Source organism: Natrinema sp. CRL1 (genome assembly GCF_059162405.1).
The window spans coordinates 1-55,471 of record NZ_JBLVOY010000003.1 but is presented as its reverse complement, the minus strand read 5'-3'; the positions used below and the strand labels follow the sequence as shown (position 1 = coordinate 55,471).

The 55,471-nt window shown below is 62.7% G+C and carries 55 protein-coding genes, 1 rRNA gene and 2 pseudogenes (1 of these 58 cut by a window edge); 22 read left to right on the top strand and 36 right to left on the bottom strand.

The genetic code is table 11. From position 1 onward, the window contains the following. Nucleotides 1-1,601, bottom strand: the 5' portion of a protein-coding gene (locus ACJYUO_RS11130) for a phage tail protein (RefSeq protein WP_494345444.1). It extends 1,288 nt beyond the left edge of the window; only the first 1,601 of its 2,889 coding nucleotides appear in the window; it begins with the start codon at nt 1,599-1,601; its stop codon lies beyond the left edge, outside the window. 845 nt (nt 1,602-2,446) lie between these two features. Between ACJYUO_RS11130 and ACJYUO_RS11125 the strand changes: the two genes are divergently transcribed. Next, nucleotides 2,447-3,100, top strand: a complete 654-nt coding sequence (locus ACJYUO_RS11125; protein WP_494345443.1) for an MntP/YtaF family protein — start codon at nt 2,447-2,449, stop codon at nt 3,098-3,100. Between the two features lie 380 nt (nt 3,101-3,480). On the opposite strand, the gene ACJYUO_RS11120 is transcribed toward ACJYUO_RS11125, so the two are convergent. The 8 genes and pseudogenes from ACJYUO_RS11120 to ACJYUO_RS11085 all read right to left on the bottom strand — a co-directional run bounded on the left by ACJYUO_RS11120 (nt 3,481) and on the right by ACJYUO_RS11085 (nt 11,733). Continuing rightward, the gene (locus ACJYUO_RS11120; RefSeq protein ID WP_494345442.1) at nt 3,481-4,920 is read right to left on the bottom strand and encodes a hypothetical protein; all 1,440 of its coding nucleotides are present in this window, start codon (nt 4,918-4,920) and stop codon (nt 3,481-3,483) included. 85 nt (nt 4,921-5,005) lie between these two features. Beyond that, on the bottom strand, nt 5,006-5,167 hold the full coding sequence (locus ACJYUO_RS11115; RefSeq protein ID WP_494345441.1) for a hypothetical protein: 162 nt from the start codon (nt 5,165-5,167) through the stop codon (nt 5,006-5,008). A 1,805-nt stretch (nt 5,168-6,972) separates the two neighbouring features. After that, complete coding sequence (locus ACJYUO_RS11110; protein WP_494345440.1) at nt 6,973-7,917, bottom strand: tyrosine-type recombinase/integrase; 945 nt, start codon at nt 7,915-7,917, stop codon at nt 6,973-6,975. Nucleotides 7,918-7,921: 4 nt separating this feature from the next. Then, complete coding sequence (locus ACJYUO_RS11105; protein ID WP_494345439.1) at nt 7,922-8,461, bottom strand: hypothetical protein; 540 nt, start codon at nt 8,459-8,461, stop codon at nt 7,922-7,924. A gap of 129 nt (nt 8,462-8,590) precedes the next feature. After that, nucleotides 8,591-8,767, bottom strand: coding sequence for a hypothetical protein (locus ACJYUO_RS11100; RefSeq protein WP_494345438.1), 177 nt, complete (start codon nt 8,765-8,767; stop codon nt 8,591-8,593). A 422-nt stretch (nt 8,768-9,189) separates the two neighbouring features. Further along, nucleotides 9,190-10,437 carry an alkaline phosphatase D family protein gene (locus ACJYUO_RS11095; RefSeq protein ID WP_494345437.1) on the bottom strand — a complete coding sequence of 416 codons (1,248 nt, stop codon included), beginning with the start codon at nt 10,435-10,437 and terminating at the stop codon, nt 9,190-9,192. Between the two features lie 95 nt (nt 10,438-10,532). After that, nucleotides 10,533-10,934, bottom strand: a pseudogene (locus tag ACJYUO_RS11090) (PhoD-like phosphatase N-terminal domain-containing protein); the annotation flags it as partial. Between the two features lie 109 nt (nt 10,935-11,043). Continuing rightward, a complete protein-coding gene (locus ACJYUO_RS11085; protein WP_494345436.1) occupies nt 11,044-11,733 on the bottom strand; it encodes a type 1 glutamine amidotransferase domain-containing protein in 690 nt (229 codons plus the stop codon). A 152-nt stretch (nt 11,734-11,885) separates the two neighbouring features. On the opposite strand from ACJYUO_RS11085, the gene ACJYUO_RS11080 reads away from it, so the two are divergent. Then, on the top strand, nt 11,886-12,350 hold the full coding sequence (locus tag ACJYUO_RS11080) for an Hsp20/alpha crystallin family protein (protein ID WP_494345435.1): 465 nt from the start codon (nt 11,886-11,888) through the stop codon (nt 12,348-12,350). Nucleotides 12,351-12,381: 31 nt separating this feature from the next. Here the strand turns inward: ACJYUO_RS11080 and ACJYUO_RS11075 are convergent, their stop codons facing one another. After that, nucleotides 12,382-13,380: a DHH family phosphoesterase gene (locus ACJYUO_RS11075; RefSeq protein WP_494345434.1), complete on the bottom strand. Its 999-nt coding sequence runs from the start codon at nt 13,378-13,380 to the stop codon at nt 12,382-12,384. 185 nt (nt 13,381-13,565) lie between these two features. On the opposite strand from ACJYUO_RS11075, the gene ACJYUO_RS11070 reads away from it, so the two are divergent. The 3 genes from ACJYUO_RS11070 (at nt 13,566) to ACJYUO_RS11060 (ending at nt 17,572) form a co-directional block, all read left to right on the top strand. Continuing rightward, complete coding sequence (locus tag ACJYUO_RS11070; RefSeq protein ID WP_494345433.1) at nt 13,566-14,744, top strand: thiolase domain-containing protein; 1,179 nt, start codon at nt 13,566-13,568, stop codon at nt 14,742-14,744. Continuing rightward, the gene (locus ACJYUO_RS11065) at nt 14,744-16,192 is read left to right on the top strand and encodes a zinc ribbon domain-containing protein (protein ID WP_494345432.1); all 1,449 of its coding nucleotides are present in this window, start codon (nt 14,744-14,746) and stop codon (nt 16,190-16,192) included. The genes ACJYUO_RS11070 and ACJYUO_RS11065 overlap by 1 nt, the downstream gene beginning before the upstream one ends. Nucleotides 16,193-16,315: 123 nt before the next feature. Beyond that, nucleotides 16,316-17,572, top strand: a complete 1,257-nt coding sequence (locus tag ACJYUO_RS11060; protein ID WP_494345431.1) for an inorganic phosphate transporter — start codon at nt 16,316-16,318, stop codon at nt 17,570-17,572. Nucleotides 17,573-17,626: 54 nt separating this feature from the next. Here ACJYUO_RS11060 and ACJYUO_RS11055 read toward each other — a convergent pair whose 3' ends face one another. From ACJYUO_RS11055 to ACJYUO_RS11045, 3 genes are all read right to left on the bottom strand, one after another. Next, nucleotides 17,627-18,625, bottom strand: a complete 999-nt coding sequence (locus ACJYUO_RS11055) for an ornithine cyclodeaminase family protein (protein WP_494345430.1) — start codon at nt 18,623-18,625, stop codon at nt 17,627-17,629. A 71-nt stretch (nt 18,626-18,696) separates the two neighbouring features. Then, nucleotides 18,697-18,912, bottom strand: coding sequence for a DUF8015 family protein (locus ACJYUO_RS11050; RefSeq protein WP_494345429.1), 216 nt, complete (start codon nt 18,910-18,912; stop codon nt 18,697-18,699). Nucleotides 18,913-19,208: 296 nt separating this feature from the next. After that, nucleotides 19,209-19,634 carry a DUF3054 domain-containing protein gene (locus ACJYUO_RS11045; protein WP_494345428.1) on the bottom strand — a complete coding sequence of 142 codons (426 nt, stop codon included), beginning with the start codon at nt 19,632-19,634 and terminating at the stop codon, nt 19,209-19,211. A 462-nt stretch (nt 19,635-20,096) separates the two neighbouring features. Between ACJYUO_RS11045 and ACJYUO_RS11040 the strand changes: the two genes are divergently transcribed. Next, nucleotides 20,097-20,831: a J domain-containing protein gene (locus ACJYUO_RS11040; protein WP_494345427.1), complete on the top strand. Its 735-nt coding sequence runs from the start codon at nt 20,097-20,099 to the stop codon at nt 20,829-20,831. On the opposite strand, the gene ACJYUO_RS11035 is transcribed toward ACJYUO_RS11040, so the two are convergent. The 9 genes from ACJYUO_RS11035 to ligA form a co-directional block, all read right to left on the bottom strand. Further along, nucleotides 20,804-21,442 (bottom strand): toll/interleukin-1 receptor domain-containing protein, encoded by a 639-nt coding sequence (locus ACJYUO_RS11035; RefSeq protein WP_494345426.1) that lies wholly within the window; start codon nt 21,440-21,442, stop codon nt 20,804-20,806. The two genes, ACJYUO_RS11040 and ACJYUO_RS11035, sit on opposite strands and share 28 nt — an antisense overlap. 68 nt (nt 21,443-21,510) lie before the next feature. After that, nucleotides 21,511-21,942 carry a DUF8159 domain-containing protein gene (locus tag ACJYUO_RS11030; RefSeq protein WP_494345425.1) on the bottom strand — a complete coding sequence of 144 codons (432 nt, stop codon included), beginning with the start codon at nt 21,940-21,942 and terminating at the stop codon, nt 21,511-21,513. A 90-nt stretch (nt 21,943-22,032) separates the two neighbouring features. Further along, nucleotides 22,033-22,677, bottom strand: coding sequence for a triose-phosphate isomerase (gene tpiA / locus ACJYUO_RS11025; RefSeq protein ID WP_494345424.1), 645 nt, complete (start codon nt 22,675-22,677; stop codon nt 22,033-22,035). A 70-nt stretch (nt 22,678-22,747) separates the two neighbouring features. Next, entirely contained in the window at nt 22,748-23,293 is a 546-nt protein-coding gene (locus ACJYUO_RS11020; RefSeq protein WP_083902832.1) for a multiprotein bridging factor aMBF1, read from the bottom strand. Nucleotides 23,294-23,380: 87 nt separating this feature from the next. Continuing rightward, complete coding sequence (locus ACJYUO_RS11015; protein WP_494345423.1) at nt 23,381-23,995, bottom strand: CDP-alcohol phosphatidyltransferase family protein; 615 nt, start codon at nt 23,993-23,995, stop codon at nt 23,381-23,383. After that, nucleotides 23,992-24,546, bottom strand: coding sequence for an adenylate kinase family protein (locus tag ACJYUO_RS11010; protein WP_494345422.1), 555 nt, complete (start codon nt 24,544-24,546; stop codon nt 23,992-23,994). The genes ACJYUO_RS11015 and ACJYUO_RS11010 overlap by 4 nt, the downstream gene beginning before the upstream one ends. After that, entirely contained in the window at nt 24,543-25,697 is a 1,155-nt protein-coding gene (gene hisC / locus ACJYUO_RS11005; protein WP_494345421.1) for a histidinol-phosphate transaminase, read from the bottom strand. Before hisC ends, ACJYUO_RS11010 begins: the two co-directional genes overlap by 4 nt. Nucleotides 25,698-25,862: 165 nt before the next feature. Next, nucleotides 25,863-26,642, bottom strand: coding sequence for an SDR family NAD(P)-dependent oxidoreductase (locus ACJYUO_RS11000; protein WP_494345420.1), 780 nt, complete (start codon nt 26,640-26,642; stop codon nt 25,863-25,865). Nucleotides 26,643-26,766: 124 nt separating this feature from the next. Then, nucleotides 26,767-28,548: an ATP-dependent DNA ligase LigA gene (gene ligA, locus ACJYUO_RS10995; RefSeq protein WP_494345419.1), complete on the bottom strand. Its 1,782-nt coding sequence runs from the start codon at nt 28,546-28,548 to the stop codon at nt 26,767-26,769. Nucleotides 28,549-28,694: 146 nt separating this feature from the next. Here ligA and ACJYUO_RS10990 point away from each other — a divergent pair, with 146 nt between their 5' ends. The 3 genes from ACJYUO_RS10990 (at nt 28,695) to ACJYUO_RS10980 (ending at nt 31,180) form a co-directional block, all read left to right on the top strand. After that, nucleotides 28,695-29,165, top strand: coding sequence for an Lrp/AsnC family transcriptional regulator (locus ACJYUO_RS10990; RefSeq protein ID WP_494345418.1), 471 nt, complete (start codon nt 28,695-28,697; stop codon nt 29,163-29,165). Nucleotides 29,166-29,277: 112 nt separating this feature from the next. Continuing rightward, complete coding sequence (ddfA, locus tag ACJYUO_RS10985; protein WP_494345417.1) at nt 29,278-29,511, top strand: DdfA family disk-determining factor; 234 nt, start codon at nt 29,278-29,280, stop codon at nt 29,509-29,511. Between the two features lie 115 nt (nt 29,512-29,626). After that, nucleotides 29,627-31,180, top strand: a complete 1,554-nt coding sequence (locus tag ACJYUO_RS10980) for a glutamate-cysteine ligase family protein (RefSeq protein ID WP_494345416.1) — start codon at nt 29,627-29,629, stop codon at nt 31,178-31,180. 30 nt (nt 31,181-31,210) lie between these two features. Here the strand turns inward: ACJYUO_RS10980 and ACJYUO_RS10975 are convergent, their stop codons facing one another. After that, nucleotides 31,211-32,608, bottom strand: coding sequence for an FAD-binding oxidoreductase (locus tag ACJYUO_RS10975; protein ID WP_494345984.1), 1,398 nt, complete (start codon nt 32,606-32,608; stop codon nt 31,211-31,213). Nucleotides 32,609-32,869: 261 nt separating this feature from the next. Between ACJYUO_RS10975 and ACJYUO_RS10970 the strand changes: the two genes are divergently transcribed. The 3 genes from ACJYUO_RS10970 to ACJYUO_RS10960 all read left to right on the top strand — a co-directional run bounded on the left by ACJYUO_RS10970 (nt 32,870) and on the right by ACJYUO_RS10960 (nt 36,167). Next, nucleotides 32,870-34,303: an FAD-binding oxidoreductase gene (locus ACJYUO_RS10970; protein WP_494345415.1), complete on the top strand. Its 1,434-nt coding sequence runs from the start codon at nt 32,870-32,872 to the stop codon at nt 34,301-34,303. Between the two features lie 108 nt (nt 34,304-34,411). Then, nucleotides 34,412-35,404, top strand: a complete 993-nt coding sequence (gene cofD / locus ACJYUO_RS10965) for a 2-phospho-L-lactate transferase (RefSeq protein ID WP_494345414.1) — start codon at nt 34,412-34,414, stop codon at nt 35,402-35,404. 1 nt (nt 35,405) lies between these two features. Further along, nucleotides 35,406-36,167: a tRNA-dihydrouridine synthase gene (locus ACJYUO_RS10960; RefSeq protein WP_494345413.1), complete on the top strand. Its 762-nt coding sequence runs from the start codon at nt 35,406-35,408 to the stop codon at nt 36,165-36,167. 88 nt (nt 36,168-36,255) lie between these two features. Here the strand turns inward: ACJYUO_RS10960 and ACJYUO_RS10955 are convergent, their stop codons facing one another. After that, nucleotides 36,256-36,600: a cupin domain-containing protein gene (locus ACJYUO_RS10955; RefSeq protein ID WP_494345412.1), complete on the bottom strand. Its 345-nt coding sequence runs from the start codon at nt 36,598-36,600 to the stop codon at nt 36,256-36,258. A 136-nt stretch (nt 36,601-36,736) separates the two neighbouring features. On the opposite strand from ACJYUO_RS10955, the gene ACJYUO_RS10950 reads away from it, so the two are divergent. Next, entirely contained in the window at nt 36,737-37,588 is an 852-nt protein-coding gene (locus tag ACJYUO_RS10950) for a triphosphoribosyl-dephospho-CoA synthase (protein WP_494345411.1), read from the top strand. Next, nucleotides 37,585-38,226 carry a DUF447 domain-containing protein gene (locus ACJYUO_RS10945; RefSeq protein ID WP_494345410.1) on the top strand — a complete coding sequence of 214 codons (642 nt, stop codon included), beginning with the start codon at nt 37,585-37,587 and terminating at the stop codon, nt 38,224-38,226. Before ACJYUO_RS10950 ends, ACJYUO_RS10945 begins: the two co-directional genes overlap by 4 nt. A 4-nt stretch (nt 38,227-38,230) precedes the next feature. On the opposite strand, the pseudogene ACJYUO_RS10940 reads toward ACJYUO_RS10945, so the two are convergent. Beyond that, nucleotides 38,231-39,243: pseudogene (locus ACJYUO_RS10940) on the bottom strand (hypothetical protein). Nucleotides 39,244-39,468: 225 nt separating this feature from the next. Between ACJYUO_RS10940 and ACJYUO_RS10935 the strand changes: the two are divergent. After that, complete coding sequence (locus tag ACJYUO_RS10935) at nt 39,469-39,660, top strand: 30S ribosomal protein S17e (protein WP_076145524.1); 192 nt, start codon at nt 39,469-39,471, stop codon at nt 39,658-39,660. Nucleotides 39,661-39,872: 212 nt separating this feature from the next. Here the strand turns inward: ACJYUO_RS10935 and ACJYUO_RS10930 are convergent, their stop codons facing one another. Further along, complete coding sequence (locus ACJYUO_RS10930) at nt 39,873-40,139, bottom strand: hypothetical protein (protein ID WP_494345409.1); 267 nt, start codon at nt 40,137-40,139, stop codon at nt 39,873-39,875. Between the two features lie 216 nt (nt 40,140-40,355). On the opposite strand from ACJYUO_RS10930, the gene asd reads away from it, so the two are divergent. The 3 genes from asd (at nt 40,356) to ACJYUO_RS10915 (ending at nt 42,592) form a co-directional block, all read left to right on the top strand. Beyond that, nucleotides 40,356-41,390 carry an aspartate-semialdehyde dehydrogenase gene (gene asd, locus ACJYUO_RS10925; RefSeq protein WP_494345408.1) on the top strand — a complete coding sequence of 345 codons (1,035 nt, stop codon included), beginning with the start codon at nt 40,356-40,358 and terminating at the stop codon, nt 41,388-41,390. A 195-nt stretch (nt 41,391-41,585) separates the two neighbouring features. Continuing rightward, the gene (locus ACJYUO_RS10920) at nt 41,586-42,233 is read left to right on the top strand and encodes a helix-turn-helix domain-containing protein (RefSeq protein ID WP_494345407.1); all 648 of its coding nucleotides are present in this window, start codon (nt 41,586-41,588) and stop codon (nt 42,231-42,233) included. A gap of 50 nt (nt 42,234-42,283) precedes the next feature. Next, on the top strand, nt 42,284-42,592 hold the full coding sequence (locus tag ACJYUO_RS10915; RefSeq protein ID WP_494345406.1) for a HalOD1 output domain-containing protein: 309 nt from the start codon (nt 42,284-42,286) through the stop codon (nt 42,590-42,592). 26 nt (nt 42,593-42,618) lie between these two features. Here the strand turns inward: ACJYUO_RS10915 and ACJYUO_RS10910 are convergent, their stop codons facing one another. Then, a complete protein-coding gene (locus tag ACJYUO_RS10910; RefSeq protein ID WP_494345405.1) occupies nt 42,619-43,050 on the bottom strand; it encodes a universal stress protein in 432 nt (143 codons plus the stop codon). A gap of 170 nt (nt 43,051-43,220) precedes the next feature. Further along, a complete protein-coding gene (locus ACJYUO_RS10905) occupies nt 43,221-44,195 on the bottom strand; it encodes a D-2-hydroxyacid dehydrogenase (RefSeq protein WP_494345404.1) in 975 nt (324 codons plus the stop codon). Nucleotides 44,196-44,399: 204 nt separating this feature from the next. Here ACJYUO_RS10905 and ACJYUO_RS10900 point away from each other — a divergent pair, with 204 nt between their 5' ends. Further along, entirely contained in the window at nt 44,400-45,791 is a 1,392-nt protein-coding gene (locus tag ACJYUO_RS10900; RefSeq protein ID WP_494345403.1) for an NAD(P)/FAD-dependent oxidoreductase, read from the top strand. Between the two features lie 161 nt (nt 45,792-45,952). Next, a complete protein-coding gene (locus ACJYUO_RS10895; protein WP_494345402.1) occupies nt 45,953-46,867 on the top strand; it encodes a cytochrome c oxidase subunit 3 in 915 nt (304 codons plus the stop codon). 43 nt (nt 46,868-46,910) lie between these two features. Here the strand turns inward: ACJYUO_RS10895 and ACJYUO_RS10890 are convergent, their stop codons facing one another. Both ACJYUO_RS10890 and ACJYUO_RS10885 read right to left on the bottom strand, forming a co-directional pair. After that, a complete protein-coding gene (locus ACJYUO_RS10890) occupies nt 46,911-47,099 on the bottom strand; it encodes a hypothetical protein (RefSeq protein ID WP_049891026.1) in 189 nt (62 codons plus the stop codon). Nucleotides 47,100-47,226: 127 nt separating this feature from the next. After that, entirely contained in the window at nt 47,227-47,628 is a 402-nt protein-coding gene (locus ACJYUO_RS10885) for a hypothetical protein (RefSeq protein ID WP_494345401.1), read from the bottom strand. A gap of 212 nt (nt 47,629-47,840) precedes the next feature. Between ACJYUO_RS10885 and ACJYUO_RS10880 the strand changes: the two genes are divergently transcribed. Continuing rightward, nucleotides 47,841-48,743, top strand: a complete 903-nt coding sequence (locus ACJYUO_RS10880; RefSeq protein ID WP_494345400.1) for a manganese catalase — start codon at nt 47,841-47,843, stop codon at nt 48,741-48,743. Between the two features lie 522 nt (nt 48,744-49,265). On the opposite strand, the gene ACJYUO_RS10875 is transcribed toward ACJYUO_RS10880, so the two are convergent. From ACJYUO_RS10875 to ACJYUO_RS10860, 4 genes are all read right to left on the bottom strand, one after another. Beyond that, on the bottom strand, nt 49,266-49,628 hold the full coding sequence (locus tag ACJYUO_RS10875) for a HalOD1 output domain-containing protein (RefSeq protein WP_494345399.1): 363 nt from the start codon (nt 49,626-49,628) through the stop codon (nt 49,266-49,268). Further along, nucleotides 49,612-50,064, bottom strand: a complete 453-nt coding sequence (locus tag ACJYUO_RS10870; RefSeq protein ID WP_494345398.1) for a DUF7344 domain-containing protein — start codon at nt 50,062-50,064, stop codon at nt 49,612-49,614. The genes ACJYUO_RS10875 and ACJYUO_RS10870 overlap by 17 nt, the downstream gene beginning before the upstream one ends. Before the next feature lie 146 nt (nt 50,065-50,210). Next, complete coding sequence (locus ACJYUO_RS10865; protein ID WP_494345397.1) at nt 50,211-50,786, bottom strand: DUF7979 domain-containing protein; 576 nt, start codon at nt 50,784-50,786, stop codon at nt 50,211-50,213. Beyond that, entirely contained in the window at nt 50,783-53,071 is a 2,289-nt protein-coding gene (locus ACJYUO_RS10860) for a DUF6789 family protein (protein WP_494345396.1), read from the bottom strand. Before ACJYUO_RS10860 ends, ACJYUO_RS10865 begins: the two co-directional genes overlap by 4 nt. Nucleotides 53,072-53,289: 218 nt before the next feature. On the opposite strand from ACJYUO_RS10860, the gene coxB reads away from it, so the two are divergent. Beyond that, nucleotides 53,290-54,063: a cytochrome c oxidase subunit II gene (gene coxB, locus ACJYUO_RS10855; protein ID WP_494345395.1), complete on the top strand. Its 774-nt coding sequence runs from the start codon at nt 53,290-53,292 to the stop codon at nt 54,061-54,063. A gap of 478 nt (nt 54,064-54,541) precedes the next feature. Here the strand turns inward: coxB and ACJYUO_RS10850 are convergent, their stop codons facing one another. Next, complete coding sequence (locus ACJYUO_RS10850; protein WP_494345394.1) at nt 54,542-54,955, bottom strand: DUF7344 domain-containing protein; 414 nt, start codon at nt 54,953-54,955, stop codon at nt 54,542-54,544. A 209-nt stretch (nt 54,956-55,164) separates the two neighbouring features. Next, nucleotides 55,165-55,286: ribosomal RNA gene (rrf, locus tag ACJYUO_RS10845) — 5S ribosomal RNA — on the bottom strand. Nucleotides 55,287-55,471: the final 185 nt, after the last annotated feature.

The following is a 55,471-nucleotide window of genomic DNA, read 5'->3' as shown; positions in this document are numbered from 1 at the left end:
TGGGTGAGGATCGGCTTGATCACATTGCCCCAGACCTCATTCAAGATTTTTTCAATAGTCTTCTTGACCTTCTTGAATTTCTTCTTGGTCTTCGTATAGATGGAACCCACGTCACTGTCCCATGATTCCTTGATCTTGCTCCAGGTTTGCGTGGCGAAATTCTTGATACCAGTGAGCGTCGGCATGAGACCGTTGATAGCTTTCTTCACGAGCCCCATCACCTGCTGAGTGGTGTCACGGATTCCGAACAGATTTCTATCCCATGCCAGCCCCAGAGAGGCGACCAGTCCGATTGCCATCGTGATAGGGCCACCGAGTCCAAGTAGAATTGGGGCAAGTCCGGCTAACGCCATCGTCGCCCCTTTGATCTGACCTTCAGAGATTCCGAACTTCTGCCCGAGATTCATCACTGCGTTGGCCACAGGTGCGAGCATTCCTGCGACCCTATTTGCTGCCTGAAACAGAAGCGTGAGGCCCCTGACGAACCCATCTAAGGCCGGAATCAGAATGGTCAGGACCAGTGTTCCGAATCTGGTGGCTGGGGGAATTAGCTCGAGGATTGACTGACCTAATCTGGCCAGCTTCGGAACCAGTTTCTTCGTCAACTGGAACATCTTATTCAGTCCCTGCATCCCTCCGCTGTTCAGGAAGTTGAAGAACTGCTTGACGGCCGGAAGAACCCAAGTAGCCACCCGCTTTCCGAAGGCAACAAGTTGGGGGATGAGTTCCATAAGTTCCGCTCCGATGTCCCTCGCTGCCTGTTTGAACTGATCTAAGGGACCAAGAACCTGAATGACATTCGCCACCAGCTTCGGAATCGCTCTAATGGCGTCTCGGAGTAGTGGAGCGAACTGTTTGCCCCATGAGGCTACGAGAGAGACAACCTCCTGTTTCATATTCTGGAGTTCATCTCCAAGCCAGCCAGCTTGTTGAGCAGCTAAGACAGCCCCTGCGCCCATTGCTCCAAACGCCCCGGCAACACCAGCAAGACCAGTGACAAGGGTTCCGGCGACCGCTGCAAGCGGGAGGAGAGTCGTAAGAAGTGTTCCAAGGGCCACCCCCAGCCCTGCCGCACTGACACTCGTTGTGGTGAGGGAGGCAGATAAGGCACCAGAGGAAGCGGAAAGAGTTCCAAAAGTACCAGAAGCCATCATCGCCTTTCTCCCTGATTCGGCCAATTCGTCCCCGGCTTCGTCAGCTGAGCTTGCTACTCCTCGAAGCCCAACCATAGCACTCCCAGCATCAATACTCTCGAGGGAGTGTTCAAAGGCCTCTGCTTTGATGGTTGCCTCTGATAGAGATCTGTCGAGTGGATCAGTATCTGCATCAATACGAACGTCAGCACTGGTAGTATCGAACGCCTCAACCTGTGCTTTTGCCTCCTGTAGATCCCGCTCTAATGGATCTGTATCAGCCTCAATTTCTGTGGTGTCAATGGATTTCACTGACGTTTTGAACTCGGCAAGGCCTCTCTCCGCTTTATCCAACGCGCGCTCGAGGGGCCGAGCAGTCCCGGAGATTACGATCTCAATCTCGTTTTGCGAGCCGCCGCCAAGGAGACTAACCAAATTCCCCACCTCTTTCGCATCCGACCCGTCCACCGTTCATGTATATATTATTATAATTCATCGAGCCTGAAAAATACTCCGGTGATGTGACTGAAATAAGGCTACAGATCAGTGTGGGTCCCGATATCATTAAGTGGTAGAATCTCCAATTGGTTACCATGGAATGGCTTCGCCGTTCGGCAAGCCAGCTACCCTTCCTTAGCCGCGTCTCTGCGTTAGCAGGGCGCGGATTCCTTGAGTAGGTCAGGCGGCCAAGAAGGAGAGAACAAATCCAGTTCGGCAGATTTAAGCCCCCGTAGAGATTTTCGGGGTTTCGTCGCCATATTATCGGTTTTACTCATCGCCACTATTTCCATATTTGTCTTGTCTATCATATCTATTTCCCTGTATTTGGGTTTAATATCTGGTACTCAGTTTGCTCTATGCATCATAAGTTGTCTTCTTGGAATTATTAATTGGTTTGGTGATATTCTGAAGGAACTTGTCCTTCAAGAGATATCAGAGGAATAGACGCCTAAGAAGAATTTTAACTCGACAGACTGTATAACTATCCAGAAGATGAGCCGTTCGTTCGATTGGAGACTTCTGATCCTTGCACCACTGGCCCTCTTCATGGCGATCAAAGTAGGAATCCCACTTTCGAGTGCGAGGAATGAAGCCGCCTTCCCTCTCCTCAAATCTTGCCCTGGTGTGGCATGGAGCTTCCTCATCGGCGACTATTCACATCAGCTAATGATACCTACCTTCGAGTGTGGAGTGGGCCTGTTCGTCTTCGGAGCTATTCCTGGTACAATCGGTATCGCTCTACTGGTACTCAAATCACGGTAAAGATACAGTCATCGACAATTACATATCTGCTCAGTTGATGCAGGTAACCAATGGATCGGAAAGAGGTAATCGCTCTTATTAGCTTACTTGTCACACTCTTTCTGATCGGCATACCGAGCGCAGCGGATTTTTACCCAGATCTGATCAGCGGGTTCCTTGGTTGGCTTCCAATAGACTGGATCAGTACGTGGGGTCGCCCTATTGGACTCACTCTCTTAGGTTTCATCGTCGGCTGGTGGATTCGAGGAAGATACGAAGCAAAAGGTACGGAACCAGTGAAGAGGTCGACGGAAACAGAAATAGATTCAGTCAGTGATGTCGGCTCTATTCAGGGATGTATCCAAAAGAACGGTCTTGTATGGAAAGGCACAGCAGCCCTCTCATCTGGCAAACTTTTGGAGATATCAGTAGAAGAGAATCCTACCTGTCCTAACTGCCAATCGCCTATGAACGAGGATGTGATATCTTGGTCATGTCCCCGCACAGATTGTGGGTATGAGAAATTTCAAAAGGAGATTACCTCTAGTGAAATAGAGAATCTCTTTCAAGCACACTTCAATCGCATTCTTGAAAGCAATGGAGAAGACTACTCACTCAAGGCTTTGATCGAAGAAATTGACGACGAAGTCACGCCCAAAGAGATCTGGAGTCAGTATAATGAGGTCGTCGATGACTCAGATGTCTCGACCAGCTGTTTCCACTAACTGTAAACGGAACATAGAAGCGAAAATAAAATCTGACCCGGACCCCGCCCTGTATAGCTGTTATTCGGTACGAAAAGCTGGCCGTTGATTAGTATTTAAATTGCGTTCAAAAGCCCAATGTGCGCACTTTGCGCATAGTGGACTCTCACCTTCCCATTCATCGAAACTGAGATTGCATACTCTATCGGCACTTCCGCAGTTCTTGCATTTGTTATTACTCATGCTTATTTTGACTCCGATGATGGACCAGAACGAACCGCCAACTCCTCGAGTAGTGGGGAATCCCACCGAAGCGGACAGCATACCGTCATTCCGGGCCACCATCAGCACCAGGTCAGGGGGTGGGGCTAAAAACGGTTGCGCTCACTGAGATAGGTTTCTCACAGCGGATCGATGTCATCGAAGTAGGCTTCGATAAGCGGATTCAGGTTCTTACGGGAGATCTCGCGGTCAAAATCGTCACCCATCTGTTTCTGAATCCATTCGAGAGTAGCTGCCCGTCCCTTCCGGCGGAGGAGACTGCAAGACACGGAGATAAGATTTTCGTAGGTGAGCGGAGCATCTCCGCGCTCGATCTTCCACTGGAGCCTCATCGCATCTCTCACCTCGTTATCCGAACTACCGTAGTTTCCGGTGATTCTGCCACTATCACCGATATCGAATCCCAAGTGATCGAGTGTCTCGAGCGTTGACTTCCGACCCTGCTGTTTCAGTATCTGCTTGAGGAGGCTCGCATCGTCTTGATCAATATGTAGCAGACGGGACTTCCGGCTCCGGCCACCGATGATAACGCCGTAGTCGCCTTCAGCGAACTCCCATTTCCGAGCGTCTGGATCAGAGAGTTGGATTTTGCACTCGCTATTCTCCCGTGTGAAGGACTCATCGCCCCCGACAGCTTGGAGAATGTGGCAGGAGATGTAATGAGTCTCGTCGTGTTCGAAGACCTCTCCGGTCTGTTTGAAAATGCAGACAGAGCGATTGCCGTCACCAGTTAGTGCGTATGGGGAGAACGGTTTGACTGTGATCGGATCATCCAACGCCGAATTTTCTTTTATATAGGGGTGAACCATCCCCCTCTCAATTTCGCGGAATAGAGAGTCTGTACCGGGAATCCTTGCAACATAATGGTATTCTCTCTCTATACTACTGAAAGAGGAGGCCTTGTTGATGATCTCCTGGCGATCATCGGTTTCGTCAATGCGAATCTTTGGCAGCCCGGTCTTGCTGTGTTCGATACCGGGAAGCCGGAACTGGGCTTTCGCTTTGTAGATACTCGTATCCAAAGCCGCATCGATCTCCTGATTATATTCCTCAGCCAACTCTTTCATCGCCCGCCATCCATCGCCAGTGACGAACGCTCGAGTATGGATGTGCAGGGAACGATTTCCTGAGAAATATAACTCATAGTCATCTACGCCAATCCACTCAGTAACGAACTCGATCAGCCATTCCGCTACATCAGTAGCCGGGATTCCGCGCTCGAGGGCATCACTCTCCGCAACGACGGAGTAGACCACTCGGTTTTCTCGGCGGCAGTCTCCCTGAATATTCTTCGGAGGTGAGCCATTCGCCAGCTGTTCCCTCTCCTCTTCAGTGATGAAGTAGATGCCCGGACTTGCGAAGCTCGTATTTTCCGGCGGTGATTCATCGAGTGGACGTAATTGATACTCCTGCTGGAAGTCTCCATCATCCAGATATCCGTATCGCACGCACGGAGTGAGGTTATCTTCCCTGAGTGTCCGGGTTAGGTTGTTTACATCCGTATCTGAATGACCAGAATATTTATCAGCAGTTGTCCCCAAATTATGAGTGAAGCTCATCGATCAACTCCAGAAGATCTGATAGCTGACATCCGTCATGGGGACCATCAATCCCCATGTCAATCCTTCCCACCTTCATTGTCGCTTAGTCGTCACCCAGCTCCTGCTCCTCGAGTGCATCGAGTGCTTGGTTGATGATTTCGTCAGTGGATACTCCAGTATTCGTAGTCCTCTCGCCTTCGGGCTTGAGTTGCCGTATCCTATCTCGGGTTTCCGGGTGGGCTGGAAGAGATATCCATTCCGTCATGTTCTTATTTCATCATAATGGTCTCCGTCTTATATATTTCACGGGCGTTGGGTGAGTAACATAGCTGCATATTACTCTCAACTGTGGGCGTCAAATGGTGATGTTCCTTTAAATACTGAACATGGATCTCAGAGAATCCGATGTTGTAGAACCCATAGCGCCGGTTTCGATCCCTCTATACGCCGTTCTGTACCGTTTCGCCGTTATCTCTGACTATCACTATATATCACCAAAAGACCGTCTCTCGTCGGCTGTGAACCGGGCTATCTCATCTACTGGCTGCGATGCAAATCGTGCGTCTCGAGTTCTGTAACATCTCGTCTCACAGCTTCCCCCGTCAGTACCGCTATCAGAATTATCCCTATGAATCTCAGCAGTGTTCTTACTGATACCGAATACTACAATCTCACTTGTCTACACATCAATTAAATTTTTTCAAGAGTATATCTTACACGGTTTCCCCTATGGTGATCCAGTATGTTTTACACCAAAATAAGATAATGTCCTGAATAGATGGTTATCCAGCCGGTTGGTTCGTAGACCTATCCTGAATGAATTTATTGAACTTGGGCCGTAATTAGTACCGGAATACGACCTCTTAGGGGGTGTTATCCCCCCGTTTAAGCGGGATTAATCGGGATCTTGAACCGGTTTTCTCCGTAATGGTGCCGTTATGCAGTTATTGAGCGAATTATTGCATCAATAAGCGTTTTGACCGATTAATTGATATCTATTGGACCATAATATCTGATGTATATGTCAGCTTCTGACAGTCAGGAACCTATAGAAATCAATGAAGGACAATCGCCAGAAAATCTTGAGTGTCCATGTGGATCGGTATTTCCGGAATCCTGCGTTCTCGAGGCGCATATGTGTATTTGCTCCGAGACTGACTTCGATGTTGATGCGATGGCGATCATTCTCGAGCGAAATAGGCAGGAATCTGAAGCAGATTGTTAATCACACTGGATATTATTCACACGGCTGATATCTATTTCTCGAGGCGTGAACCGTTACGAGCCACCAGTAGGCATCAGCCGAGATGCGATAAGGGTGAGTATCATGTGGATCGCATCATATCCCTGATGGTGGAGGATGTAAAGGATGGCAGATAATCCCAAGATAGATACTGGAGTGAAACCCCAAATAACCGGCTCATTCATCTGATCCCATAGGTATGAGAACAGAACTATCAGGAATAGTAACCAGAACTCAGCCTGAATCTGCGCTTCGAATTTGCGGCGACTAAATGTATCTCTCGCTGAGCTTCCCCACCCCTTAGCTCGGTCAAGCCAAGGAGTGTTGTCACTCGGCGAGGACTCCGGGGCCCCGTCCTTCCCACGGACCTGCGAAGGTCCGCGTTGCACGGTTGAGGATTCTTTTCCGGCCTTCCGACCGGATGTTCGTCCGCCCGATACCACATGGATACCGGGTTACTCACCCGGTAGTGCGGCTATTTTAGGGGAGATACACGATATTCACTAATGTCCACCTCCGGTGGAACCTATTTGATATCCGGCGAGTGTAGGCCGGAGAGGTGGTCGTGTCCTCGTAGGGGCTTACAACGGCTGCTTCGGTCCAGTGGGCGGACGAGGCCCGTGACCACGGTCATGTAAGGTTGGGACTGATATAAATGTTCGCCGGGGGACTGTCTCATTTGCTACCCTAAAACCATGCTTCCTTGGCATCGTCACTAACCGGGCTCACGCCGTTTCTCAGACGGTTGAGTGAGGGACGATGGAATCCTAATGATCAGCCAAAGAACCGTTCACCAGTAAAATCATCCAAGTGGAAAAGGAAGCTGACTAATCCGCTGCCCCGAAACCTTCGTACGCTTCCTTCACGTCGTCGTCAATCAGCTGGAGGTATCTCATAGTCATCTCGAGTTTGGAGTGGCCGAGATGCTTCTTCACCGTGCGAACATCGATCCCTTTCTTCAGTGCATGAACAGCGTGACCATGTCGAAGGGCATGAGCGGTGATCCGGTGACGGTTCTTGCCTGCTTGATCAGTGTACAAAACTTCCTGAACACCGGCACTCTCTGCGGCGGGCTTCACGATCTTGTTATTGACCGTTGACTTCCCCAGCTTCTCCGAGCGTTCCGTGATAAAGAGGTGCTGAGAGTCTTCAGCTGGAGTGTAGGAGTCTCTGCGCCCCCGGTCAAGCCACTGCTCGAGATAGAAATCCAGCTTCGGCTGATAGAACACCGTTCTACTCTTCTTGGTCTTCGGACTCCAGACGGAGATGCTCCGCTTGTCTCGGTCAACATCAGATAGCTTCATCCCAGCCAATTCGCCGGAGCGAACACCAGTCTGCCACATCAGACGGATAATAAGCTCGTTACGGAAGGTAGGCGAGGGGACATTTTCGCACAGTCTCTCTTTCTCCTCCTCGGTGACGTACACGATGTCGGCTTCGTCATGCTTTCGGGTGTTCTGTGAGATATAATCGCTCCGGTCCAAGTCCTCAAAGGGCGACTCCTCGATCATATCGAACTTCCCTGCAAGCGTACCGTAGAACGTGTGCAGAGTGTTGTACTTCACTGCGATTGTGTTGGGGGCGTATCCTTCGGATTTCATCCAGATGAAAAACTCCTCAACCTCGAGCGGACCCAACTCAGTGAGATCATCGTATCCACGGTCTGCCGCCCAGTTATCAAACTTCTCGAGGGCCGCTTTCTTCTGGCCGTAGGTGCCTTCACTGTTGATCCCCTTCACTCGGCGGAGATACCTCTCAGCGGCTTCTTGCATCCTCTTAAACCTCCTTGTAGTATCGAGTGTGGCCGCTGATTGACTTCGATTCGACTAACGCCGTATCATCCTGCAACTTCTGAAGGGCCTCCCCTACTTTCGTCTCGCTCACACCAAGCCGAGTTGCGATATGATCCACACGACCAGACACGACATGACCAATCCCACCCTCGTCGCTCGAGGGAATCACTGACTCATGTGTCTCCGTGACAAGCTCCCCTTCGGTGGGAAGAACTTCGAAGACATCGTTAGCCAACTCAGAGACCTCTGGGGAATCCTGCTTCACTACACGCTCGAGGTCATTCAGTCGCCCGTTCACTCGATCCATTCGCCCGGTCATCTTCTGGATTCCTTCGCTTAGTTCAGAGAGGTGTTCTGCGAGTTCGTCAGAGCCGCCACCATGCTCACTACCACCGTCGATTTCTTTCTCAACTGAGTACCGGATGAGTCGTGACAGACTTTGGTTAGTTTCGTCTGCATATCCGGTCCAACGCTCCTTTTGCTCCTCGCCTACTGCGAGATTGATTTGTGTTCTATCGGTCATTGTTATGACCACAATATGATATATGGGGCGCAGCTATATAGTAGTTTTCAATAATCCAACATTATAATGGGACTGATTCGTGCCAAGGCGAGCGCGAGTTCGATCGGAGTGGGGGGAACACCACAGCGGTCACCGCATTTTCTCGAGCGAGACGACGGTGTCAGACATGAGCCACGCGTCCTCGCTGGTCGGATCCTCGATACTGAGTGCGAAAAAGGAATCGCGGCCGTCGTCGACGGTGATGTGATAGCCGCGACTCTGCAACGAACTGGAGCGGTCGGACGTGTTCGATCGGGCGGAACCCACGACTGTGCTCGGGAACCGGCGCTGATAACTCACTCGATTCGTCGCTCGTTGGGGACCTTAGCCGTCGGAACGCCGAGATACCCGGAAATCGACCGACGGCGCAGACTGCAGTCGGCCACCCTCGCGGCGACGAGCGATGGCCCGCGGATCGCCGCTGATGGCCGGCTCCGTCTCGAGCGGACTCAGTTCGGGTCGGCCCGTTCGAGCGCCGGTAGTCGACCGCGACCGGAACGACGATCCGGACCGCCAGCACGACGGCAGCGAACCGCTTCGACAGGGAGAGCGGTACGTCGCCGGCACCGTACCGTTTCGTGAGCCCCCGTGTTCGTATTGCCGGCATGTGAATCGCTCTACACGAACAGGGAGAAATGGCCTTGGGGATTGGTAGCTCGCCTGAACGAACGTGCCTGTGCCGGGCTTGCTCACCGATGCTCGTCGGTAACGTCCTCGAGGTCGACTTCACCGTTCGGAACGCGATACGCGGCGACGACGGAGCGGTCGGCGTCCGGTGAATTCGTCGTTTTGTCGACGGCGTATCCGACGTACGTACACGCGTCCCGGGTGAATTCGACCACCGAGTACCCCCAGTGGTGGCTGTCGAAGAACTCGATGTGGGGGTTCATCGCCGGGATCAGCCACGACAGGAGCGGTTCGGTGAGTCGCCGCCGCCACCCCCGTGTGAGATGCAGCGCCTCCGCGACGTTGAGCGAGGTCACGGCCGGTGTCATGAACTCGACGCCGATCCGGTCACCCTGTGCGACGCCCTCGCCGCCGGTCACTCGCCCGGGGTAGGACGACTTGGTGTAGGCGGCGACGTAGCAGTGCATGTCGCCGGTCAGCGTGACGAAGTTGTCGACGTCGGCGTCCGCGATCGCCTCGGTGATCCGCATGCGCTCTCTCGTGTAGCCGTCCCAGCCGCCCTGCACGGGGTACAGCGAGAGCGGGCCAGACCCGATGCGGAACGGCACGGTCAGGACCTCGTCGGCCCACACCGTCCACGTCGCGTCGGAGCCGGTGATGGTGTCGATCAGCCACTCGCGTTGCTCCTCGCCGAGCATCGTCCGCCCGGGCGGTTCCCGGTTCGGACCGACGTTGTCCGGCGTCGGAATCGCCTCTCGAGGCGGGTCGCGAAACAGCCGCTCGTCGGTCATCGCGAGCGTCACGAGGTCCCCGAACTCGAACGACCGCCAGAGCTGGAACCGATCCTGCAGCGTCTCTCCGTTCGGGTCGTAGTTGACCCGAGCGGGCATGTACTCCCACCACGCGTGCATCGCGTCCGCGACGAGCCCGGTCATGAACTCGGGGTCATCTCCGCGCGGGTGATCGCCAGCGGGAGCGTCCGTCCGCTTGTCCCAATAGAGGTCGTTGACCATTTCGTGGTCGTCCCAGCCGGCGATTAGCGTGTGATTCTCCAAGGCTTCCTGCATGAACCGATCGCTCCGGTACGTGCGGTAGAGGTACCGGTAGTCCTCGAGCCCCCAGACGCGGCCGTTGCCGCTCGGCAACGCCTTCTCGCGGCCGGGGTAGTCGTACGAGCCGAGTCCCTTGAAGTGACCGTCTTGGGACTCGTAGATGAAGTCGCCGACGTGGACGACGAAGTCGACGGCTTCGTCAGCGACGTAGCCGAGCGCGGGGTAGTAGCCGTTGAGATAGTTCTGACAGGCGAGCACCGCGAACCAACGGACGAAAGCGAGTCCTCGGCCGCCGGCAGGGTCCGACAGCGGCCGACCCGAGAGGCCGTCCCGGCATAATAAAACCGATAGCAGTACTCGCTGTCGGGCTCCAATCGGCCGTCGAGGTCGACTTTGACCGTGTAGTCGTGGGCGCGTATCCGCTCGGCGTCGGTGACCGCTCCCTCGTAGACGATATCGTCGAAATCGGGATCGCGGGCCACGCGCACGCCCAGCCGCTCGTCCGGGTCGAACGCCGCGGGCGCGAGTCGCGTCCAGAGGAGGACCCCGGAGGGAGTCGGCCCGCCGCTGGCGACCGACTGGGGAAACACCGCGTCTGGGTCTGCATCCGGGTCGTACTCGAATCCATTCGAATCGCTCTCGGGGTCGGCCGCGACCGCCAGATCGTGGGAATCGAGTTCCGATAAGAGTTCGGCGTGGTCGTCCGACGACCGTAGCGGCTCGTCGCGCCCGCCCAGATCGATGTCCTCCGCCATACGAGTCCGTGTCGAGGCCGCCGTTGTATGTCTATGGATCGGCGTTCCGGTTACTGCGTCTCGAGCGGACCGGAAACCGAAACCAGAAAATCAGTGGCTCAGTCGCCGTTCAGGCCTCGAGTTCGATGTCGAGTTCCTCGAGCAGCGTCTCGGCGGCGGCGCTCGAGGAGCCGGGGCCGCGAGCGGTGATGAGGTCGCCGTCGACGGTGACGCTGGTGTCGGCCTCGAGTTCGGCGTCCCAGTTGCCGCCGGCGGCTTTCACTTCGTCCTCGACCCAGTAGGGCAGCTTGCGGCCGTCGGGCATGCGATCCTGTTCGTCGACGATGCCTTCCTCCCACTCGTTGGGGAAGCCGGTTACGGCGCGGCCGTTGACGATGAACGCCCCGTGGCTGTCCCGGGCGAAGCCGAGCATGCCGACGGCGTGGCAGACGACGAGCGCCTTGCCGTTGCCCTCGACGGCGTCCCGGAGGAGTTGGCGGGCGTGTTTGTCCTGGTTGATGTCCCACGCGGTCCCGTGTCCGCCGGGGAAGACGACGGCGTCGTACCCCTCGGCGTCGGCCTGTGCGACCGGGATCGGGTCATTCAGCCGCTCGTCGTTCTCCGCGACCTCCCGGACGTGTTCGGCGGTCTCTTCGCCGACCTCGTCGGGATCGATCGAGCGCTCGTCGACGACCGGCGGGCTTCCCGACGGCGTCGCGACCGTAATTTCGACGCCGGCTTCCGAGAGCGTCTCGAGCGGCTCGACGCATTCCTCTCCCCAATACCCTTCTTCGCTGACGACGAATAGTGCGTCCGTCATACCCCACCCTACGGTCGGGAACCTAAAAACGACCAGCCCACCCCTCGGTTCTGCCGCAAGTCCCGCTCCGAACATATTAGCGTGCGAGACAATCACACAGGCCTGAGGTGGCCTTTTTCGCCGTCGACCCCCTACACTCGAGAAGAGATACCATGGCAGACCGACCCCGCCCGTTCGACGGTATCGACGAACTGCTCGAGCGATTGAACCGCCAGATCGAGACGGCGGCAAAGTCGTGGGAAACGCAAGTCGACGACCGAAGCCAACTCGATCTCTCGATGAGCGGCGCGGAGACGAGTCTGGACCTCGCGGACGAGGGCGACGAGTTCGTCGTCACGGTCGACGTTCCCGGCTACGAGAACGACGACCTCGAGTTGCGCCTCTCCGGGCAGACGCTGGCCGTGTCGGGCCAGCGAGAGCACAGTCAAGAACTGGGAAGCGAAGAAGAGAACTACATCCGACGCGAGCGGGAGACGAAATCGTTCAGTCGGCAGCTTCGCCTCCCCGAACCGGTCGACGACGACGCAGTACAGGCGAGTGTCAATAACGGCATCCTGACGATCCGGCTGCCGAAACACGAGCCGGACGACGAGGCCCGGTCGATCGACATCGACTGAGGCGTGTACTCGTATCGGGCGACCGGCCGTATCAATCGTCGAGGTTCAAGGCGTCGAAGAACCGGTGGGTGAGTCGTCCCCCGACGAACTCGAGGAGTTCGTCGGTGTCGTCGCCCTCGTCGGCGAACAGCCCGAGTTCGATCCGGCCGCCAGCCATGTCGTGGTGGCCGCCGACCGCGCCGAGTTCGTCGAACCCCTCCGCTAACGTCTCGCCCATGTGGACCCGCGGGTCGATCGAGCGGCCGCTCAGGCGGATCACGTCGTCGACGATGCCGTAGACCAGAACCGTGTTGACTCCCTCGAGGTTGAGCAGATAGTCCGCCGCCTGCGGGAGCGCGTCCGTCTCGGTCGTTTTTCCGGCGCTTGCGACGAGCGAGGAGCCCCGGCGCTCCCGGCTAGCGATCGCCCGCCCGATGGCGTCTAACGTTCCCGGCGAAAAGGCGCTGCCGTACAGCTGTTCGAGGGTCTCGAGTTCCGCGTCAGGGTAGACCGCCAGCGCGGCCTCGTACTCGCGGCGGGTCGGCTCGCGAACGAAGTCCAGTCGCTCCCGGTGGAGCGCAAAGAGCAGCGCCGAGGCGAGTCGTGTGGTCAGATCGATCTCGAGTTCCCGCAGGTACTCGACGAAGATGGTCACCGTCGCGCCGTAGTCGGTGCGAACGTCCTCGAACTCGGCGGCGGCCGACTCGCCGGGGTGGTGGTCGACGACGACGTCAGGGGTAACCTCGGGCGGGACTTCCGTGTTCGCGCCCGGACTGCTGTGATCGACGAAACTTACGCTGTCGTACTCCTCGAGTGTTACCTCCGAAATTGTCTGGAGGCTGATATCAAGTAGGTTGACGAACGCGCGGTTTTGCTGGTGGGAGATTTCCCCGCCGTAGGCGATCGTCACGTCCGCCACGTCGTGTTCGCGAGCGATCGCTTCGAGCGCGAGCGCGCTGGCGAGACAGTCCGGGTCCGGATTGTCGTGACAGACGATCGCCAGCGAGTCGGTCGTCTCGAGGGCGGCCACGAGCGCTGCCGCGCGGGACATACTCGAGGTACGTGAACGAGACGCTTGAATCCCGTGTCGCGTCTCAGTACGCCTGAATGCCACAGATCCGTGCTCGAACACGATCTCCTTCGCCCCGTTCCGCCCCGTCACGCCGCGGTGCGTTTGTGATAATCGACCGTGAGCGAGTGTACACTTATTTTACAGCGGCTCCCCGAAGAGCGGGTATGCGAGACGCGTACCTCGTCGGCGCGGGGCAGTCGGATTATGGAGCCTTTCCCTCCCAGAGCTACCGATCCCTGTTCCGCACGGCGTTCGACGCAGCGACTGACAGCGTGCCAAAGGGACTCGAGGGCGGAGATATCGACGAGGCCGTCATCGGCAATCTCGGCGTCGGCGGCCGCCAACTCGGGCTCTCCGGGCCGGCGGTGACCGAACACGTGGGCCTCGATGGCGTGCCGACGACGCGGGTCGAAAACGCCTGTGCGGCAAGCGGCTTCGCGGTGCGACAGGCCGTCCAAGCTGTCAAATCGGGGATGGCCGACGTCGTCCTCGCGGGCGGCTTCGAGATCATGTCCGACATGAGCTCGGACGCGACGAAGTACTGGCTCGGCGTCTCCGGGGAGACCGAGTGGGAGCGCCTCTCTGGAACCACCTTTTCCGGCGTCTACGCCCAGATGGCCAGCGTCCACATGGAGCAGTACGGCACCACGCGCGAACACCTCTCGCAGGTCGCGGTGAAAAACCACGCGAACGGGGCCAAGAACCCCCACGCGCAGCTAGGATTCGAGTGCTCGCTCGAGGACGCCCAGTCCGCCCCGGTCGTCGCGGACCCGCTGAACCTCTATCACTGCTGTCCGACCTCGGACGGCGCGGCCTGTGCGCTGATCGTCAGCGAGGACGTGGTCGATGAGTACACGGACGATCCGATCCGGGTCGCCGGCGTCGGTGCCGGCAGCGACAACGTCGGCCTCTTCCAGCGCGATACCTACACCGGCGTTCCCGCGAGCCAGCGGGCCGCCGAGTCGGCCTACGAGATGGCCGATGTCGAGCCCGACGATCTCGACTTCGCGGAGGTCCACGACTGTTTCGCCATCGCCGAACTGCTGGCCTACGAGGACCTCGGTTTCTGCGAAAAGGGCGAGGCGGGCCAGTTGATCGAGTCCGGCGCGACCGAACTGGGCGGCGACCTCCCCGTCAACACCTCCGGCGGCCTCAAGTCCAAGGGCCATCCCATCGGCGCGACGGGTGCCGGCCAGGTCGTCGAGGCCTACAAACAGCTCTCCGGAAAAGCGGGCGAGCGACAGGTCGAGAGCCCCGCTCGCGGGCTGACCCACAACGTCGGCGGCAGCGGTGGTGCCGCCGTCGTTCACGTGTTTGAGAAAGAACAGGAGGTGAGCGCCTGATGAGCGCGATCACTGGCGTCGGCGCGTACGCGCCCCGGTTCCGCATCAGTAGCGAGGCCTTCGAGGAAGCGTGGGGGCAGTTCCACGCCGCCGGCGTCACCCGGAAGGCCGTCCCCTCGGCCGACGAGGATGCCCTGACGATGGGGTACGAGGCCGCGACGCGGGCGCTCGAGGCGGCCGAGACAGACCCCGCCGAAATCGACTGGCTCGGGTTCGCCTCGTCGCGGCCGCCAGCGGCAGAAGAGGACCCGACTGCCCGGCTTGGCGCGATGCTCGCGCTCTCGGAGTCGGCGACCGGACAGGTATTCACTGGGAGCACACGCGCCGGCACCCGCGCGCTCTGGGCCGGCCTCGACGCCCTCGAAGCCGACTCGACCACCGCGCTGGTCGTCACAGCCGACGCGCCGAAGGGCGACCCCGACGACGGGATGGATCACGCCGCCGGAGCCGGCGCTGCGGCGTTCGTCCTCGAGCGTGACGGTCCGGCCGAAATCACCGACCGCGCCGAGTATTCCGCGCCGTACCCGGGAACCCGGTTCCGCAACACCGGCGAGGACGAGACGCGGGGACTGGGCGTCACCCAGTACGATCGGCAGGCATTCTCCGAGACGATCGGCGGGGCCGTCGACGGGCTCGAGGTCGAGCCCGAGCCCGAGGCAGCCGCGATTCAGGCACCCGACGGGAAGCTCCCCTACCGCGCCGCCGGCGCGGCCGGCGTGAGCACCGACGAGATTCAGGCGGCCGCGACGGTTCACGAGTTGGGCGACCTCGGTGCCGCGAGCGTCCCAGTCTCGCTGGCGACGGCGCTCGCGGACGGCTACGGGTCGGTATTGGGGGTCTCCCACGGCAGCGGTGCGGGCGCGGACGCGGTCGTCGTCAGCGTTGCGTCGGAGACGCAACGGAGCGACGGGGACGTACCGGCTGTGACCGCACTCGAGGGCGATGACCCGCTCTCCTACGCCGAATACCTGCGCCAGCGCGGCGTCGTGACCACCGGCCCGCCATCGGGCGGCGGCGCGTACGTCAGCGTCCCCTCGTGGAAACGGTCGCTGCCCCAGCGCTACCGGCTCGAGGCCGGCCGCTGTTCGGCGTGTGGCGCGCTCTCGTTCCCGCCGGAAGGGGCCTGTGACGACTGCGGGGCACTCGCCGAGTATGAGCCCCTCGAACTCGCCGGCGAGGGCACCATCGAGGCCGTCACGACCATCTCACAGGGCGGCGCGCCGCCCGAGTTCGCCGAACAGCAGGCCAAATCGGGCGACTACGCGGCCGCGATCGTCGCGCTCGAGACTGAGGACGGCAACGAGACCGTCAGCGCCCCAGCGATGGGCACCGACGCGGATCCCGACGCGTTCGCGGTCGGCGACCGCATCGAGACGACCATTCGCCGGATCTACACGCAGGAAGGCGTCACTCGCTACGGGTTCAAGATTCGACCCGCGAGCGACTAACGGGCTCGAGTTCCGTCGCCGAATCCGTTGCCTCGATTGCCGACGGCGTCGGCATCGTGGTCGACGGATGTAATCCGGCCCTAAGGGGCGGGGTTTCTCCTTGCCTCCCACAAAGAACAGCGCATGGCGGAGCCATTGCTCGTCATCGGGTTGCTGGTGGCGGTGTTCGTCGGGTACAACATCGGCGGCTCCTCGACGGGGGTCGCCTTCGGACCGGCGGTCGGGAGTCGGATCGTCAGGAAAGTCACCGCCGCGGCGCTTTTCACTATCTTCGCGTTCATCGGTGCGTGGACCGTGGGACGAAACGTCATCGAGACGATGAGCAGCGGAATCGTCGATGCGGCGGTCTTCACGCCCGAAGCGAGCGTGGGCGTCCTCTTTTTCACCGGGCTCTCCCTCCTGGTGTCGAACGCCTACGGCGTTCCGGCGTCGACATCGATGACCGCGGTCGGTGCCATCGTCGGACTCGGGCTGGCGACGAGAACGCTCGACGCCGCCCTGATGTTCACCATCCTCTCGGCGTGGATCGTCGCCCCCTTGACCGCCGCTTCGGTGGGGGCCATCATCGGCCGGTATCTCTACCCCTATCTCGACGCCAAGTTCTCGTTCGGTCGCCTGCGGGACCCGTTGATCGCCATCGATACGCGGGGACGGATTCCCCGGCCGAGGATCAATCAGAACGCGGCGTCCAGAGACATCGGTGGGGCGACGCTGGTCGTCGTGATCGCGTGCTACATGGGGTTCAGCGCCGGGGCGTCGAACGCCGCGAACGCGGTCGCGCCGCTGGTCGGGAGCGGGAGCCTCGCTGCCGATCCGGCGATCCTCCTGGCGGTCGGGTCGATCAGCCTCGGCGGGTTCACGATCGCCCGACGGACGCTGGCGACGGTGGGCAACGACATCACCGACCTCCCGATCCTGGCAGCGCTCATCGTTTCGACGATCGGGGCGACAGTCATCACGATCCTCTCCTGGCTCGGGATCCCGGCCAGCCTCGCGGTGAGTACGACGTCCTGTATCATCGGTCTGGGCTGGGGCCGAGCGAGTCGCGCACGGACGCTCGTCGAGATCGCGACGCCGACTCCGGGCGAGGAGCCGGCTCCGGAATTGACGACGGGTTCGCTTACGGCCTCACCGACCGACGCTGACGACGATACGCCCGCGAGTCCGACGGTCGGCGAACTCTCCGAGGGGGACACCCCCGATCCGGACGAACAGGTTTCTGACGGCGGCGTCCCGCCAATCGGCGAGGAACGACCGGACGAACTGTCCGCCGAAAGCCTGTTCGACCCCGCGGCCACGGCCCGAATCGTCGTCCTCTGGGTACTCACGCCGGTGCTGTCGCTCAGCGGCGCGTACGTCCTGTTTTCGTTGATAACGTAACTGCGTCTCGTTCGACCCGTAGCTTGCGTCGTCCAAAACTACGCTCTCGAGCGTTCAGTCGCCCGTCAGCGCCTCGCTCGCGGGTGCGAACTCGATCGTCTGGCCGAGCCCCCGTTCGCTGGCGCGCTCGTAGAGCATGTAGGCCGCGGCGACCGTCTCGATTCCTGTCCCGCCGCTGTCGAAGACAGTGATCTCGTCGTTGCTCGTCCGACCGGGCGCGTTCCCCGCGACGATCTCGCCTAACTCGGCGTGGATGTGGTCCTCGGTGATCGCGCCCGCCTCGAGCGCCTGCATGAACGAGCCCGCGTCGACCGTCGCCCGCTCGCGGAGGTCGGGCACGTAAGTCGCCCGTTCGATGGTTTTCGTATCCAGTTCACGCTTGTCCGGCGAGTACTGGCCCATCGCGGTAACGTGGGTGCCGGGCTCGAGATCGTCGCCGTCGAAGACCGGCTCATTCGCTTTCGTCGCCGTGATCACGACATCCGCGCCGGTCACGGCAACGCGACTCGAGTCGACTGCACGAACGTTCGCCTCGAGGTCGGCGTCGAAGTCGGCCGCGAAGGCCTCGCGGTTCGCGGGCGTCGGCGAGTAGACGCGGACCTCGTCGAACGACCGGACGGTCGCGGTCGCGCGGAGTTGACCTCGAGCTTGCGCGCCGCTACCGATGATCGCGAGGGTGTCGGCGTCCGTGCGGGCCAGTTCGTCGACGGCGACGGCTCCAGCAGCACCGGTCTTGAACGGATTCATGCTCGCGCCGTCGAGCAGGGCCAGCGGCGCGCCGCTCTCGGCGTCGAACAGTGGCGTCATGAACCACGCGTCACCGGCACCGAAGCCGGCGCTGTACATGTAGCCGCCCATTGCGCCGGTCTCGGGGAGCACGGCGGCATAGCTCGTGAGCATGCCCTCGGGATCGGCGCGGAGGAACTTCGATCGCGGCTGGGCGGGCGCGCCGTTACCGCGCTGGCGGTAGCCCTCGCGGACGGCGTCGACGTACTCGGCCGGTGTCGCGAGGTCGGCGACGGTCCCGCTGGTCAGAAACAGGGTATCGGTCATACTCGGGTCCACGGAACGGCAGCAGGAAAAACAACCGAAAGCGAGAGGAGAGAATCGGAGAGACAGCGAGGTTAGTCCGCGTTGATCGGCGGGCGCGCGGACCGGGGCTCGTCGGCGGAGTCTGCTGGCGTATTGACGAACATTGCGTGCCCGATAATTCCCATCGCGACCAGTGAACCGAGCGGCACCGCCGTAGTCAGAGACAGTCCGACGACCATCAGGGCTGCGGTGATACCGAGCAGTGCGACTGGGATGAGGCCGAGAACAATGTCGTAATATCCAGTCATAATGTATTCTATAGTATGAGGAATAGCCATATAAGTGTTTCCCATAATCGGTTCATGGTAGACGGATCTCTAACGGGTATCCACAGCGATACATACTCATAACTTATGAGTTGCTTATTAAAATTCTGGATACTGATATATTGGAGCTCGAGCCGTTCGTATTCGTAAACCTATCACAGCTACCCGCCAGAAAATAGAAGCAGAGGCGTTCTCTCTACCACGGTGCGAATATATTCTATTTCTCTTATACATCTACTCTCGTTCACGTTATCGGCGTCGATCGCCGGCTCAAAGAATTACCCCGTTACTGATAGGTACAGGGAGTAGCCGAGTCGCCAGCCGAGCAAAATCAGTAGTCCGAACCCGGTAATGACAAGCGGGAACGGCCACGTCGCACTACCCTCGAACAACGGGGAGGCCCGAAGCATCAGCCCGACGTTCGCCGCCGCGATCCACGCCACGGCCGTCAGTCGAAGGCCGTCACGTCCCACGGGACGGTCGCGGGTGTAAACACCCGCGAGGAGCGCGACAGCGAGCCAGCCGATCACGAACGGCGCGATCGTCTCGAGCGAGGCGAGCGGTTCGGCGATCGGATTCCCGCCGTGTTCGATGCGGCCGAAGAGGACGAATCCGGCGACGAGAACGGTGTCGACCGCTGCGGTACCGACTCGCTCCCGGCCCGTCGGGCTATCGCGGGCCTCGGTTTGAACTGCCGTATCCATACGCGACCCTCGGGGCCGAGGTCCTATTGATTTCCCGATTCTGCCCACACGACGGGAACGAGCCCGGCGAACGAAAGTCACGAGACGAATTCGGTCGAGTTGCGACCAAACCCGTCTCGGTCGAGACGGTCACTGCGATCCCTGACAGGAGAGGAGGAACTCGGCGACGGGCGGCCGCCGAGTGCCGTCCATCGGACAGCGCGTCTCCGTGCGAGGGTCGCCTCGCACGACCGGTCGATGGGCGGGCGAGTACTTTGTTATCGACACCGTTCAGCAGCGATCGCTATCTCCCACACACCTCTCGTTCGGTAAGCGGATCCTACACCGCCCGCTTGGACCGGCCTGCTCGAGACGCGAGCTCAGTTCCTGGGCGAAGCGAAACGACGGCCAACCCGTAACATGACCACACGGGTGACTGTCAGCAGAAGAACTAATATGGGACGAACCCGAACCGCTCGCGTAATGGCTGTAGTCGGCGACCGTCGGGCCGGCTGTGACGGGTGCGGTCGAACGGTCGAGCTCGAGGATTTGACGACGGTGACGATGCCGGACGGCGAGCAGGTCGTCTGCTGTCCGGAGTGTACGCCCCACGCCAGAGCGGCCGCACGAAAAGGCGACTCGCTCGATCAGCGTCGGGACACCTGTGACGGCTGTACCGACCCTTGTCTCACGGCCGAGCTCGAGGACATCGTACTCGACGACGGAACGGTTCTGTCGTGTTGTCCGTCCTGCGTGGCCCAGGCGCCGGGTCACGGCGGTTCGGACGGCGCTGACGCGGATGCAACCGACGCAGACACTGCTCGAGCCGACGGCTCGTTGACAACGACCGGGTCCGGCGAGACGGCCGGCGACGAAACCGACTCGACGGAACCACAGAGAGACCGGAACCGCTGTAGTCAGTGTCGGGAACTGGTCTCCGTCGAGTGCTTTCGAGTCACCACGATCGACGAGCGAACCGAACGGCTGTGTCCCGACTGCAAAGCCGACGCCGAGGAGAAGGGGATCATCACCGACGTCGCCATGCGAAAACAGCGGGCCCGGGAGGTGCTCGGTGTGGACGCGGACGCGAGCGACGAGGCGGTCCGCGAGGCGTTTCACGCGCAGGTCAAACGCGCCCACCCGGACCGAGAAAGCGGCAGTCAATCGGCGTTCAAACTCGTCACCGAAGCCTACGAGCGGCTCCGAGACGACGACTGAGTCTCCCCGCCGTCCTCGCGGCTGATGAAGCCGATCGTGGCTGGATTGAAGTAGTACGTCGACTCACAAGCGTCACAGGCCGCCGTCAGGAGTTTGCCGTGACTGTGGAGTTTCCAGAGTTTCGTCTGTCCGGACTCGAGTTCGAGCGTGACCGGGTGCCCGCAGTCGGGAACCGTACACGGGAACCGAATATACCAGTTCGGGACCGACAGCGCCCCCAACGGGGCGAGCGCTCCCCGAAGCCGACAGAGCAGGTTGAAAATTGTCACCGTGAGGTCGCCGCGATCGATCGTCACGCCCTCGACGTCACCGATGTAGCCGTGGGGATCGGTTCCCTCGTCGTGAAGCGGTAAGACGGGAATTCCTTTCGCCACCGCGTAGCCGATTTCCTGTTCGATCCACCGGTTTCCGGCCGCGTCCTCGGTCAACACCGCGACGACGAGATCGCTGTTGGCGAGTCGCCCCTCGAGTCGTTTTCGCGACCGGCCGGACTCGATCTCCTCGAGTGCGATATGTACACCGAAGGGGAAGTTCTTGACCGTCGAGAACAGGTTCTGAACGAGGGCGAGATCGCCGGGCGCGTGAGAAACGTACACCTGTTCTCCGGTCATGGGATCGTCTACGATACACAGGCGTATGCGCCATCATTAATCTATCTCTCCGAGAGGTTGTAACCGGCCTACCGTTCGTTTCGGTGATTTTTAACGGTATCCAGGACGTATTGGGAAAACTCGAGTTGGGAGAGCTCGTCGCCGAGTCGGTCGAACCACTCGCGTTCGACGTACCACCAGCCGCGGATGTCGCCGTCGGTCGTCAGCGACGTGACCTCGAGTCGACCGGGCGTCCACTCCTGTTCGTCGCCGATCGTCAGGAGCGTCCGCAAGACGGCCCCGACCTCGTCGCTCGTGACCGCGGGCACCTCGGAGACGGCCTCGTATTCGAGTTCGATTCCGGCTCCGTCCTCGCCCGGCGGCTCGGTCGCGTCCATCCACGAAAACGAGGTCAAGTAGAGCCCGTGGCTCATCAACCGGTTCTCGAGCGTGACGGCGACGGATCGCTCCCCCGTCGCGGTCGCGGCCGCCTCCCCGTTTTCGTTACCGTTGTCAGACATGGACACACCTTCGGCGGGGACGGAGAAAAGTCGGTCGGCGGTCGACGCCGTCCGCCGCGGCCGCCGGGCCCTCGTGGCCGTCGCGGCGATTCAGAGCGGTTCGACGAGGTCCGCGAGGGCCGCGCTGGGATCATCGGCCTTCGCGACGCCGCTGGCGAGCAAGACGCCCTCGGCACCGAGATCGCCGGCGGCGACGACGTCGTCGCCCGTACTGATACCGGCTCCACAGAGGACCGAGACCTCGGAATCGACGTTCGCCGCGGCCTCGACGGCGTCTTCGACGATGTCGGGATCGGCCTGACTGACTGGCGTTCCGGTCCCAATGAGTTCCGGTGGCTCGACGGCGACGGCGTCCGGGCCGAGCGCCGTGGCCGCGCCGATCTGGGCCGGGTTGTTCGCACAGACGACCGTCTCGAGGTCCGCGCGTTCGGCCGCCCGGACCGCGCCGTCGATATCGGCCAGTTTCAGCCGTCGCTCGGAGTGGTTGATCAGCGTGCCGACCGCGCCCGCGTCGGCGACGCTCTCGGCGAGCGCGTGGCCGGTATTGCTCCCGTGCTCGATCGCATCGACGTGTTGAGCCCACGTCTCCGCGCCCGTCTCGGCGACCCGCTCGAGATGGGCCGCCTGCGGCGCGACGGCAAGTCGGGCGTCAGTACGTTCGTTGACGTCGCGGACGGCGTCCGCAACTTCGACCGGGTCACACGGATACGTCTTCAGATTAACGAGGACGAACATATCGGCAACCGCACCCGCACGGAAGAAATAGCTTGCGAGTCATCGACGCGATCGCGGCGACGACAGTCGGTCAGTCCTTTCGCTTGACCACGTCGCCCAGCGTGTAACTCCCCGTCGAGGAGCCGCCGGACCACTCCGTGTCGTCCGCGGAGCCGCCCTGTGCGCTCAGCGAGATTTCGAGGAAGTCCTCGAGTTCGGACTGGACCTTGTCGCTTGGTAACGTGTCGCCACGTTCGATCTTGCGGATTAGGCTCGCCTTCTCGTTGAGTTCGTTCGCGAGATCGGACTGGCTCAGTCCCTTGTTCTCGCGGGCGTTGCGCACACGATCGTCGTAATCGGTCGCGAGCTCGTCCATGTCGTCGAACATGTCCGAGCGGCGCTGGCTCGAGCCGCCCGAACTCGAGGAACTCGCGCTCGAGCCGGACGACTGGCCGCCCCCGCTCGAGGAGGACGAACTCGACCCGGTCGAGTACTTCGTCGACGAGCTCGAACTCGAGGTGTCTTTGACTTCAGTGCCGAAGTCCGTGCAGTCCGAACACACATCTAGCTTCGCGCCCTCGACTTTGATGGTTTTCGGGGACGACGTCTCGGCCCCACACATCTCGCACTGAACCATGACAGACCCTATATCCCGGTAAGGGATAAAGCATGCGGCGCGGTTGCAGCCGGACGAAACGACCGGAAAACGGGGTGAAAACTGGGATTACTCGAGGGCGGCCCAGGAGTGATAGAACCGCTGGAGCGCGGTCAGGTGGCCGACGACCGCGAGGAAGACGAGCAGCCAGCCGACGAGCGAGAGCCCGGCCAGCGTCGTCCCCGCCAGCGGGTACGCGAGGAAGCCGGCGATGCCGATGATCGCCAGCCGGTCTGCCCGACCGACGAGGCCGCCGTAGACCCGGTCGAGCCCGACGGCTTGGGCCTGCGTGCCCAGATACGAGGTCATCACGACGCCGGTCACGGCGGCGAAGCCGAGGAGGTAGTCCTCGAGTCCCGCGGCCAGCCCGGCGATGACGACGATGTCGGCGTACCGATCGAGGACGTGGTCGAGCAGGTCGCCCCCGGCCGACGCGACCTCTTGTTCGCGCGCGAGCGCGCCGTCGACGATGTCCAGCCAGCCGTTCAAGAACACGAGTGCCGCCGCCACGGCATACCAGATCGGGTCCTCGAGCCCGCCGAGTGCGAACGCGACCGCGGCCAGAATCGCCATCCCGAACGCGACCACGCTCACGCCGTTTGGCGTCATCCCGACGCGGTCGAAGCCCTTGACGAACGGGTCGAGGAACCGCGAGACGTACGGGCGGAACTTATCGAGCGTCATGTGAGATACCCCACGAAGTCGACCTCGCCGGCGCTCGGCTCGCGCTCGCCCGCCGCGACCGCTTGAAGTGCGTCCGCGACGGCCGCCGGCTCGCGGTCGGTCGTGTCGATCTCGTAGACCGACTCGAGGCCGTGTTCCTCGACGGCCTCCGAGAGAATCACGTCGAGGGCCTCACTCTCGGCGTTCTCGCTCGCTTTCGCCTCGGTTTCGCCGCGCTCGAGCAGTCGCTCCTCGAGCGTCGCGGGCTCACACCGCAACACTGCCACCCGATCGGCGTCGACGTGATGGGAAAGATGCGATTCGATCACGACATCGTTACGGCCCGCAACGCGCTCACCCAACGCGTCGAGGTCGGCAACCAGACTCTCGCGGTCGGTGTCGACCTCGGTGTAGAGTTCTTCGTCTTCGAGGATTCGGTTGAGGTGTATCACCTCGAGACCGGAGGTCGGCTCGTCTCCGTCGTCGGTGTCCGCATCGGCCAGTCGGGACTCGAGCAGTTCCGTCGCGGTCGTTTTCCCGGTGCCGGGCGTGCCGGTAACGGCGAGTCTCATGAGTCGACGACCTCCGCGTCCGGATCGTCGGCCTCGTCCGACGGCCCCGTCTCGAGGTCGAGATCCGCGAGCACGTCGTTTATGGTCTCGACAGCGCGTTCGGTCTCGGCCTCGGTGCCGCAGGTGATACGGATACAGCCCGGGAGGCCGAAACTCGAGCAGTCGCGGACGATGACGCCCCGCTGTTGCATCTCCTCGGCGACGGCCGAGGCGTCCCCGACGTCGACGAGCGCGAAGTTGCCCTCGCTCTCCCAGACGTGGGCGTCGATGTGTTCGCGCATGTACGCGCGGGACTCGCGGGCGGTCTCGACGGTGCGCTCGACGTGCTCGTCGTCGTCGACGGCGGCGATCCCGGCCCGGCAGGCGAGTTCGCTCGCCGCGAAGGGCGTGTTCACGCGGGCATAGGCGTCGGCCCACTCTCCGGGGACGACGGCGTAACCGAGTCGGACCCCGGCCAGCCCGTAGGCCTTCGAGAACGTTCGCAGGACCGCGACGTCGTCGCGGGCCTCGAACCCGTTTCGGCCCTCGAGCAGGGCGACGGCGCTGTCCCGGTCTGCGAACTCACCGTAGGCCTCGTCGACGACGACCAGCGTCTCGTCGTCGGTCGCGTCGGCGAGTTTTTCGACTTCCGCGAGCGGGATCGTCGAGCCGGTCGGGTTGTGCGGGCTGGTGAGAAAGACCAGCCGGTCGCCGTCGTAGCTCTCGAGGACCGTCTCGGCGTCCTGTGTGAAGTCGTCCTCGCGATCGAGGGCGTACTCCCGGACGTCGCCATGGTGGAACCGGGAACTCATCCCGTAGTAGGCGAAGCCGGGCGCGGGAACGAGGACGCTGTCACCGGGCTCGAGGACCGCCCGGTGGAGGTAATCGATCGCCCCGTCGCCGCCGTTTGCCAGCCAGACTTGCTCGTCGGCGACGCTCCAGCGGTCGGCGACGGCGCTCGTGAGGTCGGCGTGGGCGGCTTTGGGGTAGGAACTCACGCTCGAGGCCGTCTCGCGGATGGCCACGGCGGCGGCCGGCGAGGGGCCGTGCGGGTTCTCGTTCGAGGCGAGTTTGACGAACTCCGAGGGGTCTCGCCCGAGTTCGCGGGCGACCTCCTCGATGCCTCGACCCGCCTCGTATGCGACGTGATCGGACAGGTCGCGCGGTTGCATACGCGAATCCTGTTTCCCGTGGCTCTTAAGGGTGCTTACATATGATCAGTCGCGCCGCGTGGCCCGTCGCGGCCCACCGCGGCCGCGCTGTGGACGCGAGCAAACGCCGGAGCAGGCTGCAGGTCGATTAGCGCGGTCGCTCGTGTGACTCCCCTCGAGTGCCGATCAGTCGTCCTTGCTTCCCCACCCGAACGCCGTCCAGCCGCCGTCGGCGGTGAGCACTTCGCCCGTGACGAAGTTGTCCCCCGACGCGAGGAACTCGACGCAGTTCGCGATTTCCTCCGGCGTCCCGAACCGATCGAGCGGCGTTCGATCCCGAATATCCGACTCGTCGAAGTCCGTCTCGTCTTGGGCTTGTTCGACCATCTCCGTCATGATGTACCCCGGCGCGAGCGCGTTCACGTGGATATCGTGTTCCGCCCACTCGACCGCGAGACACCGGGTGAGGTTGTTGACTCCTCCCTTCGAGGTGTTGTACGGCGTGCGATCCTGCTGACCCATGCTCCCCATCATGCTCGAGATGTTGACGATCTCGCCGCCGTCTCCCTGGTCGATCATTTGGGACCCGGCCGCCTGCGCACAGAAGAAGGAGCCGGTCAGGTTCACGTCGATGACCTGCTGCCAGTCCTCGGCTGCCATCTCCTCCGCGGGACCGCGGATGTTGATCCCCGCGTTGTTTACCAGCACGTCGACCCGACCGAACCGGTCGACGGTCGCATCGATCAAGCGTTCGACCGACGACTTCTCGCTCACGTCGACTTCGACGGGGTGAGCGGTGCCATCCGCGTCGTCGAACTCGTTGACAACCTGTTCACAGTCCTCGAGCGATCGCGAACAGATGACGACGTTGTCGCCGAGTGCCACGAATCGCTCCGCGATACGCTTTCCGAGCCCTCTCGTCGAGCCCGTGACGATCACCGTTCGCGTCTCAGGGGTACTAGCCATAACGTACTCGACGCCCGTCCAAACGTGCTTAATTATGTTGATGATGAAACGACGACGGCTGTTTTGTTTCGCGTGACCGCTCTGCCGGTCAGTCACCACCGACCGCTCGAGTACCGTCTCCTACTCACTGGCCCTGCAGGCGCTCGAGGCGCTCAAGCGAGTCAGCGTCGGCCGGCTCCTTGTCCGGCCGCACGGCCTGAAACCGCGGGAATCGCAGCGCGTAGCCCGACGAGTAGGTGGGCGAGGACTGGATCTCCTCGTAGCCAACCTCGAAGACGACCGCGGGCTCGAGGTCGACCGCTTGTCCGTCCTCGGTTTCGATATGGGGCTCGAGCAGGTCGGTCAGTTCTGCGAGTTTCTCGTCGGTGATTCCGGTCGCGACCTTGCCGACCGTCTTCAAGTCGTCGCCCGCGCGCACGGAGAGTTCGAACGTTCCCAAAAACGTCGCGCGTCGCCCTTCGCCCCACTCCGCGCCGGTCACGACGCAGTCCAGCGTCTCCACGTCGGGTTTGCGCTTGCGCCAGTGTTTGCCCCGCCGGCCCGGCGAGTACGTCGACTCGGGGTTCTTGAGCATGATCCCCTCGTGGCCGGCCTCGAGCGCGTCGGCGTCGATCGACTCGATTTCGTCCGGATCGTCAGTGTGCCAGAGCAGGGAGAAGCCCTCGATGTCCTCGTCGTCGACGGCGGCCGCGTTGGAATCGGAATCGCTGGCCAGCAGCACCGATCGGAGCCGATCGTGGCGCGTCGTCAGCGGTTCTTCGAGCAGGTCCTCCCCGCCGGCGTGCAGACAGTCGAAGAAGACCGGCCGCACCGAGACGTCCTCGCGGGCCTTCGCGACGTCGTGTTTGCGCCGGAATCGCTTGAGCACCTCCTGAAACGGGAGCGGCGAGCCGTCCTCGTCGATCGCGACGACCTCCCCGTCGAGGATCACCGGGGACTCGAGGCGCTCCTCGGCGAATTCGACTACCTCGGGAAGTGCGTCGGTGACCTCCTCCATGTTCCGCGAGAAGACGCGCGTCTCGCCGTCGGGATCGTGATGCAGTTGGACCCGCGCCCCGTCGTACTTCCACTCGACGCCGGCGATCTCCCACTCCTCGAGCGCGTCGGTCACGGTCCCCGCCTGCGCGAGCATCGCTTGGACCGGCCGGCCGACTTCGAGTTCCATCGCGTCCAGTCCGTCGACGCCTTCGTCGCGGGCGATCCGGGCGACCCGTCCGTAGTCGTTCGAGACCTGAAGCGCGCGCTCGACTCGCTCCTCGGGCACGTCGAAGGCCGCCGCGATGGCGTCCCGAACGGTCCCCTCGCCGACGCCGATGCGCATCTCCGAGAGGACGAGCCGAGCGAGATAGCGCGCCTCTTCGCTCGAGCAGCGGTTGAACAGGCCAAAGAGCAGGTCGACCTTGCGGTCGTGGCTGCCCGACCCCTCGGCGGCGGCGAGGTCCGCGAGCGTCTCCGCGACCTCGCGGACGGTGAGGTCGCCGCCAGTGCCGTTACCGCCGGTACTGCCGCCAGCACCACTATCGTCGCCGCCGGTGAACGCACCGAGCCCCTGCTGGCCGCCGAAATCGTAACTGGCCGCCACGTCGCCGATCTCCCCGACCTCGGCGAGGCGCTCTTCGACGTCGTCGCTGCTCACGTTCGTCCCCGCGGCGCGGGCGATCGCCTCGTAACACGCGCTCGGCCCGATATCGAGCGTCGTCGAGTCCCACGCGGGGAATACCCGTCCCTGTGCGAACCGCGCGACGATCTCGAGCGTCTGCGGTTCCATCGCATCCCGTGAGGAACGTCGTTCCTCGCTCTCGTCCCCGGCGTCGGCGAGCAGGTCCCGAACGTGAGCCACGATCTCGAGATCGGCGGGTTCGGCTTCGATCGTCCCGGCGCGGTCGGCGAACGTGGCGAACTCCATCGGCGGAGTGTATCGCCGGGGAGAGTAAAACGGTTCTGAGACCGATCGGCGACGGGTGCACAGACGAACGTGGCGGGAACGATGGCACGAGAGTCCAATGCAGTTTGGGAAAAGACCTATCCGAAAAAGGTAACGAGTGCCACACCATGGAGCAGTTAGACGACACCGACCAGGAAATCCTCTCTCTGTTACAGACGAACGTCTACGAGATCACGAACGAGGAGATCGGGGAGCAGGTCGGCGTTTCGTCGACGACGGTAAGCGACCGGATCTCCAAACTCGAGGAACGCGGCGTGATCGAGAGCTACGAGACGGTCCTCGATTACGAGGCGGCGGGCATTCATCATCACTTCCTTCTTTTCTGTACGGTTCCGCTCGCGGACCGGGAACAGATGGCGGCCGAAACGCTGGAAAAACACGGCGTCATCACCGTTCGGGAAATCCTGGCCGGCAAGGAGAACCTCCACGTCGAAATCATCGGCGAGTCGACGACCGAAATTGCAACGATCATCGAGTCCCTCGAGGAGAGCGGCATCGAAGTGAACCGATCGGAGGTGCTCAAACAGGAGTACAGCCGTCCGTTCAACGGATTCGGACCGGAACGGAGCACACCGTAAGCACCGCCCCGTCGAGTTACCCGTCAGGACGCCGGAAAATAAGTTTTTGACCGGTGTTGTGGAACCGTACTATTACCAGACTATTTGCGTGGTGAACAAATACGCCCACGGTATGGAACGCCTGACCAATTCACCCCCGAGTATGACTGTCCTCCGGAAAGTCAGCGCGGAGAAAGGCGTCGACAGCACCGACCTCGCGCCGCTGTACCAGTCGGTCGAACCGGACGCGCTCGACTCGCTCTTCGAACACGGGTTCGATGGCGAACTCACGTTCAGGTACGAGGGCTACCACGTCACCGTCTCCGGCACCGGCGATGTCGACGTGACGAGCGAGAAACGACGTTAGCGGGTTCGCCAAGTCGAGTGCCACCGCAGTCACCGTCGATTTCGCTCGATCGCGACGGCCTTCGCTCGAGTCCGAGAGACGTGCTTTCAAGACAGTTGGGCGCACACTCGGAGGTATGCCAGAGGAGGAACTCGCCGCACGGGTCGCGGACGTATTGGCGGTCGACGCCGAGGATTTCCGCGAACGGGCCGAGGCGGACGCCGACGTCATCAAAGACGCCGTCGAGGACGGTGTCTTCGACAACCCACAGGCGATCGTCGGCCTCGAGTACGAGTTTTACGCCGTCAAAGCCGACGACTGTACCCTGCGGCGGGTCCCGCGCCGACTGCTCGAGTTGATCGGGTTCGAGAAGGAACTCGGGCTGCACAACGCCGAGATGACGACCAGTCCCCAACCGCTGAACGCACCGGGATTGGCCGCCCAGGAGTCAGAGGTCAAAGCGCGCTTACAGACGGCCCTCGACGTGACCCAGTCCGAGCGAATGCGACTGGTCAGCGACGCGCTCTGGACCATCCCGCCGGAAGGCGAGGACGCGGAGACCTACCTCACCGACAGCGTCGAGCGGACGACGACGGACGCCGACGGCACCGAACGCGCGATCCGCGTCGCGACGAACATGAGCGACTCCGCTCGGTATCACGCGATGGCGAACACCGATCAGGCCGAGTCCGCGGGAATGCGCATCGAGGCACCCCACGTCTCCGTCCAGGCCGACACGGTCATGCCCGAGAGCCTGATCACGTCGATCCAACCCCACTATCAAGTGGCCCACGCGCCCGACCTCCCCGACTACTTCAACTACGCGCTGCGGATCGCCGGCCCCCTCCTCGCGCTCGGCGTTAACTCCCCGTTCTTCCCCGCCGACCTCTACGACGACGACGCGACCGCCGACGATATCCTCCGGGACGGCTGGATGGAACACCGCATCAGCGTCTTCGAAACCGTGCTCAACGACCCGACCACGGGCGAAGGGAAGGTCCGCTTCCCCCACGACTTAGAGACCGTCGACGAGGCGATCGATCGGATCGCCGACGACGACACCATCGTCCCGATGCCGGTCGACGGCGGCGAGCGCTTCGACGACCAGTTCCCTCACTTCAGCCGGAAACACGGCACCTACTGGCGGTGGGTCCGCCCCGTCTTCGGCGGCCCCACCCGCTCGGCTGCCAACGCCCGCATCGAGTTCCGGCCGATCCCCGCCCAGCCGACGGTCCGCGATTCGATTTCCTTCCTCGCCGCCTTCGCCGGCCTGATGGAGAGCCTGACCCGCCTCGAGCACCCGGTGGTCGAACTCGACTGGGAACTCGCCCGGGAGAACTTCTACGCCGCGATGGTCGACGGGCTCGGGGCCGACCTGACGTGGATCACCAACGACGGCAAAGAGACGACCGACAGCCTCGCGCTCTACGAGGACCTGCTGGCCCACGCCGAGGACGGGTTGACCAACCGCGGGCTCAGCGAGGAAGACGCCGCGAAGTACCTCTACCCGCTCCGGCGGCGCGTCCGCCAGCGGGTGACGCCGGCCCGCTGGAAGCGCGAGCAGGTCGAGACAGCACTCGAGGACGGCGCGGACCTCCCCGACGCGATCGAGGCGATGCAACAGCGGTACGTCGCCCGGCAGTCGGAGACGCTACTCGAGGGGAGCTTCGCGGACTGGATCGGCGACTGACCAGTCGAACACGGTGGTACGAAAAAGGGATTACCGAGCCGGCTTGACGTTTTGGTTCATCCGGAAGAGATTGTCCGGATCGTACGCCGCTTTCAGGTCGGCCAGCCGGTTGTAGTTCTCGCCGTACCCGAGGGTCTCCTCACCTTCGTCCTCGCTGATGAAGTTCACGTAGACGCCGCCGGTCGCGTAGGGAGCCATCGCGTCGAAGAACGCCCGGGACCAGGCGATGCACTCGTCGTCCATCGCGGGGTCCTCCCAGCGCGTGTGGACGTTCATCCCGTATTTGGCGTCCCGGTGTGGGAACGCCGTCGCGTCCGCGGGCACTCGTCCCATCGCGCCGCCGATCTGTCCGAAGAAGACTTCCGACAGCGGCGTCGGGAGGTCCTGCGCGTACTCGACGACCGTCTCGATAGCGTCGTCGGGGATCGTGGCGAAGTTGTGTGACTTCCAGTAGTTTCTGGCCCCCTCGGTCAGCAACGGATCGAACGCCTGTTGGAACTCGGTGTATCGGTACGGGCCGACGGTGTCAGCGATCGGATCACCGTACTCACGGATCGGGGCCAGCACCGTCTCGCCCTCGGCGATATCGCCGGCGTAGAACGGCACCACCACGATCACGTCCTCGCCGTGGACGCGCTCGGGCAGGAACGGGAGCGGCGGGGCCTTGCGGAGGACGACCCAGACGGTCGCCTCGTCCGGCGCGGTCTCGTTGAAATCCCGCACGTGCCGGAGAACGTCGGGTGCGTCCGCGCCGTGATAGACGAGCATGCCGGCGAGCACCTCGGGACCGACTTCGTGGAGAGCGAACTCGAAGGACGTCACCACGCCGAAGTTGCCGCCGCCCCCGCGGACCCCCCAGAACAGGTCCGAGTTCTCGTCGTCGCTTGCGTGTCGCAGTTGGCCGTCCGCGGTGACGATGTCGACGGAGCGCAGGTTGTCCACCGTCAGTCCGTACCGGCGGGTGAGCCACCCGAATCCGCCGCCGAGCGTGAGCCCCGCGAGGCCGGTCGTCGAGTTGATTCCCGTCGGCGTCGCCAGCCCGAACGCCTGCGTCTCGTGGTCGAAATCGGCGAGGGTCGCGCCGGGCTCGACGCGAGCCGTCCGCTCTTCCGGATCCACGCGGACCGACCGCATCGCGGAGAGATCGAGCATCAGCCCGCCCTCACAGACCGCGTTCCCCGCGATGTTGTGTCCGCCGCCGCGAACCGCGAGTACCATGTCGTGTTCGCGAGCGAAGGTCACCGCCGCGATGACATCCGCGACGCCGACTGCCTGCGCGATGAGCGCCGGCCGCCTGTCGATCATCCCGTTCCAGATCGCTCGAGCCTCGTTGTAGTTCGGATCCTCGGGACGGAGCAACTCGCCGCGAAGCCCCTCGCCGAATCCGTCTATTGCACCGTCGTCTACGGGTGTGGTTGTCACTGCCATCATCCATCGATACTCCTACGCGTCGTGTAGCAATATAGTTTTACATAATTAATTATTAATATATGTTCGGCGCCGGGAGAGACTCGAGAACTGGCGCGTCGAGGCGTAACTCGAGAAAGATGTCGACACCGAACGGGAGTTTCTGCTCGGAGTCCGTTCGACGGGCCGCATTTGATCGGATGCGATCGGACATATCCACTTGGCAGACCGTAGTGTTGGATTGACTACTGGTTTATCTCCATCGAACACCTTCTATGATGTATGGGATCGATACACAAGTCAGCGGGCGATGCAACGCTCGAGGAACTTCCGGACGACGCCGTTCGATCCTTCACGTCGGGGTTCCACGGCGACGTACTGGGGCCGTCCGACGCGGCGTACGACGATGCGCGCCGGATCTGGAACGGGATGATAGACAAGTATCCGGCACTTATCGCGCGCTGTTCCGGGGTCGCAGACGTGGTCGCCGCGGTGACCTTCGCTCGCGAGCACGACCTCGAGCTCGCGGTCCGCGGCGGCGGGCACAACGTGGCAGGGACAGCCGTCTGCGACGGTGGCATCGTCGTCGACCTCTCGGACATGAACGGCGTTCGGGTCGACCGGGACGCGGGGACCGTCCGCGCGGAAGGCGGCGCGACCCTGGGGGATATCGACCGGGAGACGCAACTGTTCGGCCTCGCGACGGCCCTCGGTGTGGTCTCGGAGACGGGGGTCGCCGGGCTGACCCTCAACGGCGGCTACGGCCACCTGAGCCGGGAGTACGGGCTGGCGCTTGACAACGTAACCAGCGTCGACATCGTGACCGCAGATGGACAAGTGCACACGGCCAACGAAGACCAGAACGAGGACCTGTTCTGGGGGATCCGCGGGGGCGGCGGCAACCTCGGCGTCGTCACCTCTTTCGAGTTCGACCTCCACGAGGTCGGCCCCGAAGTGGACGCTCTCTTCGTCTGGTTTCACGGCGACGACACCGCGACGGCGCTGTCGGCGTTCGAAGAGTGGACTGAAACCGCGCCGCGAGATGCGGGCGTTCTCGCATTTACCGCCCACGTGCCCGACCTCGAGGAGTTCCCCGAGGAAGTCCACGGGGAGCCGGCGGTCGCGTTCCTCGGTGCTGCCCGTGGCGATTCGGCAGCGGCCGGCGACGTATTCGATCCGCTCCGGGAGAGCGCGACGCCGATCGCAGATCTGAGCGGTCCCATGACCTACGTCGATCTGCAATCGATGCTCGACGAGGACTATCCGGATGGCATGCGGTACTACTGGAAGTCGATCTTCCTCGACGAGTGTTCCGATGAGGTCGTGGACATCCTCGTCCGGTACACCGAGTCGGCCCCGTCGATGCTCTCGACGATCGATATCTGGCACCTCGGTGATGCGATCGCCGACGTTCCACGGGACGCGACCGCGTTCTGGCACCGCGACAAGCCGTACATGCTCACCGTCGAGGCGAACTGGGAAGCGCCGGCGGACGACGACGCGAACGTCGGTTGGGCCCGCGAGGCGTTCGCGGAGGTACAGGCCCTGCCGGCGGCCTCCGGCCGCTACGGTAACTTCCCGGGACTGAACGAAGACCCCGCGAAGTTGCTCTACGGCGACAACTACGACCGGCTGGCCGACCTGAAAGCCGCGTACGACCCGGACAATCTCTTCCGGACGAACCAGAACGTCGCTCCGCGACCGGCCGAAAACTGAGAGGGCATCGCGTCGACGGCTCGAGTCACGCGGCTCCGTCGGTCTCGAGTCCGATCCACGACCCAAGGGCCGAAAGCGATTAAGTAGCCACGCTCGAGAGGTGTAGGTATGGTTACCTTCCTCTCCGGGGGCACTGGAACGCCGAAGCTGTTAGACGGCGCTGCCGCCGCGTTCTCGCCGGAGGAGACCACGGTCGTCGCCAACACGGGCGACGACATCGAGCTCGGCGGGCTCTTCGTCTCGCCGGACGTCGATACGCTGCTGTTTCAGGGTGGTGGGATCCTCGACCGCGAGACGTGGTGGGGCATCGATGGCGACACGCACCGAACCAACTCGGCGCTTTCGGACATCGCGTCGGCCGCGGGGCTCCCCGACGGCCCGCAGTATCTCCCCGAGCAAAAACAGACCGAGGGCCGCGAGCTCGCGAACTGGCGGCGCTTCTCCGGCGTCGCCGAGTTCATGACGATCGGCGACCGCGACCGGGCGGTCCACATCACGCGGACCAGCCTCCTCGACGAGGGCTACACGCTGAGCGAGGCAATCGAGCGGCTCGCGAGCGCCTTCGGGCTCACGATCGATCTCCTCCCGATGAGCGACGACGCCGTCGCAAGTCTCGTCCACACCGACGAGGGGCTCATGCACTTTCAGGAGTACTGGGTCGCCCACCGCGGCGAGCCGACCGTCAACACGGTCGAGTTCCGCGGCTCCTCGCAGGCCGAGCCCGCGCCGGGCGTCCTCGACGCGCTTTCCGACACCGTCGTTATCGGCCCCTCGAACCCGGTCACCAGCATCGGGCCGATGCTGGCACTGCCGGGCGTGGCCGACGCGCTCGCCCAGACGACGGTCGTCGCCGTCTCACCGTTCCTCGGCGGCGATGCGTTCTCCGGGCCAGCCGCCGATCTGATGGCGGCCGTCAATGCAGAGCCAAGCACCGCGGGGCTGGCGGCCGCCTACCCGTTCGCGGACGCCTTCGTGATCGACGAGAACGACGACACGGAGTTCGACCGGCCGACGGTTCAGACTGACATCGCGATCGACGGCCGCGAGGACGCCGTTCGGGTGATCCGCGCGATCGAAGCCGCGATCGAGCGAGTGAGCTGAGATGGCCTCGAGGGTCTCATTTTCGCCGCCGCTCGCGCTCGCGAGTCTCAGCGGTGAAGCCGATGCCGACTGGGCGCGAGCCGGCGTTGGGTACGCCGGCGCTGCCTTTCTTGGCGGGATCGCACTCGACGCGGACTCGAGGGCGGCCGCGCGGGAACTCGTCGCGCGCGAACGCACCGAATTCCTCCCCGACGATCCGCTCGCCTTTATCGACCGCGAACTCGAGGCACTCGCGGAGACGCCGATCCAGCCCGCATTCAACGTCCGGAGCGCGACCCCCGAACCGGTCGCGGAAGCTGCCCGCGTCTGCCGGGATCGGGACGCCTTCCTCGAGATCAACGCCCACTGCCGGCAGGACGAACTCTGTGCCGTCGGCTGCGGCGAGACGCTCCTGTGTGACGGCGAGCGTCTCGCCAGCTATGTCGACCGCGCGGCCGAGACCGGCGCGACCGTGGGCGTGAAAGTTCGAGCGGAGGTTCCAGGGGTCGACCTTCCGGAACTCGCCCGAGGGCTCGAGGCTGCGGGCGCGGACTTCGTCCACGTCGACGCGATGGACACCGAGTCGGTGATCGCCGACGTGGCCGACGCGACCGACCTGTTCGTCATCGCCAACAACGGCGTCCGCGACGACGAGACCGTCCACGAGTACGTCGAGTACGGTGCCGACGCCGTCAGCGTCGGCCGGCCCAGCGACAATCCGGTCGTCCTCGAGCGCGTTCGCGACGCAGTGGAGCGACGACTGGGACTCGAGGCGAGCCAGTAGCTGCTGGCGGTACTGACAGACGAGTTTCGAACACCTCGCAAAAACGATCGATGCGGTCGAGCGGCGTCCAGTTTTGAGCCCGACGAAACTACAGCGGCGCGCCGACCAGGATGAGTTTCGCGCGCTCGTCGCCGCGGTTGTGGATCTGGCGCGTTTCCTCGGGATCCAGCCGAATGACGTCGTCCGTCTCGAGTTCGACCGTCTCGTTGGCATCTGTAAGGGCGACCTCGACCGGGCCCTCGACGACGTAGTAGACTTCCTCCTGTCCGGACCCGGACTCGTCGTGTTCCATGCCCTTGCCGCCGGGCTCGAGCTCGAGGACCGAGATGCCGAGGTTTTCGGCGTCGAGGGCCTCTTTGAGGAACCACATGCCGCCCCACTCCTCGTCGATGACTGACTCCGGATCGGTCTTCGCGGCCGTATCGTAGCCCATACGCGAGCAGTCGGCCGTTCAACACTTAAACTGCCGGGACGACGACCGGGATTGCCGCTTACGTCCGCTACTCGTCGCCGTACCCGTCGCCGGGCTCAATCCCTACCCCTAAGCCCTCCCGGCAGCAACTGACCGTATGCGATCACCGGCAGGGAACGCGGAACTGGCGTTACTGTTGGAGGTCGCGGGGACCCCCAAGCCGGGGAACGTCGACCGTCACCGTGACCTCGCGGACCTGCGGTTCGAACACTTCCTCGCCGGCGCGGTGGGGGCCCGCGACGGACTCGAGTCGGCGGCCGACGGCGCGGCGGTCGGACCGGCCTTCGAGCGGGCCGTCGCGGGGATGGCCACACAGGAGGGCGGGAACACGCAGTTCGGGTCGCTCCTGTTGCTCGTCCCGCTCGTCCGCGCCGCCCGCGAAGACCTCTCACAGCCCGTCGCCGAGACTGTCGTCCGGGAGACGACCGTCGGCGACGCGGCGTCGTTCTACCGCGCGTTCGACCACGTCGATGTCGGGGTCGACGACCCGCCAGAAGACATGGCGGCCCTCGACGTCCGCCGCGGCGCGGACGCGATCCCCGCGCTCTTCGAGCGCGGGCTGACGCTGTTCGAGATCATGGAACGAAGCGTCCCCGGCGACGGCGTCGCCCGCGAGTGGGTCCGCGGCTTCGACCGCTCGTTCGCGGCCGCCGAAGGACTCGCCGAGGCCGACGGCCCGATCCCGGATCGAACCGCGGCGGTCTTTCTCTCCGCACTCGCCGAGCGACCGGATACGCTCGTCGCGACGCGCCACGACGAGTCCACCGCCCGCGAGGTGACCGATCGGGCCGCGGAACTCCTCGAGGACGACGCCCTCGAGACGGACACCGAGGCCGTCGACGCCTTCGCCGCAGATCTCGTCGACCGCGGCGTCAACCCCGGCACGACAGCGGATATCACCGCCGCTGGGTTATTCATCGCGCTCGAGCACGGGGCGATCGAGCTATGAGCGACGATCGAAACGCGAGAGCGGAAGACACGGGGCCGGGCGAAAAGACGGCGAGTGGCGAGAACGGAGCGGAGACAGAAACATGGCCCGTCGAACTGTCCGGCGTCACGGAGTCCGTCGTGACGACGCTGGGGCCGAACGGGCTGTGGAACGCCGCCGCGCTCGGGCTCTACGCCGGCGATCCCGTCACCGCGCGGACGTGGGGGAACACCCGAACCCGGCGGAACTTCCGTCGGCAGGGCGAGGGCTACGTCCAGTTCGTCGACGATCCGGTCGCCTTCGCAGACGCCGCCCTCTCGATCGTCGAACGCGAAGAGCCGATTCTCGAGTCCGCGAACGCCTGGGCGCGCGTCGCGGTCGAGCGGGTCGACGCGGGGAGCGAGGGCAACACCGAGTGGGAGGAGTGGACTCTCCGCCCCCTCGAGTCGGCCGTCGAACGCGAGACGGTTCCGACGATCGACCGCGGGTTCGGGGCCGTCGTCGAGGCGACCGTCGCCGCATCGCGACTCGGCGTCGCCGAGTACGACGAGGGCGACCTTCGGGACCGCCTCGCCTACTGCGCCTCGGTCGTCGACCGCGCCGGCAGCCCCCGGGAGCGGGAAGGGCTCGAGCGCGTACGCGAGCACTCCTCGTGGTGAGACACTAGGTCGGATCGCGTCCGGCCTCGCCGGTCGCACCGGCTGTGCTTCCGATCTCCGAGCGGTTCTCGTTGATCGGCTCGTCGGTCTCGGCCTTCTCGACCACGTCGGCGAACCGGTCCGAGCGCTCCGAGATCCAGTCTTGGGTCTCCGCGTCGGGGGCATCACCACGCTGTTCGATGAGGAAGGTCGTGATCACGACCGTCTTCACCCACGGCTTGACGACGCCTGTGTGGACGATGGCGACCAGCCCGGCGACCAACAGCCACGAGACGGCCTCGAGCGCGGTTGGGAGGACACATCGAGCACGACCGCAAACGGCGCGAGCAGGGTCAGGAGGACGAACGACAGGACGTACATTCCGCCGACCACGAGCAGCGTCGAGCCGAGCACTGCTTTCCAGTGTTTCCCGTAGAGGACGATGCCATCGCGGGCCGATTCCCACCGGTTCTCGCTCTCGGCGACGAACATGTATGCGATGATCGCCTCGTCGAGATATCGAACTGCCAGTACAACCGACCGTTGGAGGACCTCGAGCAGGGTCTGTAACTGCTGAGGAATCGGCAGCGGGATCAATTCCTGAAATCGCGCTACGGCGCGGTTGAACTGTTTGAGTACTGCGTCGATCGCGTCGTTGACGACGAACAGCCCGGACGCGGAGGCGAAGTACTCTTGAACCTGATTCATCCCGTAGCTGATCTGATTGTCTGGCGCTTCGCCTTCCTCGACGATGTGTGCGATGACAGCGACGTGGCCGGTTTTGACCATATACAGGGCGTACCGCTGGACGAGTCGCCAGACAGCCCCGAAAGTGACGAGGCCAAACAGCATCACGCCGGCGACGATGAGCAAACTGGCTCCGCCCCCGCCCGCTGCGAACCTGAATCCGAGCCACCCGATGAGCCCCAGATAGAGTACGCCGATCAGTGCGAATGCAACCCCGATACCGAACTGCAAGAGGACGTACGGCAACGTCTTCCGATAGACGTTCGTCGCCTCTCTGAAGTGGAGTACCATCACGGCGGTTTCCCCTCCCGTTCGTATTTAAAATATAGACAAACGGAGACACGAGGAAGGGGACAGAAACGGAGACCACTCGAGTCCGACGGCCGACACCGCGTTCCGGTCGCAAGCGTTCGATTCAATCGCTGCCATCGGCGGGCAACCGTAGCCGGGACCAGCGGCGGCCGGGGGTGGCGCGAAGAGAAAGGGATTAAGAGCCTCTGGACGGAACCGTCCCCTATGGCAATCAAACCGGCCTACGTCAAGAAGACCGGGACCCTCCTCCTGGAGCGGTATCCGGAGGCATTCACGACCGATTTCGAGCAGAACAAAGAAAGCGTCGAGAAACTCACGAACGTCGAGTCCAAGGGCGTCCGCAACCGCATCGCGGGCTACGTGACTCGAAAGAAAGGCGCCGAAGTTCCCGCGTAAGTCGGTTTTCTCACCTCGAGTACTCGCCTCGACCGCGCTCGAGCGACTGCGCCCGGCTTGGGTCAGGTCCCCGTTTCAGTTCGAGTTCGGATTTCGATCTCGATACCAGTCCCGTGTGGTGGTCCTCGCGCCGTGCTGGCCGATGTGATCACTGAACGTCTGAATGCGACCATCACGAAGATCGATCGCGCGGAAACGGTTCTGTAACTGCGTTACTCGTCGAGTCCAGGCCGCATGTAGACCGCGGCGACGAACGCAACGACGGCGATTCCGACGCCGAACAGGAGGCCGATCATGCCCGTTAGGATGTTCAGCTGCATGCCGAGGACCGGGAGCATGCCGTCGTTATAGCCCGTCCATCCGAAGAAGAGACCGACCAGCGTCGCGATCGCTGCGAGGGCCGCCGCGCCCATGCTAAATCGCGTCTCGAGCAGTCCCCGATCACTGGTACTCGTGGTCGAACTCGTCATCGGGACCACCGCCGTCCGGAAGCCGCGAGTCGATCCTGTCGGTAGTGCATCGCTCGATAGCTGGCACTCCCGTTTCTTAATAGCTTCTATCCACGCATAACGCGACGCTACGGGCGACCTGTTCGGTCAACTGCGCGGTATCGACCGGGACTGGCAACTCCGACGATTGACACTCGCTACCGTAAACCCAAACGGTTTTGCGGACACGACTCGGAGTGGCGGAAAATGGCAGTACGAGTAGGCGTACTCGGTGCGACCGGCGCAGTCGGACAGCGACTGATTCAACTCCTCGAGCCCCATCCGGAGTTCGAAATCGCAGCGCTGACCGCGAGCGAGTCCAGTGCCGGCAAGACGTATCGACAGGCCGCCAAATGGCGCGTCGACAGCCCCATCCCGCAGGATATCGCCGAGATGACCGTCACGGCGACCGATCCCGACGCGGTCCCCAACGACGTCGACCTGATCTTCTCCTCGCTCCCCTCGAGCGTCGGCGCGGAGGTCGAACCCGGCTTCTGTGAGGCCGGCTACGTCGTCTCATCGAACTCCTCGAACGGCCGCATGGACGACGACATCCCTCTCGTGATCCCGGAGGTCAACGCCGAACACCTCGACTTACTCGAGGTCCAGCGCGACGAGCGCGGCTGGGACGGCGCGATGGTCAAGAACCCCAACTGCTCGACGATCACTTTCGTCCCGACGCTTGCGGCTCTGACCGATTTCGGCCTCGAGAAGGTCCACGTTTCGACCCTACAGGCCGTCTCCGGCGCGGGCTACGACGGCGTCAGTTCGATGGAGATCATCGACAACGCTATCCCCTACATCGGCAGCGAGGAGGACAAACTCGAGACCGAGTCCCGCAAACTGCTCGGCGACTTCGACGGTGCCGAGCTATCGCACAACAGCATGGACGTCGCGGCCTCCTGTAACCGCATCCCGACGATCGACGGCCACCTCGAGAACGTCTGGGTCGAGACCGAAGAGGACCTCACCGCCGATGCGGCCGCCGAGGCCATGCGGGAGTACCCGTCGCTCGATCTGCGCTCCTCGCCCGACCCGCTGATTCACGTCTTCGAGGAACCCGACCGACCGCAGCCCCGTATGGACCGCACGCTCGGCGGCGGCATGGCCATCGCCGCGGGCGGCTTACAGGAGTCGCCGTTCGGCCTGCAGTACAACTGTCTGGCCCACAACACGATCCGCGGTGCCGCGGGCGCGAGCGTGCTCAACGGCGAACTGCTGCTCGAGAACGGCTACCTCTAGCGGAGAGCAGGCGAACTCGACGCGTTGTGGACCGCAGTGACGGCCATAGTTTTCGTTTGCAAGGGTTAGATAACTACCGCAACCGACCCTAGCAGCCCCATTCTCCGGATCAGCATACGCCGACCCGAGCAGCCGTCGACCGCAGCGTGGACACAGTATACTACGTCCTCGAGTCAGTACATGAGGTAGTAAGCTATGGCCCTTATCGTCGAATTCGAGATCCAGACGCCGATCCTTCGACGCACCGTCAAGTCCGTCTCGCGGATCGAGGTCGAGGAGATCTATCAGTCCAAAACGGGGGAAACCAAGCTTATCTCGTGGGTCTACGGCGAGGATCTCGCGGCCGTCCCCGCGGCACTGGCCGCCGACGACACCGTCGGCGAGTTCACCCTCCTCGAGGAGCCGGAGGACCGTCGCCTCTACAGCGTGACGCTGTCGGCGCGGGGAGAGAACCACCTGACCTATCCGACGGCGGCAGAGTACGATATCGGCTACCTCGAGATTACCGTCACGGGCGCGACCCGGATTCGCGCTCGCGTGCCGACGCGGGAGGCGCTGTTTGCCTACCGCGACGTCTGCCGCGAGAAGGGGATCTCGTTTCGGATCGAGCGGATCTTCGACGAATCGATAGCCACCGGTGATCGATACGGGCTCACCGAGCGCCAGCGCGAGGCGCTGCTAATCGCCCTCGAGGAGGGCTACTTCGACGTACCGCGGGAGACGACGCTCTCGGCGATCGCCGCGAAGCTCGATATTTCCGATCAGGCGCTGTCTGCTCGGCTTCGCCGAGGGCAGGCCAATCTCCTCCGGAACACAGTGAGAGAACGTGCCCCCACTTCATAGGTTGGCCATCCAATCGTGGTCGCTTCCCGCATCGGATCGCTACGGATGGTATGGAAACTGAGCCATCACCCGCCGGGTTGCGACCGCAGGACGGAGCCAACGCGTATCAAGCCGATCCCGACGAACCTCTCAGCGAGGCGGTCATCGCTGCCATCGCCGCGGAATCGTCGTTCGACGCCATCGAACTCGCCGACGAGTTCGGCCCGCTGTACGACTCGATCGACCCGACCGCGCTGGACTCGCTGTTTCACACGCCCGGAGAGACCGACCGCTCTATCGGCTCCGTCACGTTCGAGTACGCCCGCTACCGAGTCACAGTCGACCAGACGGGCTATGTCGCGCTCGTCGATCTGCGATAAGGACAGTTCGTTCCGCACGCTGTCGATTAGGGCTCGTCTCGCGGCAGCGCGACTACCGGAACCGACGCCTCTCTTACCAGCCGTCGGGCTACGTCACCGGTGAGTAGCTCCACGAACCGGTTCCCCTCGCGGGGCTCGAAGACCACGGCCTCGACGTCGCGCTCCGTCGCCGCCTCGAGGATCGTCTCGACGACGTCGGTTCCGAAGAGGATCGCCGTCTCGACCGTTCCCGCCGTCCCCTCGAGCGGCTCGCGGGCTCGCTCGAAGATCTCGGTGGCGTACTCCTCGCGCTGTTCGACCGAGGCCTTGTCGGGTGCCCCGCCCGCCTTTTCGATCACGTTGACGACGAGCACGGTACTCGAGGGGGAGAGATGCGGCGCGAGCGCCGCGGCGGTCCGCTCGCCGTCGTCCGGATCGGCCACGGGGACGAGCACCGTCCCGTCGAACGTTAGCGGCATCGAACCCCTCCGGTGCTCGTCGTCTCGCGTCCGACCCGTCCCGCTCGAGTGACCCCATCGGCTACATATCGGTCCATACCCGCGATTCGTCACAGGGGGTGAAAAAAGTGAGTCGGACGGCTCCGGCGGCGATCGACGGTGGCAGTGCGAGCGGCCGACGGCTCGTCCGGTCAGGGAAGCACCTGATTCTCGAGGTCGGCGTCCGAGCCCGACTCGTCGAACCGGCGGCGGTTTTCGGCGACGATGTCGGCCAGTCGGTCGTAGTACCGCGGCGTGTGACCCGCGTTGTGGGGCGTGATCTGGACGTTTTCGAAGGTCCACAGCGGGTGTTCCTCGGGCAACGGCTCGGGGTCTGTCACGTCCAGTGACGCGCCGCGAATCCAGTTCGAGCGCAGCGCGTCGACCAGTGCATCGGTCTCGACGACCGGCCCGCGGGCGATGTTGACCAGCACCGACTCGGGGTCCATCGTCACGAACGCGTCGCGGTCGATCAGTCCGCGCGTCGTCTCCGTAAGCGGACACGCGAGGACGAGATAGTCCGTCCGCGCGAGCGCGTCGTCGAACCCGTCGCCCTCGAACCCGACGACCTCGTCCGTCGGCCCGCCCTTCTCCGGAGAGTACCGCATACCGATCGTGTCGACGCCGAAGGGCTCGAGCCGGTCACAGACCGACTGGCCGATCGCGCCGAGTCCGACGACGGTGACCGTCGACCCCTGCAGTTCGTGGGCCTTGTAATGTCGCCACTCGCGACGGCGCTGGCGGCGCGCACCGACGTGGAACCGCCGGGTGAAACGCAGAATCGCACCCAGTACGTGCTCGCCGATGTTCGGCCCGTGGACCCCCGAGGCGTTCGTCACTGCGACGCCCCGATCCGCGAGTTCCTCGAGGGGCAGGTGGCCGGTCCCCGCGTAGGCACACGCGAAGACCTCGAGGTTCTCGGCGGCCGCGAGGAGGTCGTCCTCGAGGGTCATCCCCGTGACGAAGCGGGCGTCCCGGATCGCCTCGCGCTCTTCGGCCGGGGTTCGCGCAAGTGCAACGGTGTGGTCGGGCAGTCGCTCGCGGATCGCGTCGGCGTACTGTTCGATCGGCGTCCCGTGGGTTCCCTTCCGGAGGACGAGTACGTCCGGTGTGTCGGCGTCGCTCATGTCCGGAGACTCGTCCAGTGCGATCAAAAACGTTCGTCTCGCGGCATCCGGTCGCTCACGTCCCTGTAATCCGCGACTCACTGTTGGGTCGCCGTGTCACGGCGCGCCATCGCACGGTCGTCAGTCGATCTCGAGGCGGAATGACTGGAACGCTGAAAGTCCACCTCGCAGATTTTATAACGACACACTGAGTCCAAACGGCGTATGGAACGCGTAGACGTCGCGATCGTCGGCGGGGGTCCCGCTGGTGCATCCGCGGCTGAACGGGCCGCTGCCCACGGCGCAGAGACGGTCCTCTTCGAGCAGGGGGTCCCTCGCGAGGACCGCGAGGGGCCGGGGCCGGATTCGACCGACGCCGCCGGGATGCTGGACTACTGGATCGACATCATGGGCTTCGATTATCGGGAGATTCCCGACGACGTCATCCACCGCGAACTCGAGGCGACGGAGTTCGTCGGTCCGAACAGTCGCGTCGAGTTGCGCTCGACCGGCATGGAGGCCAGCTACCCGAAGTTCGGCTACACCTTCCACCGTACGCGCATGGACGACTGGCTCCACGAGCGCGCCACCGACGCGGGCGCGGACCTTCGCGTCGGCGTCGGCGTCAAAGACCTCGAGACCGACCTGCGGGCGACGGGTCCGAAGGGACCGACCCATACGTTGGCGCTCTCGAACGGCGAGCAAGTCGAGGCCCAGTACGTCGTCCTCGCGGACGGCCCCCAGCGTCGGATCACCCTCGACGCGCTCGACCAGTTCACTGCACCTGGCCGGAGCGCCTCCGACTACCTCTCGCCGCCAGAGGCGAACCACATCGCCTACCAGGAGTATCGGGAGTTCCCCGAAGAACTGTTCGCGGAGTTCGAGGATACCCTCAAATTCTGGTGGGGATACATGCCCGGCGAGACCGCCTATCCGTGGGTCTTCCCGAACGACGGCACGGTCGCCCGCGTCGGGCTGACGATGCCGATCGGAATGACGCTGGAAGACGTCGACGACCCGAGTTCGTACAAACTCCTGCGGCCCGACGACGACCGTCTCCCCTCGGGCGCGGAGTACATCAGCCGGCTGTTAGAACAGGAGTACGGCGACGAGTACGACATCGAGGAGGACATCCCGCGCGTCGAGGACCGCGGGAAGTCGAAAGGGACCGAAACCTACCCGATCTCCTCGACCCGACCGATCGAGTCCCCGGTCGGCGCGAACATCGCCGTCGCCGGCGGCGCGATGGGTACCACCTCGGCCTTCCACGAGGGCGGCTACCACGTCGCCGTCCGCACCGGCAAGATCGCCGGCCGACTCGCCGCGACCGACTCGCTCGAGAACTACAACGAGATCTGGAAGAACGCGATCGGCGACGAGATCCTACGGAACGTCGCCTTCGGCGACATCGTCGCCGAGTACGGACCCGACGACTGGGACTGGGCGTTTACCACCATCAACGACATGCAGGGCAACGGAACCGATGATGCCCTCGTCAGCAAGAAGTACACCGCCGGGATCGACGCCGCGAAGATCCTCGCGACGTACAAACGCAAGAAGTTCACCTACCGGGACGGCCGCTACGTCCAACTCTCCGAGGACGACTACTTCTACTGATACGGTCTGCTGTACCGATTTACCGGCGCGACCGCTACCGGCGTGGTGGCGCTGGAAATGACTTACAGCGGTCCGTATGTGCCGTCACACGTGGGATGTAACGGCGGCCTAACTGCCTGTACGCGGTGATCCTTTTTCGGGGTCGGCGTGGAAGCGGCGGTATGGGCTCCGGTCGACGCACCGATCCCCCCGGCGAGTGCGCCCCTCGAGCCGACGGCTCGGGCCACGGCGTTCCCGAGGGACAGGCACCCGAGGAGTACGGCGACCACCGCGGCCGCGGCGATCACGACGATCACAGCCACGACCATCGGAGCCGCTGGCCGCTCGTCGCCGCCGCCGGGGCCGCCGGGCTCTACGGCGGGGTTGCGATCGCCATCTTCGGAAGCGAAACCGACCTCGCCCCGCCGCTGCTCGGCGTCGCACTCGCCGTCGTCGGCACGATCGTCCTCCTGGCCGGCGTCGCGGGCTGGGTCGAACAGGCGTTTCTGGCACCGGCACGCGACGCACAGGGGAATCCGAGTTCCCGCGCGTCGTACGTCTCGACGACGCTGCTCTTTCTCGGCACCGACGTGTCGACGTTCGGCGCGCTGTTCGTCTACTACTTCTTCGTCCGCATCGGAACGTGGCCACTCGAGGAACTCCCGCCGCTGCTGGGCTCGCTCGTCGTCGTCAATACCGCGCTCTTGGTCACCAGCAGTATCACCTTCCACTACGCACACGAGGCGCTCGAGGACGACAACCGAAGCCGGTTTCTCGGACTTCTCGGGGCGACACTCGCGCTCGGCCTCGTCTTCCTCGCCGGACAGGGCTACGAGTACTACGAGTTCGTCGTCGCGGAAGGGTTCACCCTCTCGAGTGGCGTCTTCGGGAGCGCCTTCTTCGGACTGACCGGCCTCCACGGCCTCCACGTCGCGCTGGGCGTCGGCGGGATCGCGGTGCTCTGCTGGCGAGCGGTGCGGGGCCACTACGGCCCGGAACGGGACACGTCGGTCGCGACCGTCTCGCTGTACTGGCACTTCGTCGACGCCGTCTGGCTCTTCCTCGTCGTCGTCCTCTACGTCGGCGCGTCGCTGTGAGACGGGGGTGTGCGGCTACTCGCGAGCATCGCTCCGAGTTGGCTCACGGAATCTCGTCGTGATCGAGATCGGTCGCGAGGACCTGTAACTCGGGCGACTCGCAGTCACAGAAGTTCGATTGGCCGAGCGGCTGGAGACTGCCGTCCGGCCAGACCTGCACGATACCGAACTCCCCGCAGTGCTCACACGTCGCCGCCGCTCGTTGTTTGTCGTCGTTGCCCACCAGGGTCACCTCGGGGATCGGTCCGTACCATAGCCAGTCGGGAAAAACCCCGGTGGCCGAGCGGTGATGACGGCTTCCCCGGTTCGCCGGGATATCACCGCTCGAGCCCGGATTCTATGCCCCGGCCTCGCGCGCATCACTCGAGGCCGACGGTAACGAACTGCCGGTCAGCGGTCTCGGGCGAGTCCCGCACCCCGCCAAACTCGAACGACCGGTTCGGCTCGAGGGTCGCGTCGGACTCGGTAAAGAGGAACGCACGGTACGAGGGCGCGTGGTCGTAAGCGACCACGTTTGCCCGATAGGCGTCGTCGAACCGCGCCGGCTGCCAGTCGAGACCCGATTCGATGACCGTCGCTCGACTGCCCGGGGTGAACTGATAGGGGCGCATCACGCCGTGCTCGACCGGCTCGCCGTCGGGGTCGGTCGATTCCGACTCCGTGGCGGGGGTCACCCCTGTCGCACCTACTAGCGTTCCGGTCGACGCCGCGCCGTACGTGACGAAGGCGCGTCGAGACATCGTCCACGTATCCTTACTCATGCGCTGCTCCCCGACTACCGGTGCCGTTATAATTGTTTGGCATGATGACACAACGACCGAGGGAGAATCCCTCATAGGCCGATATCACACACACACCGAGGCGTCTTCGGCTGTATCTGAACGATTTATATCGAACTATTACTAGTCGATAGAATAGTCACTGCTAGCCGTAACAGTGGTTTATCCGACTGGCTGTGGGGAGGAACCAGTGGATGTTCTTCCAAGAACCGGAACTGCAGTACGAGGTTACCGTCGAGGAACCGGACCCCCACTTCGCGAAACTCCTCCAGCAAGCCATCGGCGGCCAAGAGGGCGAAATGCGCGTCGCTATGCAGTACATGTTCCAGGCGTGGGCGCTGCCCGAGGAGTACGAGGAGTATCGAAACCTGCTGATGGAGACCGCGGCCGAGGAACTCGGCCACATCGAGATGCTCGCGTCGGCCGTCACGAAGAACCTCAGAGGATCACCCAAGGAGATGGGCGAGGAGGCCCAAGACACCGCGGCCGCCGCGGCGTCGATGACGGGCCAGAACCCGCGGCAGTTCCTCTCGGCCGGCCAGTCGGCGATGCCCGTCGACAGCAACGGCGCACCGTTTACCGGCAACTACATCGTCGCGTCGGGGAACCTCGCCGGTGACCTCTACGCGAACGTGATGGCGGAGTCGACCGGTCGCACCCTCGCGACGCGGCTCTGGGAGTACACCGACGATCCCGGCATGAAGGACATGCTTTCGTACCTGATCGCCCGGGACACCATGCACCAGAACCAGTGGCTCGAGGCCCTCGAGACGCTCGACGACCCGGTGCCAGTGCCCGCGAGCTTCCCGCAGGAACAGGAGAATCAGGAGGTCAACTACACGTTCATCTCGACCCGACGCGAGCAACAGCCCGATCCCGGCTACCCGTGGACGCAGGGCGAAGCGCCGGACGGCAAGGGCCAGTTCTCCTACGCCGCCGAACAGCCGGGTGACGGTGAAGTGATCGCACCCGAGCCGGACCCGATGACGAATAATGTGCCGAACCGAACCGCCCAGTCCGGCGAGACCGACACGAACACCACGACCGACTCCGATGCCGCGAACGAGTCGACGAGTACAGACGACTCGAGCAACTGAGATCGACGCGTCTCGTCGCCATCACCGCCGCATATTGTCGTCTTTGCCCTTGTTGAAACGCTTACTGACAAACACGATTGGTGAGTAGCTAGAGGGAAGCTATCGTAGCCGCTGAAAGCCACTGCACACCCGATCGACGGACGGCGTTACGACAGTGTGTCACTCGTTTCAATGGCTACTATCGGTGCTCGCTCGGAGTCACGACTCCGTCGATTCGTTGAACGGGCTCCGGTGCTGGCTCGTCGTGCTGTGGCGCGGCTTTCGACTCGCTATTTACGGAGGTTCACGCTACGCCAACGCGTCGTCCTGGTTTGGCTCGAGGTGAAGAAGCCGACCACGTACCGCGACCTCGTTGTCGAACGCACCGAGTTGCCTCGCATCCGAGATCCCTCGACCTCGGTTCGATCCCACAGCCTCTCGTGTCGTTCACGACGTCGACCGAACGATCAGGTTGTCACGTCCAGCGTACTCGCGGGGTTAACGGCTGTAGACGGCCCAATATCGCGACTGATGAGCGGCAGTTCACGTCGGCTCGGTCTCGAACGGCTCGTAGACTTGGATCCAGCCGTCGCTCCTGATTTTGACGAGATACTCGGTGTAGCGAAATTCGACGGCTCCGGTTCCCTGCCGTAACTTCTCGTCATTGTTCAAGCCGAAGAACGTCTGTTCGATTCCGGCCACGTCAACGGAATCGTACAATGGCGGGGATTTCACCTCGCTCGGAGAGACATCCTCGGCGTCCGCGAGAGCGAACACGATTGCTGTCGTGAGGCCGCCGTCTCGGTCGGGGTCGTAGAGCCGTTGTGTGACTTGCCGCCAGTGAGTGTCGTGGCTGAGCGTCGGATCGTCGTCGCCCTCACTTCCGCCATTATCGCTCCGAGTCATCCATGTCACCACGTGCGTGTGTTTCTTGATTACTGTCGATACTTGCCCCCATCCCTTCGAGCGCCGCCAACACTTGCTCGGCGTTCTCTGCGGGCGTGATTATCTCAGTTGCGTTAGCGAAGGAGACGATGCTCTCATCAACCAACTTGGGGATATGAGCGTGATAGAGCGAGACGTACACCCGTTCCCGTTGGTCGTTCGTCACCGCATGTTCCGGGATGTCGTTCTCCCATGCGGCGATTTTCGTCGCCAGATCGGTCAGCGTCCACCGCGCATCCTCGAGAAGCGTGTAGCAAACGTATCGGCGACGAGGATGACCCAGCGCCCCGTAGACGTGATCTAACTCCAGTATCTCTCGCGGAAGGGGTAGTTCCCCAGTCGGTCGCCTCTCCGAACTGGTATCGACTTCGTCGTCCCTCGTCGGGTCACCATCCATGGTGCCCTCACAGAGGTCGGCTAGCTATTAATTACCTCCGCTCACCCACACGAGAATATCAAAACTCTGAATCCTTATTCTCGACTGAGAGGTTCAACGAGCCCCGTTTTTCCGTCGCCCGGCGTGTTAGCGAATATTCAGTCCGTTCACTCCCGTCGCATCCGCTCTTCGAAGCCAGCCATTTTCCGGTAGATCGGCGGCGTCAGGACGCCAACGATTCCAACGAGAATCGCGATCGCCCCGATCGGGAACAACAGCGGTTCGACGTCGAGACAGGAGTTCAGGGACGTGATCTGGACGTAGTAGTCTTCGCCTTCGTACTCGACGACCGCTCCCTCGAGCAGCGCCGCCCGGTTTGCGAGGTCGCCCTCGACCGTGCCTTCCCTGAGCGGGCTGTCGATCGCTTCCTCGAGGGCCCGTCGCTCGGCCGCCGAGAGCTCCGAGGCGGGGAGCGCCTCGACGGTTGCCGGGACGCCGTCGTACTCGTCGACCGGCGTCGCCGTGATACTGGGATCGCCACAGAGGCCCACGCCGTCCTGAATCACGACGTAGCCGCCGACGATCCCGAGTGGGAGACCCGCGGCGATCAACAGGACGCCGAGAAACGGCGCGGCGTAGGTCAACAGCAGCGACTCAGACCCCGTAGTCGGCTCGAGCGGCCCTGTTTCGTCGGTTGCTGGCGGCTCGGTCCCATCGGAAACGGAGTCGTCACCGGCGCTCATTCGTTACCGTCCTCCCCCGTAGCCGGACGGCGCTGGCGGCCGCCGAGAGACGCGATCGTCCCGGCCAGCCCCAGCCCGTAGATCCAGTGTGCGAGCATGACGAAGAGCAGGTACGTGACCAGTTCGATCCCGGTCTGGCCGGTGTAGAACCCGATTGCGAACCCGGAGGCGATGACCGTCGCGTACCACAGTCCAGTAACCAGGGTGAGCTCGCCCGGCAGGTACTCGCCCAGCGAGAGAAACAGCAGGGGCCAGACCGCCGTACCGGCGATCAGGAACAGGCCGTAGCCGAGCGCCAGATTCGACGGTAACCCGACCAGCGCCGCGAGGGTCGCAATCGACTCGAGGTCGAAGACGCCCAGTGCGACCGCCGCGAGAAGCGCGCCCGACATGAGCAGCGTGCCGATGAAACCGCCGGCCGCGCCCACGCCGGCGTCGTTCGCGACGGTCCGTGCGACCGGCTTGATCCGACCGTAGATCGACAGCGGGCGGTCGCCCTGTGCGGGTACGTACGACGGGCGGACCGTCTCGGGTTCACTGGGCGGCACCCCGTGCTCTCGCTCGAGGCGGTCCTCGAACCACTGCCACTCAGGCGTGAACTGCTCGGTCGCCTTCAGCTCCCACGGGTCGGCAGTTTCGATCGGTGTCCCCTGAAAGTACGACCAGAGCATGTTGTAGAGCCACATGAGGACGCTGATTCCGATGATGAACGCACCGACGGTCGCGACGACCTGTAGCCCCGAGAAGCCGGCGGGATAGGTCGCGTACCGGCGGGGGAGCTCGAGGAAGCCGAGCGCCATCAGCGTCATGAACGTGAGCGCGGAGCCGGCGACCAACAGGACCGACTGGAAGATGGCGAGTCGGCGGTCGTACATGCGGCCGGTGAGCAACGGATACCAGTAGTAGCTCGCGGCGAACATCATGAGCGGGATGATCCCCATCAGAATGAGGTGGAAGTGACCGACGACGTAGTAGGTCCCGTGGTACATGACGTCGACGGGAATGACCGCGAGGAAGATGCCGGTGACGCCGCCGACAATGAACAGGCCGATCGAGCCGACACAGAGAATGGTCGGCGCTGCGAGCCGAACGTCACCGTTCCACATGGTCGTGATCCAGTTGAACACCTTGATCGCGCTCGGAACAGCGATGGCGATCGAAGTGGCCATGAAACTCGCCCGGACGCGGGGATCGACGCCGGTGACGAACATATGGTGGGCCCAAACGCCAAACGAGAGGACGCCGATAGCGATCGTCGAGTAAACGATGAACTTGAATCCGAACAGCTTGCTGCCGACGAACTTCGGCAAAATGAGGCTCATCAGCCCGGTCGCTGGCAGGAAGATGATATAGACCTCCGGGTGGCCCCAGAACCACAGCAGGTGCTGCCAGAGGATGGGGCCGCCGCCCTCGACCGCGAAAAAAGTCGTCCCAAAGTTCCGGTCGAACAGCAACATGAGCAGCGCCGTTCCGAGCAGGGGGAACGCGAAGATTACGATCGCGCTCGTGATGAGCATGTTCCACGAGAAGATGTCGAGGTTCGCCCAGCCGATCGACTCGTCACGCTCGTAGATGATCGTCGTGATGAAGTTGATCGCGCCGATCGTGGTAGCGATGCCACTCAAGTGGAGCCCAAGTAAGAGGAAATTCGTCTGCGGATTCGGCGCGAGCGATAAGGGCGGGTACATCGTCCAGCCGATCGCGGGCTCCTGAAACGCCAGTAAAGCCGAGATCCAATCGTTCGGAACGATGACCGCGAGCACCGCTCCCGTCACTTCGGCGACGATCCCTAATCGAGCGAGCAAGAGCGAGGGCGGCAACAGCCAGAACCCGATCGCGTTGAGCCGCGGAAACGCCATATCGTCGGCCCCGATCAGCAGCGGCAGGAAGTAGTTCCCGATCCCGAAAAACACCGGCGTGACGAAGAAGATCAGCATCGTCAGGCCGTGCATCGTAAACAGCTCGTTGTACGTCTGCTCGGTCCAGAGGTTAGCCTCGGGAGTCAGCAGGTGCGTCCGAATCATCATCGCGTCGATACCGCCCCAGATCGCCGCGACGGTGCCAAAGGCAATGTAGAGCAAGCCGATTTCGCGGTGGTTCGTCGTCGTCGTCCAGCGAACGGCGGCCGCCTTCGCGTCGCCGAGTCCGAACCGCGGCTCGCGGTCTCTCGCGTAGCCGCCGTCCGGCGATGGCTCGGCCCGCAGTCGCTGTGCGAAGAGGACGACCAGCAAACATCCGACGACGACGGCCCCGAACAGTGATACCTCGGCAAGCGCACGGTTCATCGTCCTCTGTCACCACCGGTGGTCCGACCGCACCGCTCGTGGCCGTGCATAGCGATGGACTCACCACCGATCCCAATAAATATGGACCGACAATTCCGTGAGTGTCGCCGGCTATGATACGTCTGCGCTCACTATTTGGCTCCTAAACCCTCACGGGATCCTGACAGTTAAGCGAAGCGTGCAGGCCGTATATCACGCCGGTCGTGAAACTCCCGCCAATGAGTCGCCGGCACACGACCGTCGCCCTCGTCTTCGCAGCCCTCGCGGGTCTCCTCGCTCTCACCGGGACGGCCGTCGCACAGTCGGAAAACCGCGAGCTCATCGACGGCCTCGAGTACCAACTGCTCTACGTCGCACTGCCGCTGACGCTGTTCGTCCTCATGATTCTGGTCTACGCTGCCGTCAAGTTCCACGACAACGACGATCCCCAGCCGACCACCGAGGATCCCGCCCTCGAAATCACGTGGACCGCCGCGACGGCGATCATCCTGCTGTTCGTGGGCCTCTCCGGCTACAGCGTCCTCGTCAATCCGTACGTCTCGCCGTCGCAAGCCAACGACGTGGATACGAACGGGAGCCAACAGGGAATCGAATCGTTCGACGAACTCCCCGAAACCGACGACGAGGTCGTCCACGTTCGCGGCTACCAATGGCAGTGGCAGGCGACCTATCCCGAGGCGAACGTGACGACCGAAAACGAGATCGTGATACCCGCCGACCAGGACGTGACGTTCTGGCTCACCGCCGACGACGTAATCCACTCGCTGTTCGTGCCTGATTTGGGCGTCAAACAAGACGCATTTCCCGGCGATTACACTCGCGCTCGAACGATCGTCTCCGAACCCGGCCGATACGATGCCGTCTGTGCCGAGTTCTGCGGTGCCGGCCACTCCCGAATGAACGCTGACGTCGTCGTCGTCGACCGCGAAACCTACGATCAGTGGCTCGCGGAGCACGAAGGAACCGTTGCCGAAGCACCGACCCCCGACTGAGCGGCGATCGTTTCGGTCGATGCTGCAACTACGGCGACTCGAGCATGGAAGAGTTAAACAGGACCAGTACGTAGGTCGACTGCGTGCCTTTAGTCCCCGTCCGAGCAAACCCATCCGGGTGCGATGACAGCACGGCGAACCCGGGCACGCGACAGTCGTCTTTCGGGAACTCCCACGAGTTTCCCGCCCGGCACGAGGGTTAGCCAGCCGACGCGGCATGCCGCCACGGGATGAGGCTGGACGTTAGTGTTCCGGGCGACATTTTACTCGACCAGAAGCGTCAGTTATTGAATGGCTCGAACTCCGTGGGATAGTTCAGTGCCTCTAAGCCACAACTGTCAGAAGATCGAAATTGAGTATTACTCTGCTAGCGGATGCAGACATCACGTACGATCTGAATAGGGGTCGTGTGAGCGACACAATCGCGACTCTCAGGTTCGATCCCGAACGTCAACAACCTCGAAACATGATGTATCCTTCACTCCTTGTCCGTCGGTTCCGTCAAAGGGTCACTGTAGAGAACGGACTCGGTTGGATTACTAACCACTGGGTCTATTTGCTCGCTCTCTCTTGCACGTGTAACAGTCGGCCGAACTGAATCGAAATTGTCTCCAATAACGACGTCACCACTTCGTTGATCGTACGTAATAATCCCGTGATCGGCGAGCCGCGGCAGATGCTTGTGTATCAGCGATACCATGACCGCCTCTTTCTCGTCGACCGAGACTGACTCGATCGATACGTTCTGCTCCCAGGCGGACATTTGGAGAGCTATCCCCTCAACGTTTACATGTCCGCTTTCTAGGACGTAGTACAGGACGTACCGGCGACGGGACTCGGAAAGGAGTTCGTAAATAGTGTCGAGATCGGGATTTGTTACCCCTTTGTCCATGGCTTCACTCCCAGAGACTACCGGTTAAGCCCCGCTCCAAAAATATTTGGTGGCGTCAGTATTGGGACCTGATCAGAGTCCAGAAGCGTCTGATTCCGAAATAGCGCATCCGCGGTGGTATTGTCTACTGTTCGTTAAAATGCAAAAACCCCAGAGAGTAACTGCCGGAGCAGCCGCTCTCTGAGGTGATGTATGTGGTTGAGTATGAGTGGTGGCGGCGAAACGGATTTCCCAGAGGGTCGCCCACTCCAGTACTGACCGTAACGCAGGCGGGCTTATCTTCCGTGTTCGGGATGGGTACGGGAGGAGCCCCGCCGCTGTGGCCGCCGTAATGCCGATCAACGGATTCGAACCGTTGTGATACCAATATCGGTGTCGGTGGTGTGTCTAAGACCGTAGTATACGTGTAGTCCAGTTTGCGTCCGGACCCGTTCGCGCGTCACGGATCCAATGCGATGTAGTGTATGAGTGTGTGGCTTGGCCGATTAGTGCTCGCGGACTCAACACCTCGTTGCC

Bases quoted from the DNA above. Each gene is read 5' to 3' on its own strand.
- ACJYUO_RS10860 (WP_494345396.1), bottom strand. From the start codon at position 53,071: ATGAACCGTGCGCTTGCCGAGGTATCACTGTTCGGGGCCGTCGTCGTC.
- ACJYUO_RS11060 (WP_494345431.1), top strand. From the start codon at position 16,316: ATGGCGGAGCCATTGCTCGTCATCGGGTTGCTGGTGGCGGTGTTCGTC.
- ddfA (WP_494345417.1), top strand. From the start codon at position 29,278: ATGGAACGCCTGACCAATTCACCCCCGAGTATGACTGTCCTCCGGAAA.
- ACJYUO_RS10980 (WP_494345416.1), top strand. From the start codon at position 29,627: ATGCCAGAGGAGGAACTCGCCGCACGGGTCGCGGACGTATTGGCGGTC.
- ACJYUO_RS10990 (WP_494345418.1), top strand. From the start codon at position 28,695: ATGGAGCAGTTAGACGACACCGACCAGGAAATCCTCTCTCTGTTACAG.
- ACJYUO_RS10970 (WP_494345415.1), top strand. From the start codon at position 32,870: ATGGGATCGATACACAAGTCAGCGGGCGATGCAACGCTCGAGGAACTT.
- ACJYUO_RS11015 (WP_494345423.1), bottom strand. From the start codon at position 23,995: ATGACGCTCGATAAGTTCCGCCCGTACGTCTCGCGGTTCCTCGACCCG.
- ACJYUO_RS11045 (WP_494345428.1), bottom strand. From the start codon at position 19,634: ATGGATACGGCAGTTCAAACCGAGGCCCGCGATAGCCCGACGGGCCGG.
- ACJYUO_RS10915 (WP_494345406.1), top strand. From the start codon at position 42,284: ATGGAAACTGAGCCATCACCCGCCGGGTTGCGACCGCAGGACGGAGCC.
- ACJYUO_RS10880 (WP_494345400.1), top strand. From the start codon at position 47,841: ATGTTCTTCCAAGAACCGGAACTGCAGTACGAGGTTACCGTCGAGGAA.
- ACJYUO_RS11120 (WP_494345442.1), bottom strand. From the start codon at position 4,920: ATGAGCTTCACTCATAATTTGGGGACAACTGCTGATAAATATTCTGGT.
- cofD (WP_494345414.1), top strand. From the start codon at position 34,412: ATGGTTACCTTCCTCTCCGGGGGCACTGGAACGCCGAAGCTGTTAGAC.
- hisC (WP_494345421.1), bottom strand. From the start codon at position 25,697: ATGCAACCGCGCGACCTGTCCGATCACGTCGCATACGAGGCGGGTCGA.
- ACJYUO_RS10850 (WP_494345394.1), bottom strand. From the start codon at position 54,955: ATGGACAAAGGGGTAACAAATCCCGATCTCGACACTATTTACGAACTC.
- ACJYUO_RS11080 (WP_494345435.1), top strand. From the start codon at position 11,886: ATGGCAGACCGACCCCGCCCGTTCGACGGTATCGACGAACTGCTCGAG.
- ACJYUO_RS11070 (WP_494345433.1), top strand. From the start codon at position 13,566: ATGCGAGACGCGTACCTCGTCGGCGCGGGGCAGTCGGATTATGGAGCC.
- ACJYUO_RS10885 (WP_494345401.1), bottom strand. From the start codon at position 47,628: ATGAGTAAGGATACGTGGACGATGTCTCGACGCGCCTTCGTCACGTAC.
- ACJYUO_RS11020 (WP_083902832.1), bottom strand. From the start codon at position 23,293: ATGGTTCAGTGCGAGATGTGTGGGGCCGAGACGTCGTCCCCGAAAACC.
- ACJYUO_RS11030 (WP_494345425.1), bottom strand. From the start codon at position 21,942: ATGTCTGACAACGGTAACGAAAACGGGGAGGCGGCCGCGACCGCGACG.
- ACJYUO_RS10950 (WP_494345411.1), top strand. From the start codon at position 36,737: ATGCGATCACCGGCAGGGAACGCGGAACTGGCGTTACTGTTGGAGGTC.
- ACJYUO_RS11110 (WP_494345440.1), bottom strand. From the start codon at position 7,917: ATGCAAGAAGCCGCTGAGAGGTATCTCCGCCGAGTGAAGGGGATCAAC.
- ACJYUO_RS11125 (WP_494345443.1), top strand. From the start codon at position 2,447: ATGGATCGGAAAGAGGTAATCGCTCTTATTAGCTTACTTGTCACACTC.
- ACJYUO_RS11075 (WP_494345434.1), bottom strand. From the start codon at position 13,380: ATGTCCCGCGCGGCAGCGCTCGTGGCCGCCCTCGAGACGACCGACTCG.
- ACJYUO_RS10945 (WP_494345410.1), top strand. From the start codon at position 37,585: ATGAGCGACGATCGAAACGCGAGAGCGGAAGACACGGGGCCGGGCGAA.
- ACJYUO_RS10875 (WP_494345399.1), bottom strand. From the start codon at position 49,628: ATGACTCGGAGCGATAATGGCGGAAGTGAGGGCGACGACGATCCGACG.
- asd (WP_494345408.1), top strand. From the start codon at position 40,356: ATGGCAGTACGAGTAGGCGTACTCGGTGCGACCGGCGCAGTCGGACAG.
- ACJYUO_RS11040 (WP_494345427.1), top strand. From the start codon at position 20,097: ATGGCTGTAGTCGGCGACCGTCGGGCCGGCTGTGACGGGTGCGGTCGA.
- ACJYUO_RS11085 (WP_494345436.1), bottom strand. From the start codon at position 11,733: ATGACGGACGCACTATTCGTCGTCAGCGAAGAAGGGTATTGGGGAGAG.
- ACJYUO_RS10895 (WP_494345402.1), top strand. From the start codon at position 45,953: ATGGGCTCCGGTCGACGCACCGATCCCCCCGGCGAGTGCGCCCCTCGA.
- ACJYUO_RS10920 (WP_494345407.1), top strand. From the start codon at position 41,586: ATGGCCCTTATCGTCGAATTCGAGATCCAGACGCCGATCCTTCGACGC.
- ACJYUO_RS11050 (WP_494345429.1), bottom strand. From the start codon at position 18,912: ATGACTGGATATTACGACATTGTTCTCGGCCTCATCCCAGTCGCACTG.
- coxB (WP_494345395.1), top strand. From the start codon at position 53,290: ATGAGTCGCCGGCACACGACCGTCGCCCTCGTCTTCGCAGCCCTCGCG.
- ACJYUO_RS10975 (WP_494345984.1), bottom strand. From the start codon at position 32,608: ATGGCAGTGACAACCACACCCGTAGACGACGGTGCAATAGACGGATTC.
- ACJYUO_RS11000 (WP_494345420.1), bottom strand. From the start codon at position 26,642: ATGGCTAGTACCCCTGAGACGCGAACGGTGATCGTCACGGGCTCGACG.
- ACJYUO_RS10865 (WP_494345397.1), bottom strand. From the start codon at position 50,786: ATGAGCGCCGGTGACGACTCCGTTTCCGATGGGACCGAGCCGCCAGCA.
- ACJYUO_RS10905 (WP_494345404.1), bottom strand. From the start codon at position 44,195: ATGAGCGACGCCGACACACCGGACGTACTCGTCCTCCGGAAGGGAACC.
- ACJYUO_RS10870 (WP_494345398.1), bottom strand. From the start codon at position 50,064: ATGGATGGTGACCCGACGAGGGACGACGAAGTCGATACCAGTTCGGAG.
- ACJYUO_RS10910 (WP_494345405.1), bottom strand. From the start codon at position 43,050: ATGCCGCTAACGTTCGACGGGACGGTGCTCGTCCCCGTGGCCGATCCG.
- ACJYUO_RS11035 (WP_494345426.1), bottom strand. From the start codon at position 21,442: ATGACCGGAGAACAGGTGTACGTTTCTCACGCGCCCGGCGATCTCGCC.
- ACJYUO_RS10935 (WP_076145524.1), top strand. From the start codon at position 39,469: ATGGCAATCAAACCGGCCTACGTCAAGAAGACCGGGACCCTCCTCCTG.
- ACJYUO_RS11105 (WP_494345439.1), bottom strand. From the start codon at position 8,461: ATGACCGATAGAACACAAATCAATCTCGCAGTAGGCGAGGAGCAAAAG.
- ACJYUO_RS10960 (WP_494345413.1), top strand. From the start codon at position 35,406: ATGGCCTCGAGGGTCTCATTTTCGCCGCCGCTCGCGCTCGCGAGTCTC.
- ACJYUO_RS10955 (WP_494345412.1), bottom strand. From the start codon at position 36,600: ATGGGCTACGATACGGCCGCGAAGACCGATCCGGAGTCAGTCATCGAC.
- ACJYUO_RS11055 (WP_494345430.1), bottom strand. From the start codon at position 18,625: ATGACCGATACCCTGTTTCTGACCAGCGGGACCGTCGCCGACCTCGCG.
- ACJYUO_RS10900 (WP_494345403.1), top strand. From the start codon at position 44,400: ATGGAACGCGTAGACGTCGCGATCGTCGGCGGGGGTCCCGCTGGTGCA.
- ACJYUO_RS11115 (WP_494345441.1), bottom strand. From the start codon at position 5,167: ATGACGGAATGGATATCTCTTCCAGCCCACCCGGAAACCCGAGATAGG.
- ligA (WP_494345419.1), bottom strand. From the start codon at position 28,548: ATGGAGTTCGCCACGTTCGCCGACCGCGCCGGGACGATCGAAGCCGAA.
- ACJYUO_RS11065 (WP_494345432.1), top strand. From the start codon at position 14,744: ATGAGCGCGATCACTGGCGTCGGCGCGTACGCGCCCCGGTTCCGCATC.
- ACJYUO_RS11010 (WP_494345422.1), bottom strand. From the start codon at position 24,546: ATGAGACTCGCCGTTACCGGCACGCCCGGCACCGGGAAAACGACCGCG.
- tpiA (WP_494345424.1), bottom strand. From the start codon at position 22,677: ATGTTCGTCCTCGTTAATCTGAAGACGTATCCGTGTGACCCGGTCGAA.